Annotated in this window: 55 protein-coding genes; 35 read left to right on the top strand and 20 right to left on the bottom strand. The window is 56.7% G+C overall.

Annotated features, from left to right (window positions below):
- Positions 1–398: 398 nt before the first annotated feature.
- Positions 399–968 (bottom strand): hypothetical protein, encoded by a 570-nt coding sequence (locus YA0848_RS21905; protein ID WP_065085738.1) that lies wholly within the window; start codon positions 966–968, stop codon positions 399–401.
- Positions 969–1,089: 121 nt separating this feature from the next.
- On the bottom strand, positions 1,090–1,365 hold the full coding sequence (locus YA0848_RS21900; RefSeq protein ID WP_065085739.1) for a hypothetical protein: 276 nt from the start codon (positions 1,363–1,365) through the stop codon (positions 1,090–1,092).
- A 433-nt stretch (positions 1,366–1,798) separates the two neighbouring features.
- Here YA0848_RS21900 and YA0848_RS21895 point away from each other — a divergent pair, with 433 nt between their 5' ends.
- Both YA0848_RS21895 and YA0848_RS21890 read left to right on the top strand, forming a co-directional pair.
- Entirely contained in the window at positions 1,799–2,659 is an 861-nt protein-coding gene (locus YA0848_RS21895; RefSeq protein WP_065085740.1) for an RNA ligase family protein, read from the top strand.
- 15 nt (positions 2,660–2,674) lie between these two features.
- Complete coding sequence (locus YA0848_RS21890) at positions 2,675–3,817, top strand: AAA family ATPase (RefSeq protein ID WP_065085741.1); 1,143 nt, start codon at positions 2,675–2,677, stop codon at positions 3,815–3,817.
- Here the strand turns inward: YA0848_RS21890 and YA0848_RS21885 are convergent, their stop codons facing one another.
- Entirely contained in the window at positions 3,818–4,009 is a 192-nt protein-coding gene (locus YA0848_RS21885) for a hypothetical protein (RefSeq protein WP_141678499.1), read from the bottom strand.
- A gap of 177 nt (positions 4,010–4,186) precedes the next feature.
- On the opposite strand from YA0848_RS21885, the gene YA0848_RS21880 reads away from it, so the two are divergent.
- On the top strand, positions 4,187–4,636 hold the full coding sequence (locus tag YA0848_RS21880) for a hypothetical protein (RefSeq protein WP_065085742.1): 450 nt from the start codon (positions 4,187–4,189) through the stop codon (positions 4,634–4,636).
- A gap of 27 nt (positions 4,637–4,663) precedes the next feature.
- Here YA0848_RS21880 and YA0848_RS21875 read toward each other — a convergent pair whose 3' ends face one another.
- Positions 4,664–5,305: an SOS response-associated peptidase gene (locus tag YA0848_RS21875; protein WP_065085743.1), complete on the bottom strand. Its 642-nt coding sequence runs from the start codon at positions 5,303–5,305 to the stop codon at positions 4,664–4,666.
- A 632-nt stretch (positions 5,306–5,937) separates the two neighbouring features.
- On the opposite strand from YA0848_RS21875, the gene YA0848_RS21870 reads away from it, so the two are divergent.
- From YA0848_RS21870 to YA0848_RS21860, 3 genes are all read left to right on the top strand, one after another.
- Entirely contained in the window at positions 5,938–6,999 is a 1,062-nt protein-coding gene (locus tag YA0848_RS21870) for a hypothetical protein (protein WP_065085744.1), read from the top strand.
- Positions 7,000–7,257: 258 nt separating this feature from the next.
- Positions 7,258–7,977, top strand: coding sequence for a hypothetical protein (locus YA0848_RS21865; RefSeq protein ID WP_198731411.1), 720 nt, complete (start codon positions 7,258–7,260; stop codon positions 7,975–7,977).
- Between the two features lie 284 nt (positions 7,978–8,261).
- The gene (locus YA0848_RS21860; RefSeq protein ID WP_141678500.1) at positions 8,262–8,543 is read left to right on the top strand and encodes a hypothetical protein; all 282 of its coding nucleotides are present in this window, start codon (positions 8,262–8,264) and stop codon (positions 8,541–8,543) included.
- Positions 8,544–8,888: 345 nt separating this feature from the next.
- Here YA0848_RS21860 and YA0848_RS21855 read toward each other — a convergent pair whose 3' ends face one another.
- From YA0848_RS21855 to YA0848_RS21840, 4 genes are all read right to left on the bottom strand, one after another.
- Complete coding sequence (locus YA0848_RS21855) at positions 8,889–9,755, bottom strand: 3'-5' exonuclease (RefSeq protein WP_065085746.1); 867 nt, start codon at positions 9,753–9,755, stop codon at positions 8,889–8,891.
- Positions 9,752–10,042 carry a hypothetical protein gene (locus YA0848_RS21850; RefSeq protein WP_141678501.1) on the bottom strand — a complete coding sequence of 97 codons (291 nt, stop codon included), beginning with the start codon at positions 10,040–10,042 and terminating at the stop codon, positions 9,752–9,754. The genes YA0848_RS21855 and YA0848_RS21850 overlap by 4 nt, the downstream gene beginning before the upstream one ends.
- A gap of 62 nt (positions 10,043–10,104) precedes the next feature.
- On the bottom strand, positions 10,105–10,677 hold the full coding sequence (locus YA0848_RS21845) for a hypothetical protein (protein ID WP_065085747.1): 573 nt from the start codon (positions 10,675–10,677) through the stop codon (positions 10,105–10,107).
- 250 nt (positions 10,678–10,927) lie between these two features.
- Entirely contained in the window at positions 10,928–13,036 is a 2,109-nt protein-coding gene (locus YA0848_RS21840) for a hypothetical protein (RefSeq protein WP_065085748.1), read from the bottom strand.
- Positions 13,037–13,861: 825 nt separating this feature from the next.
- Between YA0848_RS21840 and YA0848_RS21835 the strand changes: the two genes are divergently transcribed.
- From YA0848_RS21835 to YA0848_RS21825, 3 genes are read left to right on the top strand one after another with little or no spacing between them, the layout of a single operon-like run.
- The gene (locus YA0848_RS21835; protein ID WP_065085749.1) at positions 13,862–14,065 is read left to right on the top strand and encodes a hypothetical protein; all 204 of its coding nucleotides are present in this window, start codon (positions 13,862–13,864) and stop codon (positions 14,063–14,065) included.
- A 15-nt stretch (positions 14,066–14,080) separates the two neighbouring features.
- On the top strand, positions 14,081–14,542 hold the full coding sequence (locus YA0848_RS21830; RefSeq protein WP_065085750.1) for a hypothetical protein: 462 nt from the start codon (positions 14,081–14,083) through the stop codon (positions 14,540–14,542).
- On the top strand, positions 14,539–14,793 hold the full coding sequence (locus YA0848_RS21825) for a hypothetical protein (RefSeq protein ID WP_065085751.1): 255 nt from the start codon (positions 14,539–14,541) through the stop codon (positions 14,791–14,793). Before YA0848_RS21830 ends, YA0848_RS21825 begins: the two co-directional genes overlap by 4 nt.
- 320 nt (positions 14,794–15,113) lie before the next feature.
- On the opposite strand, the gene YA0848_RS21820 is transcribed toward YA0848_RS21825, so the two are convergent.
- The 3 genes from YA0848_RS21820 to YA0848_RS21810 all read right to left on the bottom strand — a co-directional run bounded on the left by YA0848_RS21820 (position 15,114) and on the right by YA0848_RS21810 (position 16,319).
- Positions 15,114–15,455, bottom strand: coding sequence for a hypothetical protein (locus YA0848_RS21820; RefSeq protein ID WP_198731410.1), 342 nt, complete (start codon positions 15,453–15,455; stop codon positions 15,114–15,116).
- A gap of 20 nt (positions 15,456–15,475) precedes the next feature.
- The gene (locus YA0848_RS21815) at positions 15,476–15,676 is read right to left on the bottom strand and encodes a hypothetical protein (protein WP_141678502.1); all 201 of its coding nucleotides are present in this window, start codon (positions 15,674–15,676) and stop codon (positions 15,476–15,478) included.
- Between the two features lie 64 nt (positions 15,677–15,740).
- Positions 15,741–16,319, bottom strand: a complete 579-nt coding sequence (locus YA0848_RS21810) for a hypothetical protein (protein ID WP_065085753.1) — start codon at positions 16,317–16,319, stop codon at positions 15,741–15,743.
- Between the two features lie 218 nt (positions 16,320–16,537).
- On the opposite strand from YA0848_RS21810, the gene YA0848_RS21805 reads away from it, so the two are divergent.
- Entirely contained in the window at positions 16,538–18,547 is a 2,010-nt protein-coding gene (locus tag YA0848_RS21805) for a hypothetical protein (RefSeq protein WP_065085754.1), read from the top strand.
- Positions 18,548–18,602: 55 nt separating this feature from the next.
- On the opposite strand, the gene YA0848_RS21800 is transcribed toward YA0848_RS21805, so the two are convergent.
- On the bottom strand, positions 18,603–18,788 hold the full coding sequence (locus YA0848_RS21800; protein ID WP_065327632.1) for a hypothetical protein: 186 nt from the start codon (positions 18,786–18,788) through the stop codon (positions 18,603–18,605).
- Between the two features lie 75 nt (positions 18,789–18,863).
- Positions 18,864–19,121, bottom strand: coding sequence for a hypothetical protein (locus YA0848_RS21795; protein ID WP_141678443.1), 258 nt, complete (start codon positions 19,119–19,121; stop codon positions 18,864–18,866).
- 432 nt (positions 19,122–19,553) lie between these two features.
- Here YA0848_RS21795 and YA0848_RS21790 point away from each other — a divergent pair, with 432 nt between their 5' ends.
- From YA0848_RS21790 to YA0848_RS21770, 5 genes are all read left to right on the top strand, one after another.
- Positions 19,554–19,739 carry a hypothetical protein gene (locus YA0848_RS21790; protein ID WP_065327634.1) on the top strand — a complete coding sequence of 62 codons (186 nt, stop codon included), beginning with the start codon at positions 19,554–19,556 and terminating at the stop codon, positions 19,737–19,739.
- Between the two features lie 300 nt (positions 19,740–20,039).
- Positions 20,040–20,558 (top strand): hypothetical protein, encoded by a 519-nt coding sequence (locus YA0848_RS21785; protein WP_141678444.1) that lies wholly within the window; start codon positions 20,040–20,042, stop codon positions 20,556–20,558.
- Between the two features lie 32 nt (positions 20,559–20,590).
- Positions 20,591–20,848, top strand: coding sequence for a hypothetical protein (locus YA0848_RS21780; protein ID WP_065327636.1), 258 nt, complete (start codon positions 20,591–20,593; stop codon positions 20,846–20,848).
- A gap of 15 nt (positions 20,849–20,863) precedes the next feature.
- Entirely contained in the window at positions 20,864–21,301 is a 438-nt protein-coding gene (locus tag YA0848_RS21775; protein ID WP_141678445.1) for a hypothetical protein, read from the top strand.
- Between the two features lie 137 nt (positions 21,302–21,438).
- The gene (locus tag YA0848_RS21770; RefSeq protein WP_065327637.1) at positions 21,439–21,741 is read left to right on the top strand and encodes a hypothetical protein; all 303 of its coding nucleotides are present in this window, start codon (positions 21,439–21,441) and stop codon (positions 21,739–21,741) included.
- An 82-nt stretch (positions 21,742–21,823) separates the two neighbouring features.
- On the opposite strand, the gene YA0848_RS21765 is transcribed toward YA0848_RS21770, so the two are convergent.
- Positions 21,824–22,111, bottom strand: coding sequence for a hypothetical protein (locus YA0848_RS21765; RefSeq protein WP_141678446.1), 288 nt, complete (start codon positions 22,109–22,111; stop codon positions 21,824–21,826).
- Positions 22,112–22,275: 164 nt separating this feature from the next.
- On the opposite strand from YA0848_RS21765, the gene YA0848_RS21760 reads away from it, so the two are divergent.
- From YA0848_RS21760 to YA0848_RS21735, 6 genes are all read left to right on the top strand, one after another.
- The gene (locus tag YA0848_RS21760) at positions 22,276–22,890 is read left to right on the top strand and encodes a hypothetical protein (protein WP_141678447.1); all 615 of its coding nucleotides are present in this window, start codon (positions 22,276–22,278) and stop codon (positions 22,888–22,890) included.
- A 159-nt stretch (positions 22,891–23,049) separates the two neighbouring features.
- Positions 23,050–23,724 carry a hypothetical protein gene (locus tag YA0848_RS21755; protein WP_176707257.1) on the top strand — a complete coding sequence of 225 codons (675 nt, stop codon included), beginning with the start codon at positions 23,050–23,052 and terminating at the stop codon, positions 23,722–23,724.
- Positions 23,721–24,245 (top strand): hypothetical protein, encoded by a 525-nt coding sequence (locus tag YA0848_RS21750; RefSeq protein WP_065327639.1) that lies wholly within the window; start codon positions 23,721–23,723, stop codon positions 24,243–24,245. Before YA0848_RS21755 ends, YA0848_RS21750 begins: the two co-directional genes overlap by 4 nt.
- A 184-nt stretch (positions 24,246–24,429) precedes the next feature.
- Positions 24,430–25,068 (top strand): signal peptidase I, encoded by a 639-nt coding sequence (gene lepB / locus YA0848_RS21745; RefSeq protein ID WP_198731409.1) that lies wholly within the window; start codon positions 24,430–24,432, stop codon positions 25,066–25,068.
- 90 nt (positions 25,069–25,158) lie between these two features.
- Positions 25,159–25,575 (top strand): hypothetical protein, encoded by a 417-nt coding sequence (locus YA0848_RS21740; protein ID WP_141678448.1) that lies wholly within the window; start codon positions 25,159–25,161, stop codon positions 25,573–25,575.
- A gap of 105 nt (positions 25,576–25,680) precedes the next feature.
- On the top strand, positions 25,681–26,238 hold the full coding sequence (locus YA0848_RS21735; protein WP_176707258.1) for a DUF3841 domain-containing protein: 558 nt from the start codon (positions 25,681–25,683) through the stop codon (positions 26,236–26,238).
- Between the two features lie 21 nt (positions 26,239–26,259).
- Here YA0848_RS21735 and YA0848_RS21730 read toward each other — a convergent pair whose 3' ends face one another.
- The gene (locus YA0848_RS21730) at positions 26,260–26,760 is read right to left on the bottom strand and encodes a hypothetical protein (RefSeq protein ID WP_065327643.1); all 501 of its coding nucleotides are present in this window, start codon (positions 26,758–26,760) and stop codon (positions 26,260–26,262) included.
- 182 nt (positions 26,761–26,942) lie between these two features.
- Here YA0848_RS21730 and YA0848_RS21725 point away from each other — a divergent pair, with 182 nt between their 5' ends.
- Positions 26,943–27,455 (top strand): hypothetical protein, encoded by a 513-nt coding sequence (locus YA0848_RS21725; RefSeq protein WP_065327644.1) that lies wholly within the window; start codon positions 26,943–26,945, stop codon positions 27,453–27,455.
- A 437-nt stretch (positions 27,456–27,892) separates the two neighbouring features.
- Here YA0848_RS21725 and YA0848_RS21720 read toward each other — a convergent pair whose 3' ends face one another.
- The 3 genes from YA0848_RS21720 to YA0848_RS21710 form a co-directional block, all read right to left on the bottom strand.
- Complete coding sequence (locus YA0848_RS21720; RefSeq protein WP_083196154.1) at positions 27,893–28,174, bottom strand: hypothetical protein; 282 nt, start codon at positions 28,172–28,174, stop codon at positions 27,893–27,895.
- A 116-nt stretch (positions 28,175–28,290) separates the two neighbouring features.
- Positions 28,291–28,548 (bottom strand): hypothetical protein, encoded by a 258-nt coding sequence (locus YA0848_RS21715; RefSeq protein ID WP_065327646.1) that lies wholly within the window; start codon positions 28,546–28,548, stop codon positions 28,291–28,293.
- A gap of 332 nt (positions 28,549–28,880) precedes the next feature.
- A complete protein-coding gene (locus tag YA0848_RS21710) occupies positions 28,881–29,165 on the bottom strand; it encodes a hypothetical protein (RefSeq protein WP_065327647.1) in 285 nt (94 codons plus the stop codon).
- Positions 29,166–29,378: 213 nt separating this feature from the next.
- Here YA0848_RS21710 and YA0848_RS21705 point away from each other — a divergent pair, with 213 nt between their 5' ends.
- From YA0848_RS21705 to YA0848_RS36125, 6 genes are all read left to right on the top strand, one after another.
- Entirely contained in the window at positions 29,379–29,792 is a 414-nt protein-coding gene (locus YA0848_RS21705; protein WP_198731408.1) for a hypothetical protein, read from the top strand.
- Positions 29,789–30,592, top strand: coding sequence for a hypothetical protein (locus YA0848_RS21700; RefSeq protein ID WP_065327649.1), 804 nt, complete (start codon positions 29,789–29,791; stop codon positions 30,590–30,592). The genes YA0848_RS21705 and YA0848_RS21700 overlap by 4 nt, the downstream gene beginning before the upstream one ends.
- Before the next feature lie 25 nt (positions 30,593–30,617).
- Positions 30,618–30,887, top strand: coding sequence for a DUF4031 domain-containing protein (locus YA0848_RS21695; RefSeq protein ID WP_065327650.1), 270 nt, complete (start codon positions 30,618–30,620; stop codon positions 30,885–30,887).
- Between the two features lie 149 nt (positions 30,888–31,036).
- Positions 31,037–32,875 carry a phosphoadenosine phosphosulfate reductase domain-containing protein gene (locus tag YA0848_RS21690; RefSeq protein WP_086250786.1) on the top strand — a complete coding sequence of 613 codons (1,839 nt, stop codon included), beginning with the start codon at positions 31,037–31,039 and terminating at the stop codon, positions 32,873–32,875.
- A gap of 28 nt (positions 32,876–32,903) precedes the next feature.
- Positions 32,904–33,140: a hypothetical protein gene (locus YA0848_RS21685; protein ID WP_065327574.1), complete on the top strand. Its 237-nt coding sequence runs from the start codon at positions 32,904–32,906 to the stop codon at positions 33,138–33,140.
- 24 nt (positions 33,141–33,164) lie between these two features.
- Positions 33,165–33,737, top strand: a complete 573-nt coding sequence (locus tag YA0848_RS36125; RefSeq protein ID WP_232925155.1) for a hypothetical protein — start codon at positions 33,165–33,167, stop codon at positions 33,735–33,737.
- A 100-nt stretch (positions 33,738–33,837) separates the two neighbouring features.
- Here the strand turns inward: YA0848_RS36125 and YA0848_RS21675 are convergent, their stop codons facing one another.
- A complete protein-coding gene (locus tag YA0848_RS21675) occupies positions 33,838–34,521 on the bottom strand; it encodes a hypothetical protein (RefSeq protein ID WP_065327572.1) in 684 nt (227 codons plus the stop codon).
- 174 nt (positions 34,522–34,695) lie between these two features.
- Here YA0848_RS21675 and YA0848_RS21670 point away from each other — a divergent pair, with 174 nt between their 5' ends.
- From YA0848_RS21670 to ltrA, 6 genes are all read left to right on the top strand, one after another.
- Complete coding sequence (locus YA0848_RS21670; RefSeq protein ID WP_065327571.1) at positions 34,696–35,817, top strand: hypothetical protein; 1,122 nt, start codon at positions 34,696–34,698, stop codon at positions 35,815–35,817.
- An 80-nt stretch (positions 35,818–35,897) separates the two neighbouring features.
- Positions 35,898–36,320, top strand: a complete 423-nt coding sequence (locus YA0848_RS21665) for a hypothetical protein (protein ID WP_065327570.1) — start codon at positions 35,898–35,900, stop codon at positions 36,318–36,320.
- 2 nt (positions 36,321–36,322) lie between these two features.
- Positions 36,323–36,544, top strand: a complete 222-nt coding sequence (locus tag YA0848_RS21660; RefSeq protein ID WP_065327569.1) for a hypothetical protein — start codon at positions 36,323–36,325, stop codon at positions 36,542–36,544.
- A gap of 380 nt (positions 36,545–36,924) precedes the next feature.
- On the top strand, positions 36,925–37,089 hold the full coding sequence (locus YA0848_RS21655) for a hypothetical protein (RefSeq protein ID WP_176707252.1): 165 nt from the start codon (positions 36,925–36,927) through the stop codon (positions 37,087–37,089).
- On the top strand, positions 37,089–37,523 hold the full coding sequence (locus YA0848_RS21650; protein WP_065327567.1) for a hypothetical protein: 435 nt from the start codon (positions 37,089–37,091) through the stop codon (positions 37,521–37,523). Before YA0848_RS21655 ends, YA0848_RS21650 begins: the two co-directional genes overlap by 1 nt.
- 666 nt (positions 37,524–38,189) lie before the next feature.
- A complete protein-coding gene (gene ltrA / locus YA0848_RS21645; protein WP_024718247.1) occupies positions 38,190–39,611 on the top strand; it encodes a group II intron reverse transcriptase/maturase in 1,422 nt (473 codons plus the stop codon).
- Between the two features lie 91 nt (positions 39,612–39,702).
- On the opposite strand, the gene YA0848_RS21640 is transcribed toward ltrA, so the two are convergent.
- Entirely contained in the window at positions 39,703–40,104 is a 402-nt protein-coding gene (locus YA0848_RS21640; RefSeq protein ID WP_198731407.1) for a hypothetical protein, read from the bottom strand.
- Between the two features lie 146 nt (positions 40,105–40,250).
- Here YA0848_RS21640 and YA0848_RS36120 point away from each other — a divergent pair.
- The coding region (locus YA0848_RS36120; protein WP_232925154.1) for a hypothetical protein at positions 40,251–40,677 on the top strand (427 nt) is incomplete at its 3' end.

Below are 40,677 nucleotides of genomic sequence, written 5' to 3'. Positions count from 1 at the left end.
CCTTATCTCGGCATAACCCCATGTAAGCGCCGGCATTGGTGAAGGCATCGAGATCGCCCCGGCGTGCAGCCACGGTGAGCAGATGCTCTTCACCATAGTTGTATGCGAGGTAATCGATCTTCGATGCCAGGCGCTCGGCAGCATTCATATGACCCCAAATCTTGCTCATAAGCCCTCCTATGGGCGGACATTTTCGGTTAAACGAAAGTCACCCAGTGAAGGCGATGCAGTAGAAGAATTGCGCGAGGGAAGAAAGTCATTTAGGCGTCTCCGATTGAGAGAGGCGCCTACCCACAAGGGAGGACGCCCCTGTGGGTTAAGGCCGGCTGGCCAGAGTGCTGCGAACAGCTATTGCTCTATCGCGCGCATGCACGAAAGAGAAGAGATCCCATGCTATATCAGCTTCCTGTACTCGACAACTTAGGCAGAACTGGGTACTCGCTTGGATTCTTCAACAAATGAATATCGATCATATCCCCAAGCACATCTGCCAGGATTTCCGGGGATAGCACCGACGGAGAAATTTTAGCGCAGGGACGAAAGACCCGGCCGCTGGATACAGTGGACCAGTCGCTAATCACCATATGAATTCCCGGCACATCTCCAAGCGGGGGCAGAATGCCCCATGTCTGGGTTGAGCTCGCGTAGTACAGCAAAGCCGCCGCGAGCTCCTTGTGCTTCTCAAGCCGAGACTGCAGATCCTCGATCAGGTCGTACTCGCCGAGAAAGCCACCGAGCACGTCCGCTGGCGTAATACCTGGCTCACGAGGAAATCCTGCTGGACTGCATGCTTCTCGGTAGCCTTCAACGGAAAGCTGCACGATGAGACGCGCCCCTTGGACCGGGTTTACGGAATAGAGCCAGAAAGCAACCGTATTGGTGGGATCGCCCTGTACCTGCGCCTGCCAGTTCGCACCTTGAACAGCACGTTCGAATCGGCGCTTAGCAGCGGTTTTTATGTCATCCATAGCGGGGTCGGCTCACCTGCAGCTGTACTTGATGGTGATCATTCTCGCATGCCACTCACAACTGCAACTCGGGCTCGTGATGACCTATCCCTTTAGGCTAGGCCATCATCACTTGCTGCGGCTAATTCGCCTGCTGGTCTGCCTGTTTCAGGCTCTGCTTCACGCTTTCGATTGAGCGATCGGCGAGCATCAGCCACACGCCCTCCCCATTGACCGTGCTACAGACCATGCCCTCGGCACCATACTTCTTGAAGTCCTCGGAGAGGATTACAACCTCCCCCGCCTCGTAGCCTTTGTCCTTGAGCATACAGATCTTGTCCAGGTCGACAGCAGCCTGCGCGACACCGACACCCATAGAGAAAATGATGGCAGCTGCCATCTTCACTTGACCAAGCATTACGCATCTTCCTTTGTGCTGAGGTGTTACTCACTCTGGTTCGACAGCTCGATGGCCTGAGATGCCAAACGTGTTACCTCTTCAACGGACAACCCTTCCGCGGAAGGTAGGAGCAGAATCACACCTACCCTTTCCGTTCTGGCGGCAATCTGCTCCCGACAGAGGTGCAGATCGACACGTTGCAATCAAGAGACAGCCAGTAAGCAGTCCTGGAGGAGCTTGACAGCTGGTCAGGCTCGATGTTGAATGCGCGCCTTATTTCCATCCCCCTATCTTTCAGTGGTGAACGAAGTGCCCTGCACCAGCCAACTCGCCTGATACCGACGACGGTCCATCGTGCTTGATGGCTGCCCGCGCACCTGCGCGGCTGCTTCCCACATACAGCTCGCCATAGTCCTGTCGTCGGTTTTCCCTATTTCTAAGGAGAAAACCCATGAACGTGGATTTCTGCGCCTATGCGCAAAACGTTGAGCTTCAGAAGTACCCCCGCACTCCGCACCTGGAGGGATCTCGCCTGCAGCAAGGCGATTCCGATGCTGATCAGGTCCGCTATGCGTCCTTGATCGACCAGTGGCTGGTAGTAGAAGAGAAGCTGGATGGCGCCAATGCCGGCATTAGCTTCTCGGCCGCCGGCGAGCTAATGCTCCAGTCCCGCGGTCACTACCTCACTGGCGGCGGCCGGGAGCGGCAGTTCAACCTCTTCAAGCAATGGGCAGTCGCCCATGAGGATTGGCTAATCGAGCGACTGGAGGACAGATTTGTTCTCTACGGAGAGTGGCTGCACAAGAAACATTCGGTGTTCTACGACCGTCTCCCGCACTTCTTCTGCGAGTTTGACGTTTGGGATCGATCCAAATGCATCTTTCTGTCGACTCCAGCCAGGCGCCAGCTCCTCCAGGACGGCCCTATTCTGTCTGTGCCAGTTCTTTATGAAGGCCCAGCACCGAAGAGACTCAAGGACCTGCTTGAGCTTGTCCGGATTTCGAAAGCCAAATCGGAAACCTGGCATGCAGCCTTCGAAGCAACAGTGCGTCGCGAAGGGCTAGATCTGGAGCGGTCTTGGCGCCAATGCGACAAGTCAACCTTGATGGAAGGCCTGTACTTGAAGCTCGAGGACGAGAACGAAACAACCGGCCGGCTGAAGTGGGTTCGTCAGGACTTCGTTCAGGCGATTCTGGATGTTGATCAACACCACGCTACGCAACCATTCATCCCAAACCTACTGGCACAGGGGGCAGACATTTACTCCCCCCGTCTCTCCATGGATTGGGCTGGGTTGCGCTCTGGCTACTGAGGGAGAACATGTGACATGGACATTCGACAACTTAACAGCCTGATCCCAGCGCCTGGCCAAAACATCGACAGGAAGGCGTGCCTCGAGGCCATACCTTCACTGTCGCGGTTGGCCGATACACCGCAGGATCCGTACTGGCACCCGGAGGGTGATGTCTGGACCCATACCTGCATGGTCGTGGACGCTTTACTCGAGCAAAAGGCCTATCAGCAGGCGACAGATGAGCAGCGATTTGTGCTCTTCTTCGCCGCGCTGCTGCACGACATATCGAAGCCGGACACGACAGTTATCGATCCGCAAACCGGGCGCATTGGTCAGCCAGGCCATTCCCGCCGCGGTGCGGTCGATGCGCGCCTTCTTCTCTGGAGAGCTGGCGTGCCGATGGCCATCCGGGAGCAGATCTGCAGGATCATTTCCGTCCACCAGTTGCCGTTCTTCGCATTGTCGGGGAACAGAAGCGGGCAAACGCCGGAATACGTTCTACACAAGCTTTCCTGGGAGCTGCCAGTGTGGATGTTATGCGCTGTCGCGCAGGCTGACATGGAGGGGCGAACTTACGTAGGGAAGTCGGGGGTTCTCGACGAAATTGAACTCTTTCGAGAGCTTGCCGAGGAGGAAGGCTGCCTTTACGGTCCCCGCCCATTTGCGGACGACTACACCAGGGTCCAGTACTTCCGAGGCACTCGCGTACACCCAGATTACGCATTGCACGAGCCAGCTGGATCTCGCGTCATAGTGATGTCTGGGATGCCCGCCAGCGGGAAAAACACCTGGGTAGCGAAACATTACCCAGACCTCCCTGTCGTCTCATTCGACGATGCACGCGAGGCCTTGGGGTTGCGGCATGGTGACAATGAAGGCGCGGCCGCGCATTACGCGATCGACCAGGCGAAGGCTCTTCTGCGAGAAAAAAGGTCCTTCGTGTGGAACTCAACGCACCTTTCAGCCCAGATGCGCAAGAAGACACTGGACCTGCTGTACGCCTACAGCGCGAAGGCAGAGATCATGTACTTGGAAATGCCGGAGAAGGAGATTTACCGTAGGAATGGCAAGCGGGATACGAGCCTGAGCAACGAAGCGATACGGCGCATGCTGTTCAAATGGGAGGTTCCATTACCGACGGAGGCCCACCAGGTGCAGTACCTCAACGAGGGGTAATCACTCCCCTCTAGGGTATGCCTTAAAACGCTCGACCAATCGTTGTCCCGCATCTTCTAGGACTTCACCAGCCCGGTGCTTCAGCATCGAGTTCAAGTACTCCCGCTCAGCATCCAGCACCGGTTCTTTGTGAACCTTTCTGGCGACTTTGACCACGATTCCGGTCCCGATCCAGACATCACGATTACTCACGGAAAATCCCCCTTCTCATAGGCCTGGTCCGACCTGGCGGCCAGTCTCTGACCAGGATAACAGCCTCCCGGCAAACCAACCCCCGGCAATCCTGCCCGGTAATGGGGGCGAACTACCTGCCTGGCCGTAACACATCAGGGAAGAATTGATACATCTACAACTGCCCTGGAGCATCTGATGCAGAACGTCGAACGTAAAGTCATTCGCTGGCTGCTGTCCTCTGACACTGGATTATCGTCCACCGCCATCTGTGCTCACATGATTGGGGAAACGCCAGAGGACGATGATTTCAGCGCCCCATCTGACCCGTCTGACTTGGGACGCTGCCTGCGCCTGCTGGACATTTTCCCAGAATGGAAACCCCGCATTCATGAAATGGCCGTCCACGGGCCGGCCTGGGCTGGCCTGATCAAGCAGTGGGATACGATCGTTGACCTCTACTACAACGAAGGTGGAGTTCCGCTCGCACAGCGTGAGCGATCGCCCGAGACCTACAAAGCAATGAAGCTGGCGATCGCGGATGGCTATCGCAATGACCCGCGCTATATCTGCCGATTCGGCAGTGACGGCATGCTTTACTCCGCCAGCCTTAAAGTGACAGAAGACGAAGCTGAGACCGAGGTCTGAGTCTGTAACGACATTCCGGCCTTGCTCTCATTCAGGCTCTAGGGTTATGCCTTGGAGCCTGTCAGCAGGGTACTGCCTCAGGAACTCTCTGCTCTCCTCCGGACGAGCCGATAGCCAATCTCGGTAGGCACCTGCAGGCAAGATAACGACCATTCTCTTCTCAGCACCTGGCTTGTGGTAATTCTGCATTACTTCATGGCCATCTGCGTTGATCGTCAGCATCGTGAAACTGTGCACTTGCTCGCCAGCTGAATCCTTCCAGGTCTCCCAAAGCCCAGCGATCCCGAGCAGTCGACCATCCTTCCGCGAAATCCGAGCTGGCCTGGGCTTCCCCGGCCGCCAATCGGGCTCATAGATCGCCGCGGCAGGGATGATGCAGTGCTTCGATTTCTTCCAGGCATCACGGTATGAATTGAGCGTCGCAACCGTCTCGCTGCGTGCGTTATAGGTATTACGCGCATAGCTTTTGCCTTTCGCCCAGAAAGGGAGAAGACCAAAAACACCGGTGGAGGCCACTGTTTCAACGGGCTCATCCCCTTCGGGAACCAGATTGCGAATCATGACGCCCGTACGGCCTGGCCACAGGTCAATTTCGTATTGCCCTTCAGGCTCCAGACCGAAAGCATCGACCAACTGCTCACGGCTGGGCGCTTCGTAATGACTGCACATACGACCTCACTTCTGGAGTTGTGACGCTCCTACACCAGACTGGTTAGATAGGGTCTTGCACGTCGCTTTCACATGGGACATCTAAGCCAGCAAAGTATCCCATCTGGCCAGCCAGCATGACTTTCACCTGGCATCTGGTGCCTTGCTCTTTCGCTAACCCATGGTCTTATGACCCCTCAAACTGCCGAGAGGTCGCCATGCTTACCAGCTACCAGAACACCAAATGTGCTGAGCTCACACGTCTGGGATGGAATCAGGATGGCAGGCAGAATCTACCAGGGCCTGGGCGGGCACCAATGCGGTACATCCTCGTCTTCTCCAACAAGATCGGAATGCTGGCGTACGTATACCCATCAAGCACTGAAGTAATTGCCCATCTAGTCAAGCCTGTAGATCGCTTGTCTCTCGCATTTGAAGCCCTGCAGTGACCATCTCCGATCCGGCCACCCCAAGATCTTCCGGCTCACCGATTAACCCGGTATATTTCAAGCTCCACTGCTAGCTCAATGCGAGCTGCAGCACCCAGCTGGTGGTTCACCAGCACTTAAACGGATCGTCCGATCCAAAAACCCCTACCGGGATGTCTCTCCCGGCCAGGGAGAGCATGTCGGTCTTCATTCTGGAGATTGTCCATGCAAAATCATAAAGCCCTTGTCCTCACATCTCAGGAGTCGATCGTGGCGTTTGCCAGCGGCTGGTTACCTGAAGACTACTTAGTCCGAAGTTTCAGCACCGCAGGCGAGGTCGAGGCTTACGTCGAAGGTGTTAAAGTGATGGCCGAGGAGGGAATCGAGCTACATAAGACCCACCGCGAAACATCTACAGCGTATTTTGACGTGTCCTTTGATGGTGGCATTGTTTTCCCCCGCTCAAAGTCGTTCGCCAACAGCGCACAGGCTCGGGCCTTTGAAGTAGGCCTCGGCGACATATCCGCCCTTGAGGACTCGAAAGTCTTCACTGTCGCTTCAGGCAACGATTTTGAGCGCCTCTTGGTGCTCATAGAGGCCACTGAGGCGAGAAAGGCGATCAAGCGACTACCCACAGTCGTCATCTACAAGTCTGCAGACCAGATCACCCGCGTGGTTGCCTCTCAAGGCGTCCGCGTGATTGTCCTGGATGCGGATGGTGTTGGCCTCGAGGAGGATGCTGCCCGCACTCTGCAGATCGGTGACCAGGAGCTCTACGTTTCTGATCTGGTAGTTACAGGAAAAGTGGGCGAATCGCCGTACGGCGAACAAGGCGTTGATGCCGAGTTCGTTCGCGAGGTGGTTAAGCATGTTGATGGTTTACCGGCCGGCAGCAATGCCAGCTTCAACAAGCCGGGCCAATATGCAGAACCATTCCCGATCCTCAAATCCGTTCCGGTTAAACACTGGGAAGGCTACGAGGATAAACAGGCTCCGCTAACCCACCAGATCGACATCGACGACCAGCGACTTTCCAACGGGCAGATCTACCTTACGGTAGGCGCTTTGGAAGGCCACATGGACAATCTCTTGTCGGTAACCGCTGAGGTAAACACCAACCCCCAAAACGAAGCCGAACATCTGCCCTGCATGCATGTTCACTTCAACGAGGATGCCCTGGCATTCACCGCGTTCAAGGTCTACGACAAAATCTTGCTCCAACCTGAACAAGGTGTCGTTCTGACGCAGGTGCAGGGTCCGGAAGGCCCCATGTACATCGTCGAGTAGGCCATCTAGAGGCTTGGACTCAAACAAGGTCTGCGGTACCCAGGGAAACCTGGGTATCGTTAGCCCATCCTTCAATTGAAAATCCCTTTTCAGAACCTTATCCAAAGCCCGCCTTTGGATAAGGCTCCGATTTTCGTTACCTGCTTGAGCAGATAACGAGATAAGCAAGCTGGCGCTCAGCTAGCACCGACAAAACCCATTGGGGCTTCATATCCCCATAGGGGGGATATGGTCTCGACTCTGCCCAGGAGCAATCCCATGTCCTATACAACTCAACTCCGCTCTTTCTTCTCCGCTGTAACGGCAAGCGGCTTCCCGGTCCCGGCTGAGGTGCTCGCATTGGCCGACAGTTACGATGCAATTGGGGAGCAAGCGGACGACGTGATCTCATCGGCTGACAACACTGGTTGCAGCGATGATTTGACTGTCGTAGACGCCGAAGAACTGGAAGCTCTTAGCGAACTGATCAACAACCTTCGCCATAGCGGTACCAGTACACAGGAAGGACCTTCTACCACGGCCTCAAGCCAAACCATCCAGGTGCAGATCGAAATCAACACTGAAGACGGTTTGGATGACCCCGGTATCGGTGAGACAACACTCGCTGAAAGCAAGGAGGTCGTTCTCATTGATACGTCTCGCTTAGCGGAATGCGAGGCCGTCCTCATGGAAGTGAAGTACCCATCCGCGAAAAAATATGGTGTCCCGCAAGTGGCAACCAGAAATGGTGCTATAGCCTATGTCGCGAAAATGGGTTTTACCGCGAAGGTGCTGGTCCTTAAAACGGAAGACCTCGGAGACGACTCCGGTGACATCATCACGCTAACCGTGGAAGTGCCTGCTACGGCAATCTACTCGGGGTCGATTGACGAAGCTAAGGAGTTTGCTGGCCTCCACTGGGGAAAGCACTTCGAAAGCTTGAGCCAATCGGAGCAAGAAGATGTGGTTAACCGCTTCATTCAGTCGGTTAACCTCTGATCCTCACTCAGTTTTGCTATCAAAAGTCTGCGATTCCCAGGGAAACCTGGGGGTCGCGAGACCACTTAGGAAAAACCATTTTTCCTAAGCGGTTTCCGTTCCTGCCAATGTTGGCTGGACTGAAAAGCGGCACTCGAAAGGGTGTTGCTGGCGCCTAGCGGTGCCATCGCTGCTTTGCAGCACACACCACCTGGGGGTGAGAAATCGCCCTCAGGCGAGCTCTCCGTTTTCCCTATCCCAGGTGGATCAATCAATGCCTTGGGGAGGGCACAACAGGAGACGCTATGTCCAAAAAGAAAAACAGACCTAAATCAGGAGCGAAAGCCGCTCCACCGGTGGCTTCAGCTGCCACATCACAACCTTTCCTAGCGACAACGCTTGGTGCAATCGCCGATCTGGCAGGAAACTTCAGCGTGGGTTTCTTCTTCCTGATCTGCTCGTTGCTGGTAGGTAAGGACCCTTTGACCGCGGCCCAGTTCGGCTACGTAGCTTGGTCAGCCATGTGCTGTCTTTTGCTGGCAGTCGTTATGGTTGGGTTGAGGGTGTACTCTGCGACAATCAAGTAAACCGGTGAAAATCGGAATATGGAGAACAGTATGGAACCTATCGGATGGCTCATTACCTTCACAATGCTTGCGCTGGCCACTATCGGCGGCTTAGCAGTGTGGGTAGCGATTAAGCTCGATCGGCAGAACGCTGCAAAAAAGCACTGATGCGAGAGCATGACAATGCCTAACTTCGGCCTGCTGATCATCTGGATGTGTTTCAACGCTGGGTTCGCCCCTCTCACTGGGAGGCGTTACTTTCAAATGGGTATCGTGACCCTGCCTCGGTTTTCCGCGGCAGGTGTCCGAACCTGAAACCGCCCCTCACCCTTCCTCCCCCGAACCACCTTTTGCAGTGGGGCCAGCTCACGCTAATCGCTGCTGCAGCGCTACCAGCTCTAAATCCAGGTCCTTCCGAACCCGCGCTATCGCATGCACCAGATCAACCGTGGCGAGCACGTCCGCGGCCGCCGAGTGCGCACTACCTTTCCAAGTAACCCCCGCCGCCGCCGCTGCGTTTGCCAATGAGATCGTTCCGTACTTGTTCGTTGCACCATAAGCGTCTGCAGCAAGGTACATAGCGCACCGTTCGCTGCTCGTTTCTGGCCAGGACTGAGACAGCCCGAATGCAGCCGCTGTCTGACGTAGCAAACGCTTGTCGTACTCGGCATTGAAGATGATCACGCAACGACCAGAGAGCAGCTCGGTAACCTGTGGCTCTACTTCTGGCCAGGTAGGAGCGTCGACCAGGTGAGCATCCAGAATTCCATGAATGGCAGATGCCTGCGGATCAATTGGAATAGTTGGTCGCAGGCGAGAGTTAAAAAGGATGTTGCCGTGAACATCCCCGATAGCGATTTCGATGATCTGAGCGTCATCACCCAGCCCTGTAGTCTCGGTATCGATGACAAGCGGATTGGCAGACAGCCATTCCACGGCGACAGAAGACACCTTTGCAAACCTGCTCCGCATCTTTGCCTTCACGCGCAGGATCTCCCGCGCCCGAAGCTGTTTTGCGCTGGGCTGCTGAACCTGCGACAGCTGGCGGAGAGGAACGCAGTCCGCAATCCGGTAAACCCCGAACTTCCCGCCGAATCCGCTTCTGTAGAAAGCGACAGGACTGGCGCCAGGCTTGGGCTTCATCCTGAACTCATCCCGCAGACGGCCCTTTGAGTAGCACTTATCAGCTTGTAAGGCCGCTTCCCGGCTCTCTTCTAAAAGCTCTTGTTTCATTGCTTCGATCCAGCCTGTTTCCACTCATTCGTCAGAGATGCGTTCTCTGCACTCAGTGGGAGGGAGCGATAAGCCTTGCCAGCGACATACCAGCGAATCTGACGAGCTGTTCGCCGACCATTCTTGGCGTGACTAACGATGCGCGCCGAGCGGCTACCAGGCGGGGTGAAGTCGGCATCTGGAGCATCAAGGATCACTTCACGGCCGAGCACCGATTTACCAGCGGCGATCGCCCGCTGGCGATCGTTCTCGTTGGCTGTGGCAAACAAGCATGCAGTGGGGTTCATTGGTCGCTCCGGTAATCGTTCTCCGTATTCTGACAGCGCCTCCGAAACTGCAAGCCCTCGGTTCAAGCCTGGCCAGGATCAATATCCTTCCAGGTACCCGACATGATCTTGTCCCAGTTGCCGGGATCAAACCCGCAGAGGCGAAGACTCCACCTAGAGTCGTTCCCGCTTTCACCTGGCCCCTCTGCTATCCATTCGTGGCATATGGCGTGGACTCCACGGCAGTTGAAGGATGACACCTCGCCCCTGCCGTCGACCCTGCGGGACGTTTGCACCAGAGGGAAATCATCCGGGAGATCGGCAATGGCTGCTCTCAACTCTCCTACTGTGCGGATATATTTCGATCTGTAGTAGAGCGCATGCGCTTTCTCGTATGGCGTCTTTTCAGGCTCGATACCAAATCGACGCAGAATGTCCTTCTCAAAGGAAAATGTGAGAAATGACACTGTGTTTGGGGCATCGCCTCTGGCCAGGTTCAAGAGGCCGAGGCTGCGGTAATCTCGCGATCCCAGAACCTGCAGTGCCTCTTCGACACTTCCCTCCACGACCTTCACTGTTACTTCAAAGGGCAGATCCTGCCCTCCTACCTCGTGATCGTCGTCGAGGTCCCTGATTGTTTCAAGCTGCAGCTCCATACGGGTCTCCTTGGTTTTGACCCGAAAATCTTGCATGCCAGCTTCATCAAAAGGGCATCGATCCGACCCTATAGCTAGGGCCCGTCAGAGTCATAGCTGACAACATGTCACCGGCTTTAGAGGCTCCATGCTACCCGTGCCGCCTTATCCCCGACTTTCCGGATAAGGTAGGTGGGTTACCGGGCCAGGTAGCGGCCCGGCAACAAAAGCGGGGCGCCCTGCTCCGCTTTGCCAGACAGGATTACCCGTGTTACACCCCCGCTCTATCCCACCCAATCTCAGAACCCACACGCATTAGCACGCGCCCCTCTTCGAGAGATCGCATAAACACCGGATTCTCTCCGGCGAATGAACTCACCCTGTCGCTCACGTAGGCCACGCCCATAGCGCGAGCTCTGTCGCGCAAGGCCACCTGCCTCGCAATATCACTCTCGAGCCGGTCCATCAGGCGTCTTTGATAGTTCAAGTGAGTCCGATAACGATCAAACTCCTTGGCCATATTGCCCACCTGATCCAAAGTTTTGCCCTGCTCAACCCAGCGGTGAATGGCAACCAATACCGAATCGCGCTGCATGAACTCTGGTCGTGCACCCGTAACAGCAGCACTTGCCAGCAAAATCAAGGGAATCAGGATTTCGTCAGCACCGTAGTCATCGAATTCCAGATCCTCATCAAAATACTCCTCACTCTCATCGAGGATGCCTTCGTTGTACCGCAGGATGAACCACAGGGTGAAATGGCCAAACTGTGCGAGAGGCGGGAACAGTTCACAGAGGCGCTTTGCGTACAGGGGAAGCATGCGCAAGGTTTGCTCGCGCCGAGCGCCAAGTCGGTGACGTTCAACCTCGAGGTCCTCGTATTCTTCGAGATCAAAATCCTCGTACCCCAGTCCCGGAACGTGCAGCATTTCAAAAAGGCCTTTAGCGCACAGCTCAGTCGCCTCTGTGCTGACCTCACGAAGAATCCGCTTGATCAGTCTCTGCAAACCGCCCTGGTAAGTGAGTGCTTCTACTCCATCGACAGCTTCAAACTGCATCAGGCGTTTGGCGCGATCGGTGAAGTCAACAGCGCTGTCCGGGAGCAGCCCACGAGATTCGCGAAGCCCAGCAAACGCCTGCCTCCCGAGTTTGCTGCTGTCTGGAGTGGCTGCTTCGTGGGCTGGATAGAGCAAGGGGAAGTCGCTTTCATCCATCCACTGGATACCACCAAAGAAACGCTGGCTCGCCGATGACCAGTCAACAGCCCGTAGGGCGTACAGGTCACCGTTGATTGCCCATGTCTTGGTCCGAGGCCGTTTGGCTGTACCCACCTCCATGTTCCCGCAGTAGACGCCTTTGAGTTCTACCAGGCCCTCAGGTGGAATGTGATGAGTCGTCCACATGTCAGGGATATCCGGCATGACCAAAACGGCGGCGAGATCTCTGCGCAGGTGGTAGACCGGCTCAGCGCACAAAACGGAGTCCTTTGCATGCTTGGCCCAGCCAGGGCTAGAAAGGTGGCGCCCGCTCAGGAGATCTACCTTGCCCTGTATCAGCTCCTCGTCGGTATAGAACAGTTCCGGAATAATCCCGAAGTGCCAACGCTGGCGCAGGACGCGACCGATGTACTGACCTTTGGCATTGAAGAGGGTTAGCTCCTCGTAGTCCGGCACCTGCAGTCCATCCCTGACCAGAGTCTCGAGGTCGCCCCACGACTCAGGGACAAGGCACTTCCGGGCGAACTCGGACAGTGCTTCGGCGGCATCGCTAGCGCCAGCAACAGCCGGTTCGCCATCAAGGAACTTAAGCGGGTCCCGGTAGAGCACAGCGTAGAGGGCGTACGCTGGCGACCACTGGAACGCCTTGCCGTCTGAGCGAACCGTGAGGTAGTGGCCGGGCGCACCTGCGTCAATCAGTGCCTCCTTGTGGCGCTGACGGATGGGAGTTTTAGCAGCGGGCAGAATGTCATCAACGGCATCCTGAGGGAGACCATCACGCTCAGCGCTAGCCTTCAGGGCGGCAATTTCTTGCTCTGCCTGCCATTCGCGGGTGCGCCGATCAACGCTCAACAGACGAAGGCGGGCTTTACCAGTGATGCGGTAAGCCTCAGTCAAACCAATATTGGCAACCCGTCGCATACCGATGGCAAAGGCTGCACGGATATCGTCCCTGGACAAACTGCCGGCAGGGGGCAGCTGATTCTTGCGGGCCTCGACCTGCAGCTCATGCAAGTCGCGGTAACGCGCAGAGCGGGCACCAAGGTCGTTGAAAGTGTTGGTGTCCGCATCGGACAGCGAATCAATTGGGTGGAACAGGTCGGCAAAGACTTTAGAAACGACCTTCTGATCGAGGTCGCGGGCATCGAAGGGAATACGACTCATCGGAGTCTCCTCGCAGTACGGGTAGCAAATCCGGCGCGCAATGGCGTAGCCGGGCCTTGTGCTTCAGTCCGCGCAGTTCTATTCCAGGGGTGCTAGCTAACCCGCACTGCGCCGGACTCCCGTGGGGAGATCCAATATGCAAAGCGGTTGTATTTCAGGGTGAGGCAGAATCATCTCTAGGGAGCGCCCAAGGGCCTGTGCTAGCGGCCCTTCTTTCGAGACCTTTTCAGGATATGCCTGAAAAGATCGAGGCGGCAACCCCCTATTGACCTGAGGGGAGGTTCGCGACCGGTATTGGCCCGCCGCCACATCGGCGGGTGCGGGACGAAGGCAACCATCCCCTTCACTGGGGCAGACTGCACTAGCGGCAACGCCAATTTCAGCGAAGATAGCGTTCAGAAAGTGCTATCCGTTAGAGAGGTGTCAGATGTCCTGGGCTGAAACGTGTCGATCAGGCAGTAGCTGGGTGACGAGCGTTGAACTGGAGTTCCACCATGTCCTTGTCGATCCAGATGCCCCAGATGATCCAAGTCGAGCCGGCCCCTTCCCCTCCGATGTGACCACTTTCCAGGTCAACAGCCCCAATGGGTTCTTGGTCTGGCTAGCGGATGGCTCTTCTGTACACGCAAGCTGGGCGCCAGACCTCCAAAGCTTTCGAATCAAGTTCAGCGATCAAGCCATAGTGCGATCGCAGGTTCGAGCCTGGGCCGTACTGCCATTCCCCCTGGCGCCGGCCTGAGGCCTTGCGCTTTCAGCGCCCATGAGAGAATGGTCCTACTGATTGGACTTGAGTCCTTCTTCGTTTGCCCGCCCAAGGGGATTCACATGGAAAAATTCACCTCTGTCGCCGAGGTTGATGCCGATGGCCTCTACTGGTACTACGAGAATGGCGTTGATGCACCCCGGCCGGTGATGATCACAAAGGCCAAGTGGGGCAATCGCTTCAAATCCTTCAATGGCTCCGAACAGTCGTGGCTTCGCGATGGCGAGTACCTGGTAGGCCCGCAGCCCGCCCCTGACGCTCAGTGAATTAGAGGCTCCCCTATGGATGTATTCGAACAACTTCAACTGGCTGGCATACAGGTCGTCACTGGCCACCGGCGACTATTGGCCAGCCTTGAAGATGGCTTGCAGGTAATTGCAGTCGACGCTCATGGCAATGGCTTCCGAATTGAAGCAGTTGCCGGGTCTGTGAAAGTTGTGCCTGTCGAGCCGTCCTTCGCGCTCGAAGCATCAGTCCACGTGGTATCCACACTTTCCCGTCGCGCCCCCGCCACGGTGATTGACGCAGACCCTGCCGCGGTAAAGGAAGTCATGGATCTGATGGCGAAACGGGTGTTGAAGCTCCGCAAGGTGCGTTTTCTCCCGCGCCAGGCCCTCAAGAGGGCCCTCAGGGCAGCAGCAAGGAAATTCATCATCAACCCCTTTGACTCCGGCGCCCCGGATGTCGGGAGCAAACTCGAAACAGCATCCCCGCAACAACACCCAGAAAGGGAGCGAGCATGAGCAGTGCACCAACTACTGATGGGCGGAAGTCCCTTCGGATATCCAGTACCCACCCACTCCTGGACGACCTTCGCTCCCTGGCTGAGAAACATGGCCTGGCGGGGTGCGTTCTGATTGCTTTCGACGTCGAAAATGACCGCGTAAGCACCTCGGTCGCCGGTACAAACCAGACCTTTGTCGATCAGGGGATGAAACCTCTCGCCGACCAGCTTCTGGCTCGCATCGACAATGGTGAATTCGACCCAAAGTGACAAGGGGATGTCTGTGAGCGAAGCAGATCTGGCGGCGCCGCCCTCGAACCTTCCTCCATGCCCCACCTGCAGGGCAAACAGCATGGAGCACCGCTGCTACTCGCACCTCCCAGGTAAGGCGGTTTTCAACCGCAATGGCTGGTATTGCGGAACCTGCCAAAGCGGCCCTTACGCATTAGCTTCTTCACAACCCAATCAGGCCGGTTAAGTGCGTTATAAGCCCGAGAGGCTGACGCTACCCTTGGTGCACTCAGTGGCTCCCACGGCAAGGGTTGACGCTGCAGCTGCAAGACAGCAGCTGCCAGGTTGTTTGTTAGCGATTAATCGTCTGACAAGGCATTGACCAGTAAGCGATTCAGCTCGGTGTCATCCAAGCATGCTTTGCAGACCTGCCCCTTCTGGATTAGTTGCTCGAACTCATCATGCGAGATGACTGGTCGTCCTTGACCCATGATTGAATATCCCAAATCAAAGATCTTGTAGGGCGCCTCCAACGACTCACAGCAACGTAGGTTGCCAATCACACCGAGAGGGCGAAAGTGAAGAGTGCAGTCTTGCAGCACCCCTTCGTAATCCCCTCCTAGAACTCCTAGCATGTGCTGCCGCCAGTCAGGAGTGGAGACCAGCCATTGCTGAAGCAAATTTTCCGGTGATGTGTGCATGGGCATCCCTATAGGCTGACTTACTTCTTTTTGACCTGCATGACTTCATGATTCTTTTCCCATTGCTCCCAGGCCTCGCGCTGGGTCTTCATAGGGTGGCCCTCGACGCGATGAAGTCCATGGTCATTTGGACACTTGGCCTTCCAGTAGCTACTGCCATGGCGCGACATGACCGGGGCGCTTCCGCAGCGCGGGCATGGAGTCTTTTCAGTGGTGGCCACGATGTTTTCCTCGGTATCGTTCTCGTATCAGCCTCACATGAGTCGCCGAATACGCAAGCCTATCTCAGCCAGAGACCGCACTCCAAAGACCGATCAGTCTTGCTAGTTGGTTGGCCGGTTGCAATGCGTCCTCAAGCTTCAATTTGGCGTCGGCAGTAACCTCAATTCCTTTCTCACCGACAAAGTCCACCCAGCCCTCCTCGACCCTCCCGTCGACCTCTCGCTTAACTCTGAAGCCAGGCTCGCCGGCCTCAGACAAGGAAGCATCAACAGCAATAGGGTCAGTACTGTCGATCAGGAGCATTCGATCACCCTCCACTACAGTGATGCAGCACCCAGCCCCCACCAATGCTTCTGCGGCGGCAATGGTGATTCGTTGCTCAATTGCTCGACGACTCTCGCGGTCAAGTTGCTCGCTTGCTGGCTGGGTAGGATCCTCTGTCAGCAGACTTTCAAACTCGTTGAAATCAGGTTCAGGCAGCAAGCCTGCCGCATAGAGGCCCTGCAGAAAACCGCGGAAGCGCACCAGGTCACCCCCGCCTGCCCGGAACTCAGTTTCGTAGTCAACAAGGATCTTCCAGGCAACGGTGTCCTGCTGGATTAGGTGAGATAGGACGGCGATTACATAAATCAAGTTGTGCATCAAGGCTTCTCCCGCGGAGCGTCAGAAACAAGTAAGTCGCCCGTATGGACGATGGCTTTGATGCATCCTTCCACAGCGCTCAACCCTGCAAAGCTCAATCAGGCCCTAGCCTAGGTACGTGTTCTTCCAGTAGTGGCTGAACATGCTTGCATCCTCGGTCCTGCCTGTAGAATCAAGCCATGAAGTGAAATTGAGCAGCCCCATTCAAGGACATGACGATGCCAACTGACTCCTACAACGACCTCGCCACCCAGGCTGTTGCTCTGTGGGAACAGATCGCCGGCCGCAAGGTTGATGCAACGTCTTATGTCGTCCAAATGACCGAGGCCAGCCGTGAAATCAATGCCGCATGCGATCTGATCCGTAGCGTCGTATGCCTTGAGGATGGGTTCAGCACCATTTTGGTAGTACGAAGTATCTTCGAGAGGCTATCGGGTGGTGGGCTGCTCGAGGGGCGATCGCCTGAAGCCGCTGCTGCTCTGGCACAACTGTTCACCAAGCAAGAAGTAACAGCCTCGACCGATGAGTACTTCAGCTATTGCAAGCGAGCCGTTGCTCACTATCGAGGCGGAGATGTGGACGGTGACGCCCTGGCTGAGTTTGTGCGCCAGCAGGCTCCCCTACTGAATCTTGATGCTTTTCTGGCAATGAACCGCCTGACGAAGCTCACGGCCTTTGCCGGCGAGCCAGGTCTCCCTCATGAGCCACAGCTGAGCCGCTTCGTTTTGGCGTTCCAAACTCTTGACCAGCTGCTACAGCACGCTCGCGTCATACCAGAAGGCTTTTCCCTGTGCGCAATTCTCTGCGAGAGCATCAGCGACAGCTACTTTGTCCTGGTAGTCCGCAATGGCCAGCAGGTGACCCTTCTTACCGACAAAGGAACGTTCGCTCATCCCTTACAGCAAGAGATGATGAGAGGCCGGAACGACCGCTACAACCAGTACCGGATTGAAGGCAGCCACTTCCCCTACTCGCTCCTACGGATCGTGTGGGCGGACAATGGGCGCCGTGCTGTAGCTGATAGCGCCCGTGACCTCGCGCCCACCGAGAGAGATATCCCGGCGATAGGAAGCCTATCTGACCTGGCGCCGGACGAGCTGCTGTGGCTTCACCTGCTTATCGAGCAATGCCGTATCCGATACTTCCAGCAGAAACAGGTTGAGCCACGTCTCGCGCTGGGTTCACAGCTGCAAATAGATCACGCATGGCTGCCTTCGCAAAGCAGCAACCTGCCCGCCATCCTCGAAGGCCTACCTCACCTTGAGGTAAAGAACAGCTCAGATCTGAGCACTGACTTCATGCACACGCTGGAGCCCAAGTGGTCGGAGAAGAGAACCCCAAATCGTTGGATGGAACGGCGATTCGCTGCAGCTGTTCCTCAAGAGGCCCTGTACATTCCAGAGGCCGCTATGAACAACAAGCCTCTGCTGCTCGAGCAAACCAGCGCTGGCGTTCGCTTGGAGCGCAAGAAACCGGATTACATGCCGCACGGCGGGCTTACCAACCAGGTCAGGTTGACGCCGATCAGCAGTGACCTATTGGCCACCCCTGAACAGGTGGCGCGTGATGTCCACTTCGTTGCCCGTAGCAACCAGGCTGAGGTGATCAAGGTACTGGCCCGGCAGGACTTCGAAGCGCGTCGAATTGAGATGCTCGAGTGGTTTTACCGCAAAGCCAAGAAGAACTTACCGAACCTCCTCGAAGCGCTGCTCACTGGCGACAGCACACCATTCCAGTTGGAGCAGCCGAAGTTTGAGCATCTGTACAGCCAGCTGGGGTTCAGGCCTGCTGGTGCGGCTGCACGCCGGAAGGTCCAGTTCGAGTACATCCCGAGCCGAAAGCAGCACCCACCCCGTAAGTCGGACGGCCCCAGCCTGGCCAAGACGCTCAAGCTCGTTCACCTGCGCGACCTCTGCGTCTGCTGTGTGCTGTCCAACTGGGAAGGAGCCCAGGTGTTCGTTAGCGTTCCGGTGGCCAACGCCCTCGACATCGCCAACCTGACGGGAATCGCCTGGGAGAAACTTCCGGAGGAGTTGCAGTACTTCGGTATGCCAGAAGTCGGTGGGAACAGCATTCTGGAGCGCCTCGACCCCCTTCAAAACCTATCCAACCCATGGAACAGTTTTGCGCCCCGCTTTGTTATCCCGGTCGGGCTCCGAGGTCTGAGGGAGTATCGCAAGGCCCGCGGCCTGAATACACCCAGTGCTGATGAGTTGAAAAACCTCTAGCCGGGCATACCCCAGAAACAAAAAGGCCCACCAGCAGGTGGGCCTTCGCTGTAAATCACTCCTCGCCAGTTTCCGGCAAGGGGGTGTGAAGCAGATGCTCCGCATCCCTTTTGACGCCTACATCGTAAAGATCATCAGGAAGAGGGGTCACCTCGACAAAGGCGCTTTCCTTGATGCAGCGCTCGGCCAGGGCAATAGCGCTCTGCATTCCAACAATCTTCGTGACCAAATTTGCAGACACGGCGTTTCTCCTTGAGATGCCGGGACTGCCCCCTGCTGGGAGAAATCCCGGCGAGGGTATGAGGCTTGAGTTGGCTTATGCAGCTACTGCAGCAGGAGCTACAGCAGCTTGGCTTTCCGCAGTTGCAAGACCGAGGACCGACAACAGCTCATTGTAGTCATGGCCATCGGGGGCTCTTTCTTCACTGTCCATCTTCCGATCGTATTTCACGACGTCGTCAGCCATGGCCTGGAGCTTCTGTTGAGCCTCCACGTAGGTGTCGTGGTCGAGTTCGCCACCACATTCGGCAGCCAGTTCCAGTGCTTCGAGAGCCAGTTTAATTGCAGATTTCATAGGTACTCCTGAGTTTGAAGCGCGGTCTCCCCCATGCAGGAGGTAGCCCGCAGTGGGTTGAGATACGCCGGATGACCGGCAGCAACAAAGGAGCCCTAGCCTGGCGGCCAAAGCCCCAGATAGGGTTGAGAAGTTTGGGATGCACGCCATAACGACGCGGGACACCGAGTGAGCCAGAAGGAAACCTTCTAGGCTCTGCTGAGGTTTCAGCTAAAAGTGCTGGTTTACCAGCTTCATCCTGATCAACCACATGGCTGACCAAAGAATCTTCGAACAAAAGCAGCGCTCTCAGCTAAAGAGTGATCGCACTGGCTAAAGGGCTGAAGCGAAATTAGCATTTCAGCATTGCTTCCCTCAAGCCACATCCATGGCTGCTCTTGCTAATCCAGAGGTTCGTGAGAGCCTAAGACCAGCCGTTAAAAGAGACCGATCATGAGCGACCTCGCAATCACTCCCCGTAAGCAACGCATCATCGAGATTGCCGACGAGCTTGTTTGCGGCATGGTGGCCAACGGTGCACTGGATCCAGAGGACGAGACTGCGCTAGAGCGCGCGTGCCGCCAAGCTGTGCAAGACGCTACAGTCCTCTACGACTCCGCCATCGAGTATGTCAGCTAGGAGTGGCCATGGCCTATAAACCGAACACTGAGCAGGTTCTTGGGGATCCACGCTGGACCTATGCCTGTACCCGTTGTGAGTGGACTGGAACAGAGCCAGACATCGTGAGCTTTGGCTACGCCGACTGTCCGCAGTGTGGAAACTCGTGCACTACCGACGAGCCCTCCCACGAGCCAACCCCAGGCCAGCTTGATGGCCTTGCCCCAACTACTGCAGGGTAGCCCCCCAGCCGCCCCCCTGCGTTGCATGTTTGCCACTCTGTGGGATGCTCTTCCCACGCACACTATCTGGGCTGGCCACATGACCCCCTCAACAGAAAAGCTCGCTGTTCTAGATCTTCTCGATAAAGCGACCTCCGCTGCTGACCACCTACAGGACTACCTGCAGTCGTACCGGTGGCACTTTGCAGCTGGAAAGCTGGATCTGAGCGAAGTTCGAGGGTTCGCCCTAGGGCTGGTAGCCACAAATCAAATCTCCGCAGACGACTACAGCGAGATTGAACGACAAATCAGCAAAGCCTCGAGAGTCGAAGAACACCGCGGCCGTATTGCTGGCGGCACAGTGATTGAACGGCCTGAAGACATGAGCCCAGACGGGCGCCTTTCCGTGTGCATGGACCACGAGGGTGACGTCCTGATCAGGGTCATCCCGCCGGCGGAGAAGGCAGACAGCTATGCCCCGTCAGTGGAATTCGTATCGCACTGCCCGAGAAGCCGTCACACCCTTGCAGCTCTCCGCGAGTTGATGAGGGCTATGGCCAAGGACAATGAGGAGAACCCTCTCCCTGGGCAACAATCGCAACACACAGCCCAAGCCTGAAAGCCCCTTATCAGCAATACAGAGGATCTAATATGGCAATCCAGCAAGTAGGCAAGCTCCACCTGTGGACATCCGGTGACGGTAGCGTTGGTATCAGCGGCGAGTCGGCGGAAGTATCAGCACCAGGCTGGCTGATCAGCTCGGAGCACTTTGACGCGGAGGATTTTAAATCCACCCTGGAGCAGTTCCGTGAGAAAGTCCGCGCCGCCTTCGAGCTGATCTGGCCAGACGAGAAGGTCCATGCTCGGTATTACTTCGAGATGTGTGATGGCGAACCTACCCACGCTTAAGTAGCAGGTCTTCGCATGCCGCAGCTGACATACCCACGCGCCCGTTCAGAGGTAGCTGCAGAGCTGGCGAGGGATATCCTCCAGGGGCGCTTCATCTCCGACCACAAGGACTACAACCGGATGCTCGCTGCAGTCCGGGAAAGAGGCATGCCGGTGGAGCATGCGTTCTGCGGTGAGAGTGCGGCTCTGTCGATTTCCGTGGTGGAAGCTATCGCCGAGGAGAATCTTCGCAATGCACCACTGCGAGCACTTGAGCGAAAGATCAACAGACTAGACATAAAAAAACGGCCACCAGTCAAAGCTGATAGCCGTTTTCTGAGAACCCAGTTAACGTCCCCTTTTGAAGCAAAACAACTCGAAAGTTGGTGGCTGTATCCGCTTAGCAGCCCTCGGTTAAGAGGCAAAGTAACTGGATGCGCGCTGGCCACACAGCGAGTAGTAAATTTCTCATAGCTTCTCTTTAGCGTCAATCGCCAGAGATCACGAAAAAAGGAGCGTACATTTTGCCCTGAACTCTGTTTCCTTCTCCTCCACGGAACAGGGTATCCAGGCCTCGTGGAAGAGCGCGGTTCAGTTCAAAGGCTCGACTCATGCCAGCTCAAATTAGTTACGTAGACGTCGGCAGCGGCGATTGGCAATGGGCGGAAACGTACGTCTACGCGATGGCCACCTATACGGTGGCGTGCCCAGCCGATCGCCGCATTCAGGTAGGGATGGGGATAATGGCGTTCGGTGAGCCGCGGGGTGAGAAGATCCGGTTCTCTGGAGAGAAGGAAATTACCGTGATCGGAGCAGGCGCCCTGTACTTTCGCGTCGATGATGGCCTTGGGCCCTGCAAGGTCGGGTTTGTGCAGGGGAAAGCGACACTGATCGGCTCCCATTGGGATTTCTGATACCACCGCCAGAGCACCTCCTGGCCCTGCCAGTCCACCGGTGAAAGGTGGCCGTTCAGGTTCGAACGCCACCTATGGAGTCCTAGCTACGATCAGGTGCTGGTGGCACGGGGTCCAGGTGCCAGGCGTTACGCGAGCTGTCTAGCTTGCGGATATCGAATGCCCGACCAACCAACATCACTGCAGTCTCAGACAGTTGATACGAACCCCGAGTCAGCGGGAATGGATCAGCCTCAAACGAACCATCAACTGAAATGGCCTCGCAAACCTCAATTGGAAGCTCAACACCTGGGAAAACAACAGGCAGTTTTCCGGGTGTACCGGTGGCGATCAATTCACCCAAATACCGATGAAGCTGCTCAAGAGTCATCACGTCTCCAGTCTTCTAAAATGCATGCCTAACGATGACTGGATTCCGCTCTAAATCAACCCCCTAAGTGTTCCACTCCCCTGCCCGCCCCTTGGATAGCCCGTTGCAGATTTCGCATCCCATGAGACGGTGAAGCCCATCAAACACATGGGAGCTTCCCCGCAATGAACCTTCGCAACCAAGTCCCAGGAAAGTACCTTTGCGGCCATACCGGCATGCTGTCCGGCAGCGGGCGCTACGGCCGGATCCAGGAGGCTGATCGCAGCTACCTACGCCACAACATCTGCGCGGACTGCAACAAGGAAGTCCAATCCTTGATCGATGCCGCACGTGCTGACACGGCAGCCTTGGCTCAAGCGAGTGGATTGAGGAAGCCAGCTGCAAGAGGCACCCCCAAGCAAGAGCCTTGGGCGAACGCAATCATTGCCGAGGTCTTCCCTCTTCTATCGGCGGTCGCAGCTGCAGGGCGAGCTCGTGGCGACGAACTGGGCACAGCCGTGGCGCGGGCGATCGCGCTGATCTGCCAGATTAGCGATGCCGGTTTCTGGATCAAACACCAGGACGGGTACCGCGTCCTGAACTCCTACTGCATCTCCGGTGACGTCGCCGACATCATGCGCAAGGCATGTCACAGCTATCAGGGGTCCGGCACCAGCTGGCTTGCAGGCCTGGTTCCTCACACCGGAAAGCCAGACCGCCACTACAAGTTCGCTCAGAAGGCACTTTTGAGCCGGCTGATCATGGAACCCTCTGCACTGGATGCAGTAGCCAACGGCTAGCCCGGAAACTCTTGGCGTGAGTGGAGACGCTCTTGATTCCATAGCCGCTTGCAGAAACATCGCCTGTGGGAGAATACGGCCTGCACCGATCCAACCTTGCAGGATACGGGCACCATGAGATGCTGCCTACGAACTGAAGATCCACCATTGAGGTTGAAAATGGACTCGCTGGACATCGCCTTAGTAATCCAGGCAGCAAAACTAGGACGCACCCGGAAAGATGCGCAAGAGGACACCTGCAGCGTGTTCGCCGCCGCACTTTACGACTTCCTGTCCTCCCGAGGCGTACCCTGCAAAATGGTCACGGCCGTGAAGAATGGTCACGGCGCTTGGGCTCATGCAGTTGTAGAGGTCGACGGTCGCCTCTATGACTCGTTTGGCGAGTTCTCGACCGAAATCTACCGTGCTCGAGCCAAGATTCATCCGTCCGTAACGGTGAACATCACCTACAAGCCTGACGTCCGGGAAGAGTGCTATGAGCCTGAATTTGAGGAGATGTACGCCTTCTATCTGAAGATGCTGACCAAAGCGGCCAACGCTGCTGCCGGTCCTGCAAGCGTCAAGGCTGAACCGCGAGTGAAGAAGCCCAAGCTAAGCAAGGCACAAGAGAAAGTAATGCTCTGGCTCAGCCAGGGGTGGGGAGCTCGCGTCTCTCACGGTGCCGCCGTGGAAATCAACGGCGAGCGCGTGTGCAACGTGGACACCATGACAGCACTTGAAAAGATGGGGCTTGTCAGCCGCGATCCCTCTACTCGCTACTGGAAAGCAACAGACGAAGGCAAGAAGCTCAGCCCGAGCTACAGAGAACCTGAAAGCCTGGAGGTTGATGCATGACCTTGCCTGGTAAAAAGGTCCTTCTCACTGGGGCTGCCCTTTTCCTGCTGGCTCTCGTTAGCGGGGTCGGAATAGGTGTGGCCATTGCGCGTAGCAGTAAACACGAGACCTTTACCGTCCCGCCGTTTTCAGTGCGCCACCAACAGGCAAGCCTTCTGGAGGGTATGTGCGCTCACAGCGATGTCTTTAAGCAGCTCACCGAGCCCAGGGATGATGCTCCAAAACGCCTGGTCAAACTCAAGGTAAAGGCAGCTCCACTCTCTGATAGAGGAGTGATCTGCAACGTGGACGGGGCACTTCAAACTATTACTTCCTTGAGCTCGGGCACCATTGTCACCACGCAGATGAATGAGACCTTCCTGGTATCCGTCACCGGGGAGTCTGAGTTGATTTCTGAAGAGTTCGCGAAGGCTCTTTCCGGCTCTAGAACTATCCGTGCCATGGCATCCAACGCGGGTAATGACGGGACTGTCAAGGAAGCTGTCGACCTCAAATTGAGCACCCCTTGGTGGCGCTGGTAGCTCACGCAAACGCCAATTGGCTTAAGTGTGAGGCAAAAAAACGGTATCTCATGCCCGGCCCAGTGCCGGGCTTTTACTTTCCCGCCAATGATTCAGCCCCTGGCGATGGGCCTAATTGAATACCTTGGGGAGTCTAGGAGAAATAACCTTCATGTGACTTAAACGCCCTACAGGCAATGGCCACATGAAAATTCCCCAGCTCTTCAAAACTCGCACCTTCGCTCTGCTGGTGCTGCTAGTCGCTGCTCGAGCATCTGTCGCAGACTGGTATCTGGTACCGACTGGATCAATGAACCCTACCATCCAGGAAGGCGACTTCATCTTCGTCAACAAGCTCGCCTACGGGGCCAAGCTTCCCTTTACTGATATCCAGCTTCTTTCCAGCAAGCAGCCTGTTCGGGGCGATGTCGTTGTGTTTATCAAGGCCGCGGACAATACCCGCATGGTTAAACGGTTGATCGGCGTGCCAGGCGATACAGTGCAGCTCAAGGATAACGTCCTGTGGCTCAACGGAGTGCCAGCACAGTACTTCCTGATCGAGAGCACCGGCGACAAGTTCATCGTTCGCGAGCAGATCGATTCCCTGGACCACGACATGCAGATGCTTGTTCGCGCGAAAAGCACCAAATCCACCACGGACACGATGGTGGTACCGGCCGGCAAGTACCTGGTCATGGGCGACAACCGCGATAACAGCTTCGACTCACGCTTCTTCGGTTTCGTCGATCAGGCTGATCTGGTTGGGCGGGCTGAGATCGTCCTTGCCTCATTTGCGCCTGACACCTACATGCCCCGCATGAACCGCGTGGGCCAGAGCCTGTAAGCCACCCCCTTTCACGATAACTTCCGCCCACGCCTGATTGAGATCCGACATATGGACCTAGAGCCCGAGTACTGCAGTGTCAGAGACGAAATGATTGCCGCCGGTATCGACATCGCTACGCTGAACGGCCCTGGAGAGATCCACCAAGCCATCCGGCAGCTATACCACTCTGACCCTGACGAGAACGAGCCTGTTGTGGAACGCTGGCGCTCAATGCTGGAACCGGCGGACGCACGCGCACAGGCAGCAGAGCTGGCGGAACAGTTCGCTGCCGAGCGTGGCCTCAAAGGATGCCCGGACTGCCACCAGGAGCCTACCGTTACCCCAAGAGGACATATCGTGTGCGAACAGCACCCGGAGGGTTGTAAGATCGGTACCTATGGCCGCTCGTACACAGATTCGGTGGTTTCCTGGAACGAAGATGGCAGCTGGATCCTGCTCGGCGCCGATCAGGACAGAGTTGAGAGCCGCCCCCTGTATCCTTTCAGAATCCACCCACCAGCCTGATCCCCCATAGAAACCAGACGCTAAAGACCAGTGAACCGATGACCCATGGATAACTCTCTCCTCGCCACACACAAGTGGCCGCGTGAACTTTCGAAGGACGGGCACTTGTCTGCCTGGATTGTCATCGAGAGAGAGGCCTGGGCCCTATTGCAGCAGCGAGGACATCTAAACTGCCCTTCATCGCTGGCCGAGCCTGATTTTCACGCCGCCTATGCCTGGATGGTTGATCAAATGTGTACTGCAGGACTCCGTCCACCCGAGAAAAACCAAACCCCATGGTGGGTTTGGGTGCGACGAGACCGAGGTCAGCTTTCTCCGTATCTTGAGGATCTGCAGGGCGTCCTTGACCCTATCGTTCTAGCCTTGCGGCTCCCCGCCGCAGAGGTTGTTCTGTCCAACTTCGACACGTGGCACGATGTGCTCAATGAGGGATACATCCAGAGCTCCGATGAGGACGGAATCGAATTCGAAAGTCTTTCGGAACCCTTGGAGATTGATCGCCGCCTTAAGGCATCCTGGACAGAAATTTTTCAGCTCGATCGCCAACACGGCGTATCAGTTTCCCCTATGGATATATCAATCCAAGGATGCATCTGGACGCTTCGACAAGAGTACGTTCTGGGTGTAGTGCCAAACGACCAACTGCCATTGATTGAGCAGTAACCCATTTGGTGGAGAAAGCCTCTAGACAGCCGGCCTGGCATTTTCCGATCGAGGAAGAGGGATGTCATCTGCCAGCGAACAGATCAAGGAGTACTGCTGGGCATTGGGCCGCGGTGCCTGCATCGACTCCCAGTCTATCTGGAGGTTGTTCTTCTCAACCCGGAACTGCGCCGCTTTGCGGAATGCATTGAGGTAGCCAAGCTTTGCAATCCCGAAGCTCTTTTTTCTGCTCTCGCCAGATTCGTTAGTGTAGAGCGCCATAAAAGCTGCCTTAGGCTTCTGACCTGGACCTCGAGCCTGAACGGAAAGGAAGACTCCAGCCAAGGGACTGCTCCCTGCCTTTGGCTTGATATGTGGAATGGAACGAAGGAGTGACGTTTGCCCTTTTACAGCAAGGGTCTCGTCGCGGAACTTGATCGCTGCAACCAACGCCAGCCCCTGCCCGTCCTCCGCATAGGGAAAGTACGAGGAAATTGCTAACCGAGGTATAACCACCTGGATCCCATCTTTCCGGATCTTCAAGTACCGACGCCTGTTCAAGTATCCCCCTAGTGAGCAGTAGCACTCGACTTGTCCTGGTACATAACCCGCCGGCCATGCCCCATGATTGCCTCTAAATGGCGCGAATTGAGCTCTGACCCTCTCCCCCACTCCAGATAATGACGATGCGGAATAGCCCGCACTCTTCGCCCTCTGGAGGCTTCATGTTCGGCTCCAACATTCCCTCTGCCAATCCCAACGGAATGGCTGTATCCATCAACGATATCCCCGCCGGCACCCTGAGTGCTGAACAATGGAACCAACTGGCATCCAAGGTTCGGGGAGACAAGTGGCTGATGCTGCGTCAAGTCTGGTCAATCCTGATGGCTACGCTGAGCATGGCGATGGAGGTTATTGGCGCCGGCTTAGGTGTATTCGGCGCGTTCCTTGTGTTCACGATCTTTGTAGAACCGGAAGCCATCAATACCGCCATCGCGGCCGGCTTCGCCACAAAAGCTCAGTTCATCCTGACCATCATCGCCGCAGCAACAATACTGACGTTCATCGTTGCCCTGTTCACCTCGCCCAAAATGCGGCGCGACCCGGTTGAGGATGAGATGTGGCGGCTGGTGCGCGTTGTGCTCGGCGTGCACGCGACAGGCAGCTACAGCGTCAGGCCGGCAACAGTTAAAGCCGAAGTGGATGTCCCAGCGGGTGCTGCCCTAGGCCCTCACTAACCCTCTAGCTTGGACCGCGGGCATCCACGACAGTGCTCGCGGTTCAATTCCCCCTGTAGACGAAGCTCTTTCCGCAGGCTGTACAGTCATGGTTTGACGGTGCCCCAGACACGGAGCAGTCATCGTCTACCTGATTCTCCTCCCCGCAGTGCTGGCAACTCGCAAACCACTTGGTCTCCTTCCATGCAAAGGAAGGAATTTCAGGGTCTCGCGGATACCCAGCGGCCGGTCGAACTGGCTTTTTCTTAGGGCTCTCTTCCCGCGCATTGTCTGCCAGGTCATGGAGGGTTGCGCAGTTACCACAGCACAGAGTTACGGCAGGCAGTAGCTGCCCATCAACGTCATGCCCTTCGGGATCGATTTTGTAGGTGAACATGTCGTTGCACCCGCAGTTACCGCAGATCACATGGAGCCGAGCTCTTACCATGAGGTCACTCCTACGCCGCAACGCCGCTTGCAAGGCGAGAGCAACGCAACGCCAGCTTGTGCTGGTAGTCAGAACCAGTACAGGTGGCCTCAAGCCTCACCACATCCTGCAGGGTGACTACGCGGTTACCCTGCGCATGGATCGCGCCATGCAGGGCCTCGCAGAGAGCGATCACATACTGCGGCGCATTGTGCTCGGGGTGTTTGTCGTGAGATGCAGGGTTCTTTTTTCGATCTGTCAGCGCCTTGTCAATCAGGCTCCAGAACGGGTCGAATTCATGGGGTCGTTTCATTGGTCCACCTCGGCGAATAGGTAAAGGGCTCAATGCCCAAAATCTCAGTCATTCCAGCAGGGAGAGCAAAGCGGTCGCTTACCATCCTGGCCCTCGGCCGACTCGCCCTAGAAGCCTCACGGGGTCTTCTTGAACTGTTCAGCCCATACAGCCACTTTCCCACCAAGGGCTTTTACGTCCGCCGCCCTGGTGCTCGAATAGTCCACGCCGAAGCGATCCATCCAGTCGATCGCGGCCTGGGCGATATCAATTTGGCGCTGCAGCTCGTGCTTGGGCGGTCTGGACAGCGACGCCAGATCAGTCACCGTTGCCAGCGTGCAATCGGTCACGTAGGCCAGCGCATCTTCGGGGCTGCGAACAGTGTGTTTGTTCATTTCTTCTGAACTCCAGGCGATGTCTCTACGGCAACCGCAATTTCTTTGTGTCGAAGGCACTTCGAGCAGGCCTCAGAACCGGTGTAGTCCTCAGGGCTGATTACGTCGCAATCCACCCTCTCCGAGTGCAAAAAATACTGTCCGCAATACGGAAGCCCCGTGGCCACATTCAGCAAGTGGGCCTTACGAGGGAGATTGCTATCTGAAGCGCCGCCACAGAAAACAATGGGGATTTTCATTCAGAACCCTGGCGGTTTGCGCCCGCGGCTACATTGATGGGCCAATGTTCTCACACCCGCTGAATGCGCAACCTCTTCAGCGATACATCAGCTTCAGGGCTTTGGCTTTTTCCAGGGCCATCCGAACACGCACCAGATGAAGCCGCCGATCATGTAGATGGTCAGGTAGGCAAACGCTTCATTGAGTCGAGTCATGTACACCTGCCAGGCGCTTGGCTCTCCCTTCAAAACCCCGTCAAGCCAGGCCAGCGCGACCGTAGTTACGATGGCTGAGATGCAGACATAGTGGAGTGACTTGGTGAGAAACCACTTTAGGCGCTGCTGGAATGGCGTGGTCGAAACTGAATCGCCTGATTTTCTCTCGTTACTGTCGGACATGATTAGGGCCTTCCTATGAGTCTCTGGGTAGAGTCGCATCCAGGCCAAGCCAGAGGCCTTTGATCGACCCCTATATGGGGTTCGAATAGCCCGCCAGCCCACTTGCCCTCCCTATATCGTTCACTCCGTACCTACCGCACCAGCAGTCTGGCTTGCAGATCTGCTTGCCTGTGCGAGCGTTTCGCCACGTGACTACCTGACCATGAGGTAAAAATGGAAATCTCCCCGCGACTTGATGGCGTGGATGGCACCTTCAATACCGATACCGGGCAGCTTAAATGCGTGCCCTATCCCAAGTATGCCGAGGTCCTTCTCTGTTTCGCGGAGCGGGCAAACATCCCATTCGCCAGGATCAAGCTCCATAGCGAGGATCGTTACCAAACGGCTTTGGCTGTTTTGCCGGACGCCGTCCAGCTTGGCGACGAGATAACCAAACGCTGGAACGAGTACCCCGCCCTCCGAGAACGCGAGCGTCGCTGTCCAACCATGCATGAAGGCGAGAGCCGTGCCCTACTCCGCGGGCTACAGGAGTGCGCACGCTTGTTAGGCCTCGGCTACGAAGCCAGCCCAGCGGAAGTGGTGGATGCATTGCGAGAGGCGTTGACACACCAGGTGGAAAAGAAATGAGCAACCCTGAAAGCCGAACCATCGGTACATCCATTCTGCCTCTGCGTCAGTTCATCCAAATCAAGGCGCACATGTGCAGCTACACCGGCTCCCCTGCTACCGACGAAGATGTCGAGGCATTCCTGTCACGGAATCCGGATGTCACCCGCAGAATCGTTGCTTTTGGTGAAGTGTCTGAGGAGGACCTGGCTTTGATTGAGCTACGGCTCAGGGCTGAAGCCGGTCCTAGCGAGGCAAAGAGCAAAGAGGCTGAGCTGGCATGGTGGGCAATTGCTGGCTTCTTTACCCGAATTGCGGCCATTGCAACACTCGCCAGCTATGCCGTTGGTTTCCTGGCCGTTGGCCCGCTGGAGCTGGGTGACGCTCTCGTGAAGTACTTTACGGGCAGCAATTATCTGCCGGATGGATGCAACGGAGCAGAAGCCATCGTTCTGCCCTGCTGGATGACTTTTGTGTTCTCCCGGCTTGTGGGGGCGTTTGCTTGGATTTTCAGCTTTCGGGTGCTGATTCAGTTCATCAACCGCCGAATTGGCGTACTTGAGGCTGGCTCTGAAGAAGCCTACGAACAGGCTATATCCCTAGCGAACAAACCGCAGCCGGTTGGAAACCTGGTTGGTGTGAACAACACCAAAGGAGGCTTCCTATCCTCCAGCGAATCCACAATCGAAACGACGGAAGGCTTTCATCGCGTCGCCGGCTTGGCAGGTGGACTCAAGCGCGGAGCCCCAATCTATCGCGTGCGCAACCGGCTCTTCATTGGAGATGGCACGGATCAGAAGTGCTACTGGATCCTGGACTAACACCGACTCCCGCCGAGACGCTCCAATGGCCGTATACGTTGACAACATGAACGCCCGTTACGGGCGAATGACGATGTGTCACATGCTGGCAGACTCCGAGGAAGAGCTGCTTTCCATGGCCGACCATATTGGCGTTGCTCGCCGCTGGCACCAGTTCCCTGGCTCGGTGAAATCCCACTTCGACATTTGCTTGAGCAAGCGGGCCAAAGCTGTCGCCGCTGGCGCCATTGAAATCGACTACCCAAGCGATGTCGCTCGAATCATGAGGGAGCGCCGCGCAGCGGCCCAGGCGTAGATTCGTCTGCAGCTATGGGATCGTTCTCGCGCGGATGGGTAGCTATGGGGCTGTCTGCTCGGGCCGGCTCCCATGCAGGCCTCGATCAGGACTTGCACTTTCAGGAACCCCGGTACCTTGGAGACATCAACGAATTCCGAGTCACCGCCATGCAACTTGTCGCCTCCTCCCTCTTTCAAGACGCCACTCCGGTCGCCGGCCCTATCGTGGAGCTCAGCTTCGACGAGAAGGTGGCGAACGCAGTTGCGGTCATCAAGCGTCACATCCTCAGCGGTAAGCGCCTGATCGGAGCCTGCAGCTTCGGCAAAGACAGTAGCGTCATGGTGGCCATCACCCTTCTGGCGATGGAGCAGCTCATGGAAGCGGGCTTCAAAGTTCCAGAATTCCACGTCATGACCAGCGACACCCTCATCGAGAACCCGGTTGTGGAGGCGTACAGCAAGGGCGAGATTCGCTCGCTGAAGAAGTACGCAGCGGAGAAAGGCCTTCCGGTACGCATCTGGGTGTGCCGCCCCAACCTCTCTGAGAACTGGCTGGTTTCCATTATCGGTGGCCGGACTGTCGCATCCCTGCCGGGGAACTCGGCTAAGTGCCAGCAGCAGATGAAAAAAGCGCCCCTGGACCGGACAAAACGCCAGATCAGGGCTGTCATCAAGAGCGAGATGGGAGCCGCCTTCAAAGAGGATGATCTAGTCGTCCTGATCGGCACTCGTCGCGACGAGTCGGCCGTGCGTGAACGCAACATGGAAGCTCGAGGCGAAAGCGCCTTTGAGCCGGTGAACACCGCAAAAGAAGGCGAGAAAGCTGCATGGGTGCTCAGCCCAATCGCCGACTTCACCACCATGGACATCTTCGCGTTCCTTGGCCGGGTGACCAATGGCTTCATCAAGACCTACAGCGACTTCGAGGCCCTTACTGAGGTCTACCGCGACGCGGCCGGCGAATGCATGGTCAACGTGTTTCTGCGCGACGGTAATGCGGAGCGCAAGACGGGCTGTGGCGCCAGACATGGGTGCTGGCTGTGCCTGAGGGTTCAGTCAGATCGCAGCATGGAAAACATGCTGGCGGAGGAGTCGGGCAAGTACACCTGGATGACTCCCCTTCACAAATTCCGCAACTACCTAAAAGCCCGCCACTACGATCCGAAAGGCCGGAACTGGATCTCGCGCTCGATCAACGAAGAAACCGGCATGATCAAGATCGCGGCCAACGCGTACTCCCCAGAGCTGTGCCTGGAGTTGCTGCGCTACGCCCTGACGATCGATGCTGACGAGGCAGTTCGCGCCAGCAATGCAGGCGAACCCGCACGCTTCCAGCTGCTGGGCATGAAGGAGGTCCTGACGATTGACCTCTACTGGGGTCGCTACTCGTATCAGCGCCCTTTCACCGCCCTGAACGAGTACCGCGAGATTCTTGAACGCGGCAAGCGCTACTACATCCCAGATGAGTACGAGGAGTTCACTCGGGATGACCTGGATGTCAGCCGCTCGATCGAAGTCCCCTTTGTCGACAAGGAGTTTCACGGCATCTACGAAGGTCTGCGCTCGGCCATCAGCTCGGTGGCCAACGCAGAAAGCGTGATCAAGAAGAACGGCGTTTACTACACCCACGTGGACGAATCCAACGAGTTCGACATCGATTCTGAGGGTGTTCACCTGTTCTACGAATTCGAGCTGGACCGTGCGCTCGAGTACTACGGTCCACACTCGGACGTCTGCCCTTCCGACGTCGTGCACTACCTGGCTCGCTTCGGGACAGCGAGTTTCAAGAAGGGCGGCCACTCTTCCTGGGACAAGATGCTCCGCATTGGAAACCAGCTGCATCGTCACGGGCTGCGCGACATCCTGAATGACCCGGATGCCCTGATCGCCAAGCTCACCGCATGGGGAGCGGAAAACGGCTACAGCAACGCCATTTCCGCCCCTATTCCTCACCAGGCCCCGACATCGCTCGTGGCTGCCGATGGTCAGTACCTGATGTCCTTCTGAGGACAACCATTTTCGAACAGAGGTGTTTATGCCTATCAAGCGAATCGTTCTGAAATACCCCTCGGCTCCCACCGAGTCCTTCTACACCGAAGAGCACATGTACGTTGCGCTCGACTCGGGAAGTGGCGGCTATCCAGTACGCAGCACCATTCTCAACGCGCACGATTTCAAAACGCTCGAGGCAGCTCAGAAGTACGTCGGTCAATTCGATGAGTTCAAGCCGGTAGAACTGTCGATCGAAGTCCAGGAAAAGCCGCTGGCCTAATACGGCCACAGAGGTAGAACCAACATGAGCAGCATGCAAGCACAGGCTGCACGGCCCCGCGCAGGGACTGTGGCAGAGACCTTCAAGGGCGATCCCAGAATGCTGAACATGCTGGGAGTTCGGGTGATTGCCCCTAGGCTGAGCCGCATGTCCTCTCAGGGAGAGGAATACACCTTCGACGAGTTCCACAACGTGCTCGAAGCCAGGGGCAGCACTGCCAGTTATGGCTATGAGTACATGTTCGATTGGAACCCTGCTGAGCGCTGTCGACTTCCGCCTGTGCTGCAGGATCTACCCGCGGGCGTACCTTCGCCGGTGAAAATCTCTCCCTGGAAGGAATCGGCAATTAAGGTCGTGGCCCTGATGCGAAGGCAAGGCTTCGTTACCGCCAAGCAGATAACGTCCCACGGTATGGGTATGACAGCGTGGACTCAGCCAAAAGGCATGAAGCAAGCCTGGTTGAGAAAAGGTGCTGCTCGAGGTCAATGGGTAGAGACCGAACACATGCCGCCATTCGATATCCAGCACCCCGAGCTCTATCAGATGGCGTTGAAAGCTCTGGATGAGGAAGCGGAAAACCAGTTCAGCCTGGTCTAAGCAGGGACAAACTGAAAGCTGAGCACCGCTAAAAGATAAAACCCCGAAAGCTAATGCGATCGGGGATTTCTTTACCCACACCCTAAGTGCAGGGTGGCCCTTACGGTTTAGCGAAGGCAGCCTTAAAGCGGGCAACTTCTTCTCGCTGTTCAGCAACCAAGCTCTTCAGCTTGTCCATGTGCTTCATGACAAGAATGGGGCTCTGCAGGAACGCGACGCCTGGCATGGTGTTGGGAAACACCGCGGTTACCTTGGCATCTGCTGCCGCCCGGATGGGCTCGTACCACTGCGCAAATCCGCCGTGACGCATTTCGCTTGTATCTCGGAAGATGGATTGAGCATCGCCTACAGGCACGTCCAGTTGCTTCCGGCACTCCAGTGAGTCGTAGCTGTAACAACCAATCTTCAGATCGCCATCCAGGATACCTTGGCGTAGCGCACTGACCTCGGAGGTTGCGAAAACGGCCGACATGCCGATTACCATCATGGTGAGTCCGACCAACCTCCCACTTAGGAGGTTCATCACCCCAAATAAAGCGATTAGCAGGCCAAAGGCGGAGCCATGCCAGTACACCCCTATGCGCCAGCTGAGGAAAGATGCGTTACGCATGTCTTCATCGGTAATCGGAACCTGGAAGGTCAGCCATGACGACGCGCCAATGCAAATGGCCAGGTATGAAAAAGCTACCAGCATGAAGATGACAACAGCCAGGCCGGCGGCCTTGGCCAGTGGCCCCTGCGGCAATTCTGCCTGCTGATTCTGTTGTGCGGTTTCGGCTATCACGTCGGCGCTCCATGGTTTGAAGAAGATGCCAGGAGGATCGCCTTTCTTCAGCCTTTGAAATCGTCAATCTGTCCCCTCGCCCGGCCCCAACCGGCGGTTGCAGTTTCTACATGGGTGGGAGAATGGCTTTACAGGCACCTCCCGTGCTCTGGTTCAGTCTTCCCAGGTATCCGCATGAAGTTACTTCTCGCAGCCGCTTTTGCCCTGTGCGCAATCAACGCCTCAGCCGCATCCACTGTGGTGCCCGCCGATGATCCTCGGCTTCAGCCAGCAGAGGTAGTGCGCGTCGAGCCTTCGGGGCCAGCTGGCTTCCCTGAGATCTACGTCGATGGGTACATCCACAAGGCAACCGTAGAGGCATTCAAGCGACTGGGAAACCTGAATGGCTCCGGCATGGGCATGGTGTATTTCAATTCACTCGGCGGGGATCTGGTGGCTACAGTCGAACTGGGCCAGCTCATCAGGGAGCGAGGGTTCTCCACCAGGGTTGGCAGCAAAGGTACTTCGGGCAAACCTTTACCTGGTCGCTGCGAAAGCGGGTGCCCTTTTGCCTTCGCAGGTGGCCGCTTCCGATTCCTTGAAGCGGGCTCAAGCCTCGGCGTGCACCAGTTCTACCGAGCAGCCGGCCTGCAGGCGAATGACCTGTCCCACGCTCAGATTGCTTCAGCTCTGATTGCAAGTCACCTGGCAGACATGGGCGTTAGCATGGCGCTAATGGGCAAAATGGTCTCTGCAGATAGCGAGAGCATGCGCTATCTCACCCCGCTGGAGGCCTACGACATGGGACTGATCAACGCAGGGACTCTTCCTGCGCAATGGGGTATTCGCGAGATCAATGGCGCTATCGTTCTGGTTGGGGAGCAGGAAACTATCCAGGGAACCGCCAAGATCGCCCTTGCCTGCGGCAGCCATAACGACGTGGAAATGGCTGGGCTGTTCAAAGGGTGGTTCGACCCTTCTCTCTTCAAGCCCTTCAACGAGGTGTCCTTGCAGGTCGATGGTCAACCTATTGGAGCTGCATCGAGCGTCGCCGAACAAAGCATCCACAATGGTTTCCTGAGCTACAAGGTTCTACCCACCGATCATCAGCTCGATGCCTTGGCTCGCGCTCAGGAAATCGGGCTTCAACTTCACAAGTCTGGGACGGAGCACCGGGTCGACTTCAAGGTTGATGCCGCAGGCGCCGGGAACCTGATCACCAGTTTTGTGAAGCTCTGCCGCGGCGACCGGCCCAACTTAACCGGTGGCGTCTCAAGCCACCTACCGCAATCCGCGCCCCAGACCATCACGTTTTAGTCGCTTCGCTTGCAAATTTCGATGATGTGCGAGAATGCAATTCAATCTAGAACCCCGCCGCATCGCGCAGGAACACCAGGATGAAGCTCAATCTCACGCTACCTAATGCCCAGGCCCTCTACGAAGAGCTCCTGCAGAACAAGGCAGCGCTCAGCGCCCCCATGGCGACCCTCCTCGACTCTCTGGAGGACTTCTGCGGCGTGAATCTGGAATGGCACCCTACTGGCGGCCGGAAGCTTCCGACCATTCGCGGGCAGGGCTGGATGGTCTTCTTCAACGAATCGCCGACCGATTCCGATGCACCTGAAACCACACTCTGGGATCGCGAGTTGGATCGCCACTACGTGCTTACGGGCGACCACCGGGAAGCCTTCTCAAGGCTTGCCTCGCAGGGATTCAATGCGCTCTTTGCGCTGTACCTGGAACTCGATCAGAACCCTGACTTCCACAATGGTTGCACCTATGCCCCGCGCGGTGCACACGATACCCCACTGAGGAAATGACAATGGCCCGCGCCCTCACCCAGTCTCAACACCTGGCCCTGAAGTACCTCGAGAGCAAGTGCCCCGATTTCGTCTCTCCTACCGAGGTAGGGGAAGAAGTTGGCAAGCAAATGGGCAAGGAAAATCGACATAGCTCTTTCGGCAGCCCACTGTGCCGCAAGCTGGTCGATCTTGGCCTTGCCGTTCGAAACGAAGCAGGCCATTACGCAGCCGCGACGAAGTAACGAGTTCGTATGCAGACCCCAATTCGCCGGACCGTTCTCCGCCGCGGTTTCGTGGAAGGGTATCAGCTGGTTCAGCTGCACCTGGACTGCGGCCACTACGTCGACGCTGGGCATGGCTTGCCCAAAACTGCTCGCTGCACTCAGTGCGAATTGGCCCGATCCGGAAAACTGGTGGACGCCTGCATGCAGGCTGAAAAGACTCTCACAGAATGCCCGAAGGCCTTGAGGCTTCTGGGCGAATACACAAAGCATGCTCGCGCAGGGCGTCTCTCTACATAGAGCTTGCGAAGCTTCTTCCTGGGACTTAATGCTGCTGGCGCTCTCTCAGATGAGGACTTCAGCAGGCTAGACGCAAACCTTTAACGTGAAGACCAACCACCATGACCGGACTAGCGATCGTTTTCCTAGGATTCATCCTTCTGATTGGGATGGGCATTATCGCAACCCGCCTCGAACGGCTGGACGCGCAATGGAAACGTCAGAATGACCTGCGCGAGGCCGAACTTCGCGCACAAGGCATCGAACTCAAAAAGGAGTCTGCTTGATGAACGTTCCAAACCTTCAAGAACTGTTAGCTGCCGGGCCTGTAGCCATCGAGTTTTCCGAGGGCGTTGAGGAACATGAGGCTTACGCAGAGCCCAAAATGCGCGCTCACCTGGTGTCGGTGAGAGTGGATCCTGACGACGTAGCGGTACTGAAGGTCGACTACAGCACTTACGATGGCTACAACAAGTCCTTCGAAAAGGCGAACTACTACGACAAGAACGGCCATGCCACTCTCACTGCACGTGAAGCCGGCCATTACAACGTTCAGGAGGACCTGTACGTCTCGGCTAGCGAAGAGCTCGATCACGTATTCATCGTCCTGCCCAATATTTCAACGCAGCTACTGGAGGAGTTCAAAGCAAGCGGCCAGGCCGGCTATGTGCGCTGGCTCGAAGAACAGCTGATTACCGCACGTACAGCCGGCGTCAAGTAATGCAGTACGGCCAAATCGCCACCCTAGCGATCTATCTGACAGCCCTGCTTGTTGCGGTTTTCCTCGGGCGCTGGCTTGGCCGACTGCCACAGCAGCAGCTGATGAACGTCCTGGGCGTTTTCGCTGCGCTTAGTGTTCTTGTCCTTCTCGGCCTGGCGGCGGTGATACTCCCCTCTCCAGCGACATGAGTAGGAGCATCAGAACGAAAAACCCCGGCCAGGCGCCGGGGTTTCTTTTGGGTGCGCCAGGCATGGCGCGTTGCGCGTAGCGCAACCCGCTTGGTTGTGGTGGCCAAAGCGGGTGACTTGGAGGTGAAAGTCCTCTACACACCCGGCAAGGGGAAGTGTTAGCCAGAGGCAAGGGTGTCGTGGGCGACCGCGAATCTGAAGGAAGCCCGAGGCAAACTGCTGGCCTGACGAACAGGAAGCGGATAGAGGCGGCACAGCGGGGTGAGGCGGCCCAAATCGTCAAAGCCCAGTACTTGCACGGGACGCTGTGACGTAAATCCGACAGGCATAAGCAGGAAGGTCACGCGAATTACCCTGGGAGATCTGCACGTTTGCCACTGTGCTACCGAGCGTCGAGAGGCGACGGGACGAGCGTGCAGAAGTCAGCCGAGGCCGTAGTAAGTGGCGGTTAACCGCGCCACCAAGGGCCGAACAGGTTATGCCGCCAGTAGGCGTCACTGTCTCGTTGGTAGCCGTAATGCAGAAATTTCCTACAACGGAATCTGTCACTCCGAATCCCGGCCAGAAGCCGAGGGTGATGCCTGACAGTGCAAAGGTGCCGGCGGCGTCAGCGACGTGGACGAACGCGGAGCCGGACACGCTGATGGAGCGGGTGCTTGCACCGGCCAACCTCAGGCGTGCGTATCAACGCGTGGTTAGCAACAAGGGGGCTCCGGGTGCCGATGGCATGACGGTCGCTGACTTGGCGGGCTACGTGAAACAGTATTGGCCAACCCTCAAGGCCAGGTTGCTGGCCGGTGAATACCATCCCCAAGCAGTGCGAGCGGTTGAAATTCCCAAGCCGCAGGGCGGCACACGGCAACTGGGAATCCCCACCGTCGTGGATCGCCTGATCCAGCAAGCATTACAGCAACAACTCACGCTACTCTTCGATCCGCTGTTTTCGGACTACAGCTACGGTTTTCGTCCGGGCAAAAGCGCTCACCAAGCCGTTGAACTGGCCCGCTCCCATGTGGCGGCGGGGCATCGCTGGTGCGTGGAGCTTGATCTGGAAAAGTTCTTTGATCGGGTCAACCACGACATCCTGATGGCCTGCTTGCAGCGTCGCGTCGAAGACAAGCGAGTGCTTAGGCTCATCCGCCGCTACCTTGAAGCTGGGGCCATGTCGGGCGGTATCGTCAGCCAACGGCAAGAGGGGACACCGCAAGGCGGCCCACTCTCGCCGTTGCTGTCGAATATCCTTCTGGATGAGCTCGACCGCGAATTGGAACGGCGGGGTCATCGCTTCGTGCGCTACGCCGATGATGCGAACATTTATGTGCGCAGTCCTCGGGCGGGCGAGCGGGTGTTGGCCAGTATCGAGCGCTTCCTGTGCCATCGTTTGAAACTGACGGTGAACCGGAAGAAGAGCCAAGTAGCAGGGGCTTGGAAGTGTGACTACTTGGGTTACGGGATGAGCAGGCACCAGCAACCAAGGCTGCGTGTGGCAACGATGAGCCTGGGGCGCTTACGCGACCGACTCAGAATATTGCTACGCAGTGTAAGGGCCCGCAAAGTGGCGACTGTCATTGAGCGAATCAACCCTGTCCTGCGAGGCTGGGCTGGCTACTTCAAGCTCAGCCAGAGCAAACGCCCACTTGAGAAATTGGATGGTTGGGTCAGGCATAAACTTCGCTGCGTCATCTGGCGTCAATGGAAACGGCCCTCAACGAGGGCGCGCAACCTGATGCGCCTGGGCCTGAGCGAAGAACGTGCCTGTAAATCGGCCTTTAATGGCCGAGGCCCGTGGTGGAACTCGGGAGCATCTCATGTGAATCAGGCGCTACCGAAGAGGCTATGGGATAGGTTCGGACTGGTCTCGATACTGGATACGATAAACCGGCTTAGCCGTATAACCTGAACCGCCGTGTACGGAACCGTACGCACGGTGGTGTGAGAGGACGGCGGCTGTGAAGCCGCCTCCTACTCGATGAGGATCGCCGAAGGACCTTCTAGATGATCCGGCCGATACGCCAGGTTCCGCTCCAGTCTTTGATTGGGCAACCTGGGTACTTCTCTGCCTCCTCGGCCTCCGCAAAACCGTAGATCGTGCCGAGATCGTTCTGCTGGAACTTCAGCATCCCACACTCCGGGAAAACAACTCGGGTAATCAAAATGCCCTTAAGGGGAAGATCTGTCTGTTTGGCCTCGAGAATCTTTACTCCCTCCTGGGTGTACTTCAATACCCGCGCTTCGACCGTCTCCCCCTCATGCCAGTATGCAAGCTCACCGACGACGGGCCCTGTGCGCGCTGGGACAGGTGAGTCCGCGCCCCGCAAGTAGGACACCAACTCATCGGCAGCAAACCCGGCAGCGACTATTACTGCCGCTGCAATGACACTTAAAGCCCGCATCACACCTACTCCGTCCGATTTGCCAGATGACGGAATGATCGCGCGACCTGTACTTCCATTGAGCCCCATCTGCCCCTCAGAAGGGGGCAGTTGCAGTTTCCCCGCCAGCCCTGAAGCTATCTGCTCATCTTAAGCAGGTACCGATAATGATTGCCCCACACTGCCCTCCAGGCCTGGGCCCTGAGGAACTCGTCAAGCTGGACGACGAGTCTCTGTCTCTGCCCTCAGACGAAGTGAAGCCCTACCTTCGTGAGCGCATGACTGAAGAGCAGATGGTTGCTGAGATTGACGCTATAGGCACCCTAGCGGCTAAGCGATCGGACTATGGCATCTACGGCATGCTGGGGCTTCAGCGAGATGAGCAGGGTTACAGCTGCATCTACAGCGGCAACTCCCTGTTGAACTGGATGCACGAGCACGAGCGCAGGCGGATGCACCTGCTGAAGCTGGCTCTCCCCTCGGCCGGTGAGCAGGCTGAAGCAGCCAGGATCCGTATCAAGTCCCGCATTGCGGCACGGAAAGGCCGCACTCACGTAACCCCGGACTTGCATACTGGGGTTGTACGCCGGAATC

Origin of the sequence: Pseudomonas sp. S4_EA_1b, assembly GCF_016307435.1 — a bacterium.
Lineage (GTDB): Bacteria > Pseudomonadota > Gammaproteobacteria > Pseudomonadales > Pseudomonadaceae > Aquipseudomonas > Aquipseudomonas rhodesiae.
This window is presented reverse-complemented; position numbering and strand designations above follow the sequence as displayed.

Excerpts from the sequence above, each read along its gene's own strand:
- YA0848_RS21820 (WP_198731410.1), bottom strand. The coding sequence starts at position 15,455 with ATGCACACATCACCGGAAAATTTGCTTCAGCAATGGCTGGTCTCCACT.
- YA0848_RS21900 (WP_065085739.1), bottom strand. The coding sequence starts at position 1,365 with ATGCTTGGTCAAGTGAAGATGGCAGCTGCCATCATTTTCTCTATGGGT.
- YA0848_RS21845 (WP_065085747.1), bottom strand. The coding sequence starts at position 10,677 with ATGGAGCTGCAGCTTGAAACAATCAGGGACCTCGACGACGATCACGAG.
- YA0848_RS21875 (WP_065085743.1), bottom strand. The coding sequence starts at position 5,305 with ATGTGCAGTCATTACGAAGCGCCCAGCCGTGAGCAGTTGGTCGATGCT.
- YA0848_RS21765 (WP_141678446.1), bottom strand. The coding sequence starts at position 22,111 with ATGACTCTTGAGCAGCTTCATCGGTATTTGGGTGAATTGATCGCCACC.
- YA0848_RS36125 (WP_232925155.1), top strand. The coding sequence starts at position 33,165 with ATGAGCAGCATGCAAGCACAGGCTGCACGGCCCCGCGCAGGGACTGTG.
- YA0848_RS21710 (WP_065327647.1), bottom strand. The coding sequence starts at position 29,165 with ATGTCCGACAGTAACGAGAGAAAATCAGGCGATTCAGTTTCGACCACG.
- YA0848_RS21740 (WP_141678448.1), top strand. The coding sequence starts at position 25,159 with ATGATTGCCGCCGGTATCGACATCGCTACGCTGAACGGCCCTGGAGAG.
- YA0848_RS21865 (WP_198731411.1), top strand. The coding sequence starts at position 7,258 with ATGTCCTATACAACTCAACTCCGCTCTTTCTTCTCCGCTGTAACGGCA.
- YA0848_RS21855 (WP_065085746.1), bottom strand. The coding sequence starts at position 9,755 with ATGAAACAAGAGCTTTTAGAAGAGAGCCGGGAAGCGGCCTTACAAGCT.
- YA0848_RS21825 (WP_065085751.1), top strand. The coding sequence starts at position 14,539 with ATGAGCAGTGCACCAACTACTGATGGGCGGAAGTCCCTTCGGATATCC.
- YA0848_RS21725 (WP_065327644.1), top strand. The coding sequence starts at position 26,943 with ATGTTCGGCTCCAACATTCCCTCTGCCAATCCCAACGGAATGGCTGTA.
- YA0848_RS21695 (WP_065327650.1), top strand. The coding sequence starts at position 30,618 with ATGGCCGTATACGTTGACAACATGAACGCCCGTTACGGGCGAATGACG.
- YA0848_RS21785 (WP_141678444.1), top strand. The coding sequence starts at position 20,040 with ATGACCCCCTCAACAGAAAAGCTCGCTGTTCTAGATCTTCTCGATAAA.
- YA0848_RS21850 (WP_141678501.1), bottom strand. The coding sequence starts at position 10,042 with ATGAACCCCACTGCATGCTTGTTTGCCACAGCCAACGAGAACGATCGC.
- lepB (WP_198731409.1), top strand. The coding sequence starts at position 24,430 with ATGAAAATTCCCCAGCTCTTCAAAACTCGCACCTTCGCTCTGCTGGTG.
- YA0848_RS21690 (WP_086250786.1), top strand. The coding sequence starts at position 31,037 with ATGCAACTTGTCGCCTCCTCCCTCTTTCAAGACGCCACTCCGGTCGCC.
- YA0848_RS21760 (WP_141678447.1), top strand. The coding sequence starts at position 22,276 with ATGAACCTTCGCAACCAAGTCCCAGGAAAGTACCTTTGCGGCCATACC.
- YA0848_RS21755 (WP_176707257.1), top strand. The coding sequence starts at position 23,050 with ATGGACTCGCTGGACATCGCCTTAGTAATCCAGGCAGCAAAACTAGGA.
- ltrA (WP_024718247.1), top strand. The coding sequence starts at position 38,190 with ATGCCGCCAGTAGGCGTCACTGTCTCGTTGGTAGCCGTAATGCAGAAA.
- YA0848_RS21750 (WP_065327639.1), top strand. The coding sequence starts at position 23,721 with ATGACCTTGCCTGGTAAAAAGGTCCTTCTCACTGGGGCTGCCCTTTTC.
- YA0848_RS21860 (WP_141678500.1), top strand. The coding sequence starts at position 8,262 with ATGTCCAAAAAGAAAAACAGACCTAAATCAGGAGCGAAAGCCGCTCCA.
- YA0848_RS21775 (WP_141678445.1), top strand. The coding sequence starts at position 20,864 with ATGCCGCAGCTGACATACCCACGCGCCCGTTCAGAGGTAGCTGCAGAG.
- YA0848_RS21790 (WP_065327634.1), top strand. The coding sequence starts at position 19,554 with ATGAGCGACCTCGCAATCACTCCCCGTAAGCAACGCATCATCGAGATT.
- YA0848_RS21890 (WP_065085741.1), top strand. The coding sequence starts at position 2,675 with ATGGACATTCGACAACTTAACAGCCTGATCCCAGCGCCTGGCCAAAAC.
- YA0848_RS21715 (WP_065327646.1), bottom strand. The coding sequence starts at position 28,548 with ATGAACAAACACACTGTTCGCAGCCCCGAAGATGCGCTGGCCTACGTG.
- YA0848_RS21880 (WP_065085742.1), top strand. The coding sequence starts at position 4,187 with ATGCAGAACGTCGAACGTAAAGTCATTCGCTGGCTGCTGTCCTCTGAC.
- YA0848_RS21830 (WP_065085750.1), top strand. The coding sequence starts at position 14,081 with ATGGATGTATTCGAACAACTTCAACTGGCTGGCATACAGGTCGTCACT.
- YA0848_RS21720 (WP_083196154.1), bottom strand. The coding sequence starts at position 28,174 with ATGAAACGACCCCATGAATTCGACCCGTTCTGGAGCCTGATTGACAAG.
- YA0848_RS21810 (WP_065085753.1), bottom strand. The coding sequence starts at position 16,319 with ATGCACAACTTGATTTATGTAATCGCCGTCCTATCTCACCTAATCCAG.
- YA0848_RS21655 (WP_176707252.1), top strand. The coding sequence starts at position 36,925 with ATGACCGGACTAGCGATCGTTTTCCTAGGATTCATCCTTCTGATTGGG.
- YA0848_RS21640 (WP_198731407.1), bottom strand. The coding sequence starts at position 40,104 with ATGCGGGCTTTAAGTGTCATTGCAGCGGCAGTAATAGTCGCTGCCGGG.
- YA0848_RS21685 (WP_065327574.1), top strand. The coding sequence starts at position 32,904 with ATGCCTATCAAGCGAATCGTTCTGAAATACCCCTCGGCTCCCACCGAG.
- YA0848_RS21895 (WP_065085740.1), top strand. The coding sequence starts at position 1,799 with ATGAACGTGGATTTCTGCGCCTATGCGCAAAACGTTGAGCTTCAGAAG.
- YA0848_RS21795 (WP_141678443.1), bottom strand. The coding sequence starts at position 19,121 with ATGAAATCTGCAATTAAACTGGCTCTCGAAGCACTGGAACTGGCTGCC.
- YA0848_RS21705 (WP_198731408.1), top strand. The coding sequence starts at position 29,379 with ATGGAAATCTCCCCGCGACTTGATGGCGTGGATGGCACCTTCAATACC.
- YA0848_RS21770 (WP_065327637.1), top strand. The coding sequence starts at position 21,439 with ATGCCAGCTCAAATTAGTTACGTAGACGTCGGCAGCGGCGATTGGCAA.
- YA0848_RS21870 (WP_065085744.1), top strand. The coding sequence starts at position 5,938 with ATGCAAAATCATAAAGCCCTTGTCCTCACATCTCAGGAGTCGATCGTG.
- YA0848_RS21665 (WP_065327570.1), top strand. The coding sequence starts at position 35,898 with ATGAAGCTCAATCTCACGCTACCTAATGCCCAGGCCCTCTACGAAGAG.
- YA0848_RS21650 (WP_065327567.1), top strand. The coding sequence starts at position 37,089 with ATGAACGTTCCAAACCTTCAAGAACTGTTAGCTGCCGGGCCTGTAGCC.
- YA0848_RS21835 (WP_065085749.1), top strand. The coding sequence starts at position 13,862 with ATGGAAAAATTCACCTCTGTCGCCGAGGTTGATGCCGATGGCCTCTAC.
- YA0848_RS21840 (WP_065085748.1), bottom strand. The coding sequence starts at position 13,036 with ATGAGTCGTATTCCCTTCGATGCCCGCGACCTCGATCAGAAGGTCGTT.
- YA0848_RS21700 (WP_065327649.1), top strand. The coding sequence starts at position 29,789 with ATGAGCAACCCTGAAAGCCGAACCATCGGTACATCCATTCTGCCTCTG.
- YA0848_RS21660 (WP_065327569.1), top strand. The coding sequence starts at position 36,323 with ATGGCCCGCGCCCTCACCCAGTCTCAACACCTGGCCCTGAAGTACCTC.
- YA0848_RS21780 (WP_065327636.1), top strand. The coding sequence starts at position 20,591 with ATGGCAATCCAGCAAGTAGGCAAGCTCCACCTGTGGACATCCGGTGAC.
- YA0848_RS21805 (WP_065085754.1), top strand. The coding sequence starts at position 16,538 with ATGCCAACTGACTCCTACAACGACCTCGCCACCCAGGCTGTTGCTCTG.
- YA0848_RS21670 (WP_065327571.1), top strand. The coding sequence starts at position 34,696 with ATGAAGTTACTTCTCGCAGCCGCTTTTGCCCTGTGCGCAATCAACGCC.
- YA0848_RS21905 (WP_065085738.1), bottom strand. The coding sequence starts at position 968 with ATGGATGACATAAAAACCGCTGCTAAGCGCCGATTCGAACGTGCTGTT.